This window comes from Bacillus cereus group sp. RP37, from assembly GCF_040459695.1.
Classification (GTDB): Bacteria; Bacillota; Bacilli; order Bacillales; family Bacillaceae_G; genus Bacillus_A.
This window is the reverse complement of sequence record NZ_JARVHP010000001.1, coordinates 2,065,683-2,122,504: the sequence shown is the minus strand read 5'-3', so window position 1 is coordinate 2,122,504 and position 56,822 is coordinate 2,065,683. Positions and strand designations below refer to the sequence as shown.

The window sequence follows — 56,822 nt, the reverse complement described above, 5'->3', positions numbered from 1 at the left end:
TCAAAGGTTCCTAAAATGGCAAGTGACTGTTCTAATTCACTTGAATGGATTGCTCTCATAGGTCAGTTAAAGCGTTATATGAAGGACGGACCAAAAGCAACGAAAGTCCAAAATATCATAAGAAGAATGGAGGAAAAACGCTTAGAAGAATTTGAAGGTGAGGATGAATTTATAGATAAACTTTGGGAGATACGGATGTCTCCAAAACAATCAGAGAAGCTGAATTTATATCCAATTGATCAAGATGTGCTTCAGTTTATGAACGAAGCATATGCCATTTTCATGATTGAAAAGAATAATCCTAAGCCGAAATAAGGGGGCACGAGCGATGGGTACAGAACAACTTCTCCTAATAGGCGGATTGGCCATATTGGACACGCTAAGCCCTACTACAATAGGAGTAACAATATATCTACTTTTAACAGATAAAGAGAATCTTACGAAACGTTTATTCGTTTATTTATTCATGGTAGCAGGATGTTATTTTGCTGTTGGAGTTTCACTCATGTTAGGATTAGATTTTTTGTTTAAGTTTATTTCTGGCGTATTTCAAAACCGAATCGTAAGCTGGTCGTTCTTTATTATTGGAGTCATATTATTCATCGCAAGCTTTTATATTCCACCTAAGAAAACTTTAGAGATCCCTTCCCCAAAATCAAAAAGTATTTTTTCAATGATTGCGCTAGGATTCACTACTACTACTACATTAATTGAAGCGGGGACTGCATTTCCTTATTTTGCAGCAATTGGCATACTTACTACTTCTAATCTATCATGGATAGAATGGTCTTCTATTTTAGCAGGATACAACTTTATTATGATACTGCCCTCTCTCGTGCTGTTTCTCTTCTATCTCCTATTTGGCCGATGGATGCAAAAACTCCTCGAGAGACTTCGAATGAAAATCGCTAATAGTACAGGATCAGCTCTGTCATGGATTATGTGTATAGTTGGCCTCCTCCTAATATTAAATAGCCTGGATTATTTATAGGGTGTTTTACCAAAGTATTAGAAAAGATCTTATTAGCTCAAAAGTAATGTTAAACGAATTAGAGTATTTACAATAAGGAAGGGATTATTATGCTTGAAATTACTAATGTAGAAGAACTTACACTTACAGGCTCAGGCCATACCAATCCTTCTTTTACAGGCAGTTACTCTCCCTTCCCTCTTCCTCATATTCATCTAATTTTGATGCAGGATAAAATTCGTATTCATCCAATTCGTAATTATTTCTTCCAGCTGCGGATGAAGTGGCTTATCTGCTCCTTCCACATAAATCTTTTTAAATTCCAACGCTTTAAAATCACCTTCGAAATATTTCAAGGTATGATCCATATTTTTTATTACATGTACTGCTGAATCACCTTTCACATAATCACCAATTCTCTTCGCTTTTTCAGGATTTGCCTGAAAGTCTTTATCACCAGCAATTGCTAGTACTGGACATGTTACTTGTTGTAAATCTTTATAAATATCATGCTGAAAATGCTCTCTAAACCACTTTGCATTCATTGGCTTAAAACCAATTTTCACAATATCTTTTTTGGAGTTTATCATTTTCTCTGTTGCCTTTTGTGCCTGCTTTTCTCCTCGTTTCTCAATATTGAGAAGACGCATTAACTTTCCTTTTATTCCTTTTTGCTCTTTTAACTCCTTATAAATAATCTCCCTTTGTCTTTTCGTAGCTTCTTCTAATGATTCCGCAGCTCCCGTAAGTAATAAGAGCCCCTTAACTGGTGTTCTTGCGTTTACTACCGTCGCTAACATACATCCTTCACTATGACCAGCTAAAATGATATTTTCCGGATCAACAAATGGTTGTTCTTTTAAATACATAATCGTAGCCTCTATATCACTAACTAAATCCCACATTCCAGTCTTCAGAAATTCTCCCTCACTCTTTCCTACTCCGCGCTTATCAAAACGGAGCGTCACTACTCCAAGCCTCGCCATTATATGTGCTAAATCTTTATATATATTCGCCGCAAGCTTTAGCGGTAATATCGTTCCATCACGATCAATCTCTCCAGATCCAGCAATAATGACAACCGCAGCATACTTCCCGTCAGCTTTCGGTTTAGTAATCGTACCGAGCAAGGTAAATTCACTATTTATCGCTACTTCACATTCGTCAAAAGCCATAATTTTTTCCTCCCTCTATTCTTTTATATCTAATTTAAATTTCAAACTCACTATTATATTTTTATACTCTCTTATATCTTTCATCGGAGTGAAAACTGGATTCTCTGCAATACTTTGTAACATGCTCTTTTTTATAATTTCTTCATTTCTAACCGTTTTAGCGCCGAGCGGAAATTCTGCAAACCATTCATCAATCGCATCAAAATAGGAATCGCCGTGTAAATGCAGACTATTTACTGTGAAACTAGCTGCACAAACTGTTGCGTATTTCTGCAACATTTCTAATGCTCTTTCAAAATTCCCTTGCATGCAATATACTTGTGCAGCAGCATAGTATACTTTTAAAGTCATATTAGGATGTAGTTTTTCTATTTCATACACGTCTATTAACATAAAAGCTCTATTTAAAATTACCTCTACCTTTTCAGCGCTTGAGGCATTTAATATTACATAATTCGGTATTGTCGCAACGAGTTGTATTAAATGTTGGTACATACTAATTTGCATCATTTCATTCGCCTTTTCAGCATTCCCAAGCATTTGATACGCCTGTGCGATTAGATCTTCCTCTGGAAAGTTAGGACGTATCGTTTCGCCAAGTAATTGAAGCACCTCATTTGGTCTATTGAGTATAAGATAGCAAGTTGCTTGAAACGATACCGCCTCTTTCACAAGAGATACATCATCACTTTCTTCTTGCACCCTGCTAAAGAGATACATTGCTTCTTCTAAAATTTCAATTCTTTTATCCGTATCCTCAGTTAACGTATGGTGGTTAATAAAAAGTAGTCCCATTTGAAGTAATAATGGAAAACAAGAATAATATTTTTTAATTATTTCTCTGCACTCTATCATTACTTCATCAAACGGTTCTTCACTAAAAGCTTCCGCTAGTCGATGATATAAATTTTTAATATTTTCCTGCTCCATTTGTGGTGTATAACTAATTAGTTCATCAATACTTATGTTAAAGTACGATGCTAATAGTGGTAAAAATGTAATATCCGGATAACTCTGCCCCGTCTCCCATTTGGAAACAGATGCCTTCGTAATACCGATATACGCCGCTAACTCTTCCTGTGTAATTCCCTTTTCTTTTCTCTTATCCGCAATGATTTTATGAATCTGAATCTCTCTCACTGTATCACCTCATACTTTTATTATATGTACTATATTCTATACAAAATATGGATTTAAAGTCGACTTTCGTTAACAAAATCAACTGTTAGGAAACATCTGTCTAAAATTAAAGGCAGGAACATATTTGATATGTTCCTGCCTTTTTATTGTAGGGTACCGATATATAGCCATCTAGCTAAGATTTAGAAGTGCTGCAAAATCAAAAATTTTATCTCACCACCGTTTTTTATGAGAATCCAGTGATCAGCTTATTTACATAATTATCGTTATTGGAAGTAAAGTAAACCCCATAGTAGGGGGCCCACCACATCGCTATCAAGCTAACAAAATACAACTACCCCCAGAACGAAATTTTGTGCTAATTTGTAATAAAAAGCTCATTTTTTTCGTTAGGGGTGGATTTCAATTTCTATAGTTTTCACAGTAACATCTCCTAAACAAAATGGTAAAAATTTATTGCGTTCACTATCGCTTTGTTCTTCTTTACAATACATTTAATCTATTAAGATTTAAAAATTATACAACAAAAGAGTGACTCGGTTTAGAATCACTCTTTTCACCTACCTCTTAACTTCATACCATTTATAATTGATTTCTTCACCAAAATCACTTGTGACAATCCCTTTGACCGATGAATGTTGCAAGTAAGAACGGCCCATTCAATATCTTCTATTCAAATATGATAGAATGAAAATATATCCAAAACGGAGGGAAAACAAATGAACTCAAACACAAAACAGTTTATTTATGATATCCAGCAAAGAAAGAACAATTATATAGAAAATGTATTAATAGCAATACAACACCCTAAAAAAGAACAATCTGAACAGGTCATTCAAAATATAGTAGAGAAGATGGATATGATGATTAGTCTAGTTACTACGTACATGGGGATTGAATCAGGATCTACGGAAGAATTAAAAGAACTTCAGCAAGAAATTATCCATGCTCAAGCATATATTCAAAAAAGAAAATTTGAAGAAACACAGAGATAAAATCCTGTGTTTTTATTTGGACGTCTATGAAACCAATTTGTTATAAATCAAATTAGATGTAATTTAATCATTGTTTTGGCATAATCCATACAATTTGTTGAATTCGTACAATATACGGTACCGTATCTTCAATAAGCAAATGATCTGGTTTCACATCCTTTAACTTTCCTCTTACATTACCTCTTACAGTTTCAATAACCACATATTTACCAATTACTGATTGTAATGTCTGATATACGTAGGGATTAGGTGTACTTACCATATGTTGTTCACTCAAGTCATTTCCTTCCGAATAACTCATTCTATAAGACTCCTTTCTAATTTGCATTCTTTCTCCTAATATATGATATAAATCTTATAAATATGCTAGAAGGATAATTCATTATAGGAACGGAAATAACATTTTAATTAAGGTACGGTTTCTATTTCTAAATTGCTAAAAATTATTTATATAAAGTTACTTTTACTAGTTAATAGATGATGATATGCGGATATTTTGAATGTACATCTAGGTTGTTCCTTTTAGGATATGTATGATTTTAAATACGCCCTTTATTAGAATAGTGCTCATACTTTTTTTGAGATTCTTTCGTAATACGTGCATTAAGTAAAATTGCTAACAATAAATACACTCCATATTTTCCTCCTGTAGCTCCTATGATAATCACACTACTACAAACAAGTATAATTAATAGGATAAACGAAACTGAATAAATACGATCATAATTCTTTGATATCTTCTCGTATTTTATGCGCTCTTTCCTTGCATCCATCTAAATTCCTCCTTTAAATTATCCGTTTCACTCTCAAATAAATCTTGCTCTTAAAAAGGAAACAATATATCGTTTTAAATAATTAGTTTATTTTTTTATCAACTAATTTATATAACGTAAAAAGAAATCCTACCAATATTAAGCTTTCCACCATGATAATCCCGACCCTCTCCTTCCAACACATCAGATAAAAGTTACGTATATCCCATATTAGCTGTAGCAAACAAAAAGGATCTGCCCTTCTCGTAAAGGCTGATCCTTTTCTTCGTTCATTCAGCTATTTTTAGCTATTCTTGATTAATTAGAATCACAGCTGGTCCATCTACACGAATTCCACCAACTTCGATTTTTTCATAAGGCTCAACTGTAATAGAAATAATCCCTTCTCGCTTCCTTAATTCATTACTTAATTCTTTTGTTAACATTTTTTTCATGTGTGCACCCCTTCTTACTGCTTCATTTACTATTGTTATGTAAATAAGATTAAAAATGGTTTCCTGGTCTGGAAACCATTTTTTGTAGTTGACCATATGGTGTTACCAGTTCGTTTATCAATTTTACGTAAAGAAGATAAACAATTGCTATTCACTGTCTCAGTAGATGTAAGGAACTCTTAAAGAGATAGCGGTGAGATTAATTGTTTTTTCTTCTAGAAATAATGACTTAGATAATATATTACCTAAAACAATGAAAGCCCTACCTCTCTCTCATCCTTACGGATCCTTGTCCGTGCCAGTGTGAATCAGGATTGCAAAAATCAAGTGACTATTTAATCGAGTTATTTGATGAAACTTTGAACGTTCGTAAAAGAAATTTAAAAATAAAAATGGATAAGATTGAAGTAATAACAAAAGAGGTTCCTACTCTAAAAGTGAGTTGAAGAAGTTGAATGTCTTTGAAATGATTTACTTTTAATAATCATCATATTCCCGAAAAATTCAGGATATTTTCGGAGGATGTAATACATTATATATAATGAATCTTAACAGAAACTTTTTATTTGATTTTCAGTGATCCCTTTAATTAATCCTAGTTCACTAATCAAAAATTCATGTGCGTTATCCAACATTTTTTTTTCGCTTGTATTCAGTGCCTTTTCTTTCTTCATACGCATTAAATCACGTACAACTTCAGCACCATCTTGTATTTCACCCGTTTTTATTTTGTCCGTGTTCACTTTATACCTTTGTTTCCACGGCAATAATTTATCTGATTTTCCATGCTGAAAAATGTGTATAATGTGTTTTAATGCAAGTATATCAGTAACTGGGCGTATACTCGAACTTAGTATTTTACCCATAGGAATCATGACTTGCATATTACTGATTGACATTTTTATAACATAATACTGTTGTTTTTTTCCTGAGAATTCTTTTTCTTCTATGGCTTCAATTATACCTGCTCCGTGCATTGGATAAACAATGTTATCGCCAATTTGAAACATATAATTCACCTCCATATATGGTAACCTTCTTAACCTTAACACATACGTTATTTTTTATCAAATATTTTATAATATCATAAAATTATTTTTATCGTCAACAACTTTTTAACAAAAAATTAAATTAAGTAAAAAACATCCCAAAAACAATAGGGAGTGTGTCAGATTTCCCATAAAGGGAAGAGAATTACCCCGCTTATATTGTGAAATCTCTACTCATTAACGTAGATCAGTTTTCCCTTGAAAACGACCAAATCGATCACGTATTTTTTTCAATCTTTTGTGGTATTCCAAAATCTCAATTCTTGCTTTTTCAGCTAAAGGTGCAATTGGTCGTAAGTCTTTTAACCCCCAATAATCAACCACTACATCAAGTACTTGATCAAAATATTGTAGTGGTCCATAATTCGCTTCTTTTGCAATCACAGCCATTCTATTTTCAAAATCAGGCATGACGGCACCTGGCATTTTAAAATTCTTAATCACATTGGCAATATGATAGCAATAATTAGGTTCCAATTCTAAATGTGTTCGAATCACGTCTCGATAAAACGCATAATGAAGAGTTTCATCTTTTGCAAGACGGCGTAATAATGTAGCAAGATCTGGATCATGCTTACTTGCAACCTTAGCAACATTATTGTAAAACACCATCGTTGCAAGTTCTTGTAGTGTCGTATATGTCATGGCTTCAATTGGTGTATGAAAATCAGGCTCAAATCCACCCTCAACGACTGATTTTCTTAATTCATGTATCCGTTTAGGGTTCACACTTCGAGTGAGTAGTAAATATGTCTCCAATAAATTTGAATGTTGATCCTCTTCTGAGGTCCAAGTATGAATAAAGTCTGTAATAACAGAAAGGGAACCTTTAAAAGTCGCAGATAAATACGTTGTAAACCATGGTAAATTCACTTCTGTTAATAAAGCTGTTTCAATGGCCGTAATTACACCAGAAGGAAGAGTAACTTGACTTTCATCCCAAGGAACTCTTTTAAAGTCCATTCCCTTATCCCATGGTAAAAACTCATGATAACCCCAGTCTATCTTCTGCGCTCTTATTTTATGCTGTTCATACAGTTCTTTTAAACGTGGTTCTAATCGGAAATCTAAATCATTTGTTAGCATCTATAAGTGCCCCCTTTTCTTATCATATAAATATTCATTCTATTTTTACTCTTAAAATTTTCTACAAATAAATATTACGTTCCTTTTTTAAAGTCAAACATAATAAATTTGTAACAAAATTCTTTAAGAGCGCTATATTTTTATAGGATTTTTTTATATCAAAAGGGGGACCGTTACATATATTTTCTTTTTTATAAAATAGATACTGAGGCATACAATATGTTAGTTAGCCTTAAAAAACTAACCTCAGTAAATACAGAATAACATTCATGGATGAAGATTCTCGTCATGTTGTAAATCTTGGTGAGTGTAAAAAGGTGCACGCCTATAAAGAATCGTTTTATAATAAAGTTTGATAGTGTTTTATACACACTATCAGCTTATTTAGATGTAAAATCCAATATATTAGATTAAGCGCTTGAAAAACAAATATAGTTGATTAGATAGCCTTAAAAGACAATTCCCAACAAGATCAATGTACATTGGCTATGGATGAATTAGACCAAATTTTGTGAAACGGTATACAACACAAAGGGAAGAGGCGATAAACATGCAGTCAACGGAAGCGCATATGAAGGAAAAACAACGCAGAGAAAAAATAGAAATTATATTTAGTCACATGGTAAAAGGAGAGAGTTATTTTCACGGCTCTTCCTATCAATGGAAAAACATTGTATATCAAAATTATAATAGAATACAACAAAAAGAGTTGGAAGTTGAACAACTCATTTCGAAAATGGAAAAAGCAGGGGTTCGTTTTACGCAGCATCGTTCACTCATACACTATCCCGTCATTGATTTTGTAAAATATATAGCTAAGATTTATAATGACCCCCTCGAAATACAATAATCATATTTAAAGGAAACCTTTATAAAAGGTTTATTTTCGAGACTTTTTTAACTAAAACCTTAAAAACTCATTACACCATTCTTTTTATTCTCAATACTCTTCGGTTTTGTTATAATATCAACCATAACGTATTATATTCGTTTGTATATCTTCATATTTTGGGGATTTTATTACACAAAAAGACAACTCTTAATTAGAGTTGTCTTTTATTTTTTTCGATATACACAATACTATTCTGATACAAAAACTTCAAGATTCTTACAACCAGAGAAAAAGTAGGATTTCTCATAGGAGAGATGCTACTTTATTTCCTCATATTCCTTCATTATTTTGTAAAACGTGTTTTTCTTTAGCTCTAACATTTGCATAAACATAGTAGCTGTTATTTCTCCGCTTTTCCATTTAACAAGCCTAATTGTCATTTATTTTTCTTTATAACCTGATTCTATGATATACTTATAATGAGTCGGGGAATCACTCTCCCCTCTATGTACTTATATTTTATCTATTCATTTTGGCGTTTAGTCTCTTAAAGCTAAGCGTCCTTTTTCTTTTTTTCCTATAATTCAGCATCTGGCACTAACTTATTTGCTAATCTTTTCAAAACAAACAATACAGTATCTATTTAACGGATTAACTCAACATAAGATTAAATTCAGACTATTGATTATATATATATCATTTTTATTGAATATCAAGGTACATTAAGTTTTATATTTCCTATATTAAAAAAGCCCCTTGAAAGGAGCCTCTTATTTTACAAGGTATTGTTCTATTTCTTTTATTAATAATTCTGCACCTTCTGGACTTAATGCTATCTTACCATTTGCTAATGCTATGTTATGATTTGACACTTCTCCTGTTAATGCACAAACACCACCAGGCTGATACTTCTGTAAAACAATGTCTTCCCCTTCTACAAAAATCTCTAATGGTGATTTTTCTTTAATACCAAGCGTATTTCTAAGTTCCTTTGGAATTACTACACGCCCTAATTCATCTACTTTTCTAGTTACTCCGGTTGCTTTCATCTAGCATCTTTCCCCATTTCATTATCAATTTGTACCCAAGCTATTCTTGACTATTGTAACAAGATTTCGCCATACATGAGAAACATAACGATCCAAAAACTAATGATTATAACAAAAAATTCTTTAAAACTTTGCTGAAAGGAAATACGTCCTTCTCCCGTTCTACATGCTGTAGATTTAAAAGAAAGTTTAATTAGAACCTAGTAAAAAAATTTGATTTCATCAAAATAATTGGAATTAGTTATTCTATACTACAAAATTTTATAAAAGGATTCATTATTCCAATGATTCAAATGTCTCTTAAGCACTCTTCAACGTTTGAGAATTATTCATAATCACAGCCCGTGATTCAATTAGGGGCACAGCCTAGATACGTACAAAAATAATTCATATACTCACTTTTATTTCCAAACCATGCCCCATTAGGCTTATAGAGGGATTGTTTTTTCTATTGGTTGAGTGATCTTCTGTAAATCAATCACATAATCCCCAAAGCGTTTTATATGTCTTGTTATATAAGGATTTAGCGTTTCCAAAATCTTGGCGTGAAAAGCGATAACCTTCATTTTTTAGTTGCCATAAAATCATAGTGATATCTACAACATTTTGAAAAAACATTATAGGCTTCTACTTTATTTGTACTAGCTATAATTTGTTCACGTAATTTCATATCAGAAATTACAAAGTAAAAACAGAACATGAAATGCTCAAAAAATTATCACAGGGTGGATTCGCAAAATATTTGAAAATCCACCCTGCGATACCGTGCTCATTCATATGTACCTCTACTTCAGCTGAAACCACTCCAAAAGAAATCTGTGGAATACCAATCGATAATTTGCTTACTTCCAAGTTTTTTGTCGTTTTAAACATTTCACACTGAATCGCCGAAATCTATTTGATGTTCTGTACATAGGGTACCGCCATATAGCCATCAACCTAAGATTTTGATGCCCCCCCACAACGATAAAAATAAACTTAGTTGCCATAACAAAACGCGAATTTCGTACGCTAAGGAATTTCTAAGTTGAAAAACTTGGTTTTACCGTACGTTAACAAAGTACCATAAACGACATTTAATGTTTGTTATGGTACTTTGTTTTTGATAATGAGTTTTGGAACTGGTTTTTGACCGTATTTCTTTCAGTTTTATTAGAACTAAATAGTGTTCCTTAAACGTTCGTTTTCGGTACTTTTAGAGAAACTTAATTGGATAAATATATTATAAAAAAAGATTATGAAGAAATATAATTCAACTAACAAGGCGGGTTAACACCCTACTCAGAAAACTGATATAATAATTTAGATTATTATAAAATTTCAGTAAAGGAATGATTCTAGTTGAAGAAATCTCGAAATCCCGAAACAGTACATAAACCAGTAGCACCATATGTCCATCAAATAGAAGTAACGGGTCCTAATAAATGGCTCACATTATCAGGTCAATTAGGCATGGAAATAGATGGAATGGTTCCAGAGGATCCATTGGAACAGTTACAATTAGCTCTAGATAATATTAGAAGAAATCTTGTGGCTGCTAATATGAACGTAGAAGATTTAACTAAGATGGTATTTTATTTAGTAGGTGATTTTAATGCAGATAAGAGAAGAAAAATTATTGGAGATTTTCTAGGTGAACATCTCCCTTGTACTACTATGATTTATGTGGTGGCATTAGCAGCTCCTGTATTTAAAGTAGAGGTAGACGCTTGGGCATGTAAGGAAATTATTTAATTTCTCTTGATAAACAATAATTAATTATATGATGAATCTTATTGTATTATCGGGAGTTTTAGTCAAATATATCAATCTAAAAAAGTCGAGTCCCTATGAAGTGACCCCTAAAAGTTAGGCACGGTTAGTTCATTAGGCAGCTTGATAAAAGTGAGTCCGGTATTGTACCGGACTCATTTTTAATTTTGCCTTTATCCGTTTGGTATTATAATAATCTATATATTTTTCTAATTCTATTTCGAAATGCTCTACACTTTCAAACTCTTTTATGTAGAGAAATTCAGACTTCATGATTCCAAAGAAATTCTCCATTACTGCGTTGTCGTAACAGTTGCCTTTACGAGACATACTTTGTACGATACCTCTTTCTTGTAATGCGTGACGGTACTGTTTCATTTGATAATGCCAACCTTGATCTGAATGCATCAATAGTTGGTGACTTTCAGGTAAACATTCTAATGCTGTCTCTAACATTTCTGAAACAAGTGAGTATGTTGGTCTAGAGCCAATTGTATAAGTAATGATTTCACCATTATACAAGTCCAATACAGGGGATACATAAAGTTTCTCACCGAATAATTTAAATTCCGTAATATCGGTTACCCATTTTTCATTTGGCGCATCTGCCGTAAAATTACGCTCTAAAATATGGGGTGCAATTTTACCAACCGTTCCTTTATAAGATTTATATTTTTTCATACGTACAAGGCATTTTAAACCTAACTCTTTCATAATTCGTTGCACCTTTTTATGATTCACTATTTGATTACGGTTGGCTAATTCATCACGAATACGACGATATCCATAACGACCTTCGTGTTCATCATAAATCGCTTTAATTTCTACTTTTAAATCCGCATCTGGATCGATTCTATCGATTTGTTTTACATAAAAGTAATATGTGCTTCGAGGGATACCCGCTAACTTTACTAATTCTTTCACTTGAAACTCATGCCTTAATTCATAGACTACTTGTGCCTTATCTTGTTTGGTGATTTTTCCTTGTTTTGAACTAAGGCATTCAACTTTTTTAAATACGCGTTTTCCATACGTAAGCGTTCTAATTCAGCTTGTAACGCTTCAACTGAACCTTCTGCCGGAATTTTTTTCGTATCCTGTTTTGTGTTTTTATTTTTCATGGATGGACGCCCCTTTTTCTTTGGTTCAAGGGCATCTAAGCCACCTAATTCAAATTGCTTCTTCCATTGATAAACCGTTGTAAAAGAAGGAATCATGAATATAGCCGCTGTATCCATTAACGATATACCCGATTGAGCCATAAAATTTAGTACGTTTAGTTTAAACTCTACGGTGTAATTTGTATAGACCTCGTGTAAACCTTCTTCTCCATGGAGTTCGTATAAGCGCAACCAGTATTGAAATTGCGCCTTTGTAATATGCATCTGTTTTGCATATTCTGCTTGAGAAATTGTTTTTGGATTAAATCCTTGAACGAGCTTTAACCTTGAATCCTTCGTAAATTTTGTCATAAAAAAACTGCACCTCCAATTGTTAGACTGTGTCTAACAATTGGGGTGCAGTTCACTAGCGTACAGGAAATCGGCTTTTTCTTTATGAAATTTTGCTTAGCGTACGAAATTCGCGAAATGTTGGTGCTACCCCATTGCCATCAAGCTAAGGGTGCCAAGAGAGTATATGTAAGTGTGTGTTTTTGAAATTTCTACGACTACGTTAAAGATGTGCATAACAAATAAACCTATCAAATAGGTGTTTTAAAAAATATTATGCAACTTTGAAACTTTTTGACAACATATAGTCATACACAACACCTAAGATATCAAAGACAGTTTTCTTTTCGTACCGGTGTGATTTCCTTCCATTTTTCTCTAAAAGGTAAAACAAACGCAGTAAAATTTTTAATAATTCATGTATGCCTTTCTGTAGTCCTTCATAAAACAATAGATAATAATTTTTTATCATGTAGATAGATTTATATTCACTTAACTCTTTCTTTTTCTTATCCAAGAGTAACTGACGCATTTTGAACATAGTCGATGAACAAAGTAAAATACTAATGAGTTGCCCATATAAATGGCATTCTAGGCGTTCTTTCTTTATTTCTTTGCACTTGTCAATTTGAAAGAAAGATTTCCATGTTTTGAACAAAATTTCAATTTGCCAGCGTAATGAATACAAATCATGAATATGTTCCGTTGGAACAGTTTCTAGAGAAAGATTCGTAATATACACGTTGATCCCACTCAACCGTTTACTTCGTTCTTTGTAGGTAATACCTTTTTTCTTTTCTTTTTTGGCTTGTTCCTTCAACCTTTTCTCTGTTTGTTCTTTTGTTAATCGATGAATAATAACACGAGCTGGCAATTTTTGATACTGTCCAATATATGCTTCTGAAATCTCCATCGTTTGACCAGGGGACAGTTGATTCATGAGTTCTTCCGTATCTAACTGAACATAGAGTGTCCCTTTCTTCACGGTCCCATTTTGAAAATACTCTGGCTTACCATTCTTACAATAGATTCGAGAATTTAATTTCAAACGTGAGACAAAGTAAGCTCCTTTATCATGGATTTTCTGTAAGTCATGTAAGTCGAAATAGCCTAAATCTCTTATATACAAGTCTTTTGGTCGAATGGTTTGTAGGCTTGTTGAACCAAAGGTTTTATCATTTTCTCTTCCTTCTCCTACATAAACGTGCAGGAATTTCCCACTCAATAGATCATATTCTAATTGAACTTTGACTCCTGCTGTATGGCTACTTCCACCTGAACCTTGATAATGCGAAGAAAATTTATCTGGAAGCTGAAATGTTGTAGAATCTAGAATCCGAATGTTCTGAAATATTGTGATATATTGATGAATTATTTCTTTTGTGGAATGAATTCTTTGGGTTAGAAGGTTAGCTAGAACTTGTTCAAGAAACTTTACTGCGGAAGCATTAAATCGTTGATTAAGTCCTTCAGGACTGATAAGAACACCTGTAGATACTTCTAGACAGCTACATAATTGCGTGAGTGATGTACCTGCGACTTGTTGACTAAGCCATACACATAAAGCAACTAACTCCTGTGCTTGATATTTACTCTTTCGCTGAACAAATCCTTTTTCTTTGGCTAGGAGTTCTAGATTATGAGGTGACATATGTCGTTGTAATTCTTCAGCAATCGGTTGAAGTTCGTCAAGAATTGAAAGATTCATAAAGAAACACCATCCTTTCCTATAATTCTACAGAAATCACTTCATTGTTGCTGTATAGGTAGTGTAAAATCTTAGCTTAATATCAATCTAACGTGATCCAAAATGGCGGACAACCTACATCAGATAAGATACCAAAATATACCTTTAAAATGATATAATAAAATATAGAATACTATACATGAAACTACAGGAGGCTATTAATGGATAAAATTTTTGAACATATGAAAACCAGGTTTATTTTAATGTGGGCTATTATCTCTTTTGCAATAATGATGTTTATTTTGCCTTTATTATTCACAGAAATTCCTAAAGATGTAAAGTTGAATATTGCTCTTATTATTTCAATTTATGCTATTCCTATGTTTTGGATTGGTTTTAAATTTAAAAGATATAATATCTCGTTTAAAACTTACTTGTCAAAACCATCTTCCTTTTCTTTCAGAAAAATTTTTGCATCAGCAATTATGACTATGATTTTCGGGTTAGGTATGTTATTGCTAATCGTAATGGTATTCTCATTAATACCAAAGAGCACTTCGCTAGAGGATACAAACGAAATAATTAAAACACAAAGCATGTGGTTTGTTTTAATGAAAGCTATAACTCTTTCTTTCATTGCTCCTATCTGTGAAGAAATTTTGTTCAGAGGCTTTATTCTTAGTCGTTTTACATATAAATTCGGAATAAAAAAAGCAGTTATATTCTCTTCCATCTGCTTCGGTGTTTTGCATCTAAACAATGTATTTGGAACCACAATATTCGGGATTATTTCTTGTTTGATGTACTTAAAAACTAAAAGTTTATTCCCTTCTATAATAGCTCACATGGTTAATAATATAATTGTAGCTTCAAGAGATATCTTTTCTGCTTTAAAATCTACAACTACAAGCACATCTTCAGCACAACCTGAATTAACTATCATTCTTTTAATGTCTGTTGTGCTAATAACAATTGGATTAATGTGGATTATTCCTTTTATTAGAAGACATTCTGAACTATTAAGATATGATAGTTTACCGCCTTTAAAGTACACCACAACCTAATTAAATTTGTTATGGTGTATAAAAATAGTAATAGAAGTTTTGAGTAGTAAACGTAATCACTTGTAATACAGAAAAGGATAGATAAGGCTAAAATCCCTTTATCTATCCTTTTCTCTCATATATTATGTGAAGGATTTTTTTGTTTTGGGGTTAATTTGTTTTCTTAGGTTGATGGGGATGGGTGGTACCCCTTTAACAAAATAAGCTGATTTTTTCTATCCCTCGTGAATTTCTTTAATGCTTTTTCCTTCTAAAAATGCATGTCCTGTTTTAATTTTTTCTACTGTTTCAAATCCATATTTTTCATACACTTTTTCTACTCTTTCGTTAATTGGAATCACCCAAAGATTATCTATTCCTCTATGCATTACTTCACTTTGAATAAAATGAATAAGTTCACCTATTAACCCTTTACCTCTAAACTTTTCAATTGTAGCTACACTTTCCATTCGGGCCTGTTTTTCATGTTTAAAAATACAAGCAATGGAACATGCTACTCCATTGTATCTAAGTAGATAATGAGTGAATGCTGGATGTTGGAATTCATCTTGAAAAGCTTTTTTTCTAACTTCGCCTCCTCCAAACTCTTTTATATTACATTCAATATCTAAAGCTTCTTCAAAATTTAATTCAGATACCTTTTCAATAGTAACTTTTTCATTTTTATCTTTTTTAGTTAATTTCTTATTCCATAATTGGACTGGACTTATTAATTCTTCAAATCCAAAATTCTTTATTTGTAATTCAGAAATCAGTTTTTCTTGCATATCTAAGTTGTATATATAAAATCTAGGTACTATATTTTTAGTCTTATAGAAATGGACTACTTCATCTACTATCATTTGTGGATTTAAACTTACTACACTTACATGTGCATGATTCGCATCATAATAATATGGATTACTTTCATTACAAAATATAGAACCCCATGATTTCTCTATTCGGCTAGTAAAGGTTTCAAGATATGCAAAATCAAGCTCAAGAACATTTTTTAGACTAGTCATACAATATTCCCTCTTTTCTATTTATTCCTTCAATATCTTTTGTACTTTATTATACATTTAAATATCTTAATTTTAAGTTTTGTTAGTTGGGATATATCTCATACCCTTCAAAAAATATCTTCAAGAAAAAATGAAATTAACAAATTGTAAGTAGCGGGTTCGCTGCTTTTTTATTTTGAATAGTAAAAGGAACCATAATAGGCTCCTTAATTCGATTCAGAAGTTGTGTAGTTTTTCTTGAAGATATCTTTTATGTTAATAATTAAGGATATAAGGAATCCAGCAGCTAGGATACCGTTTACCCAGTAATATGTATTCCCGGATGTAAATTTATTATAAAAGGAATCGACATTATAATATACTAGGAGCACTGAAAAGATAGTAGAGCATACTAACATACCAAAACTTTTCATGCTGTTCACCTCGATTCTAAATTTTACGACTTTTTATACAATTATACATTTAAATAAAGAGATTTACAAGAGAATTACCATAAGGAAGAGTTAGACAAATGAAACTAACTAAACAAGAAGAAATGGTTGGCATAGGTAAGTTAATCAATAATATTATCGGATTGGAATTAGTAAAATAACGTATTGATCCGCAGAAACTAGAAAAAGCAGTTTCGATGTATAACGAAATGAACGATAACACAACACAAAAACAAAAACGAGAGGCGCTTATTAGGGGGCACCATACATCACCATCAAACTAAAATTTTATAGTATCCCCAGAACGAAATTTTGTGCTAACTTGTAACAAAAAAGCTCATTTTTTCGTTTTGGGGTAATTCTAAATTTTTAAGTTGATGGGCATGTGGTGCTACCCCTAGTAGCACGAACACTGTTCTTGTTATAATTAATTTTTTTCAGAACGTCTATAATCCTCTTTTAAAAAATATATGTAAATATAATAAAAAACGAATGATTAATAGAAATATTCTACGCCACTCGTTTTTTATTGGACTTCTTTTTACTGTACTTTTATTTTCTTTATGAGTTATTAGAAAAATAATTGTCTATATAAGTCTTTATTTTTTCAAAATCCTTTTCCATAAATAAGATTGCTGGTACTTCAATTATTGGAAGATTATTTTCATTATCAAAAGGTGGACACGGTTTGGGAACTACCAAATAGTCAACTGAGTTTTTATCCCTAATATAATTAATTGAAACATCATACTACTTAGAAAAACATTCCTTCAAATCATCCTGATTCCTTAAAAATGGTAGAGAAAATATTGAACCATAATTTATACCAGCGTCGACAATTAATACAAAGCATATTTTTTTCATGATACACCCTCCTCGTATAATAAGTTTTAAGTTAATAACTGTTCCTTGAAAATTAAATAGTTTTTATCTTCAAGAGCTAGATCCAAAAAATGATGTATGGGTAAAATTTAGTCTTGGATACTGGGGGATTTCCCTACCTTATTCAAAGAAAGGCATTACATGCTATTCCGAATGCAATAAAACAAATAAAATACTAAGACAACAACAGTAATAATACTCGATGCTGTTTTGAAAGTTTTGTTTTCATACGTTTTATTTAACAAGAAGAAGAACAAAACGACCCAGACCCCGTTGGAAAAGAATGATGTTAGTGCATTGAAAACAACTCGAAACGCAAACATAGAGTCGTCCATTAGTTTTTCACCTCTCTTTTTCCTTATTATACCATTTATAAAAAGTGATGTATCGTGTTTTTCTTGTATATTCTATACATGTGAGGTTAACATAACGTCTCATTATCAGTAGCAAGGAAAAAAGAGAACCCTGCTCTCACAAGGGCATCTTCTTTCTTAGTTCTATGAATCTATACATTTTTTATACATTCCTATCCTAACGCGGTTTTAGTGTTCTTGTTTGTTACTGGATTAGCTAAAAAACTGTATAAAATCTTGCATACTCTTAGCGTAGGATTTCCCCAAAATACTGGTCCCCCATACGTGCTTTCTTATGGGTATTTCTTGAACCCCCATTAAACACTCTCCCGTCACTTGTCTATCTTTAAGAGTAACTCTGCTTGTTTATTTAAAGTCATCGCACCGAGGCTTTGTCCCCCCTCCCAAAGCCAAACAAACGATTCAGGTTACATGCTTATCTCAAACTGAACATTCAATCTTTATTCAGTTTGTAAATAAAAAGGACAATCAGCCCCATAATGGACTAACTATCCTATAAATTATTATCTAAATTCAATAAAACTAGAACTTCTTTTCCTATGTATCATTATTTCGTTATTTCGTTATTTCACCAAACTGCGCTCTCGTCACTTTCGCCAAGTCATCCACTTTCAGCTCAATTTGTATACCAATTCTCCCGCCGCTCACTATGATCATTTCAAGATTTTGAGCACTCTCGTCAATACATGTAGAAAATAACTTCTTCATTCCGACTGGTGAACAACCACCTCGAATATATCCTGATACTTTCGTAATATCTTTTACAGGAATCATTTCAATCTTCTTTTCACTGACCGCTTTTGCGGCAGCTTTTAAATTCAGTTCCTCATCTACCGGGATGATAAACACATGATAATTTTTACTATTTCCTTGAGCGATTAACGTTTTATATACTTCTCTCACTTCTCGCCCAATTTTCTCGGCTACTGATACGCCATCGATTTTCCCATCGTTTGAATCATATGACATCATCGAATATTCAATTTTTTCTTTATCTAGTATTCGCATCGCATTTGTTTTATCTTTTTTCATAATGATCTCCTTAAAAGGTTATTTCATATTATTAAGTTTTCTTTTATTATACACCCTTTTCCATTTCTCCTACATAACTTCACTTATATTTCAAAACTAAAAATATTGATAATTCAAAAATCATCTGATATAATTTGGAAAAACTTATGTTAAGGAGAGATTTGTAATGCGAAATTTTAATGCTTCTTTCCAACTTCATCATCATACGTAACGCCGTGTATCCGGAGAAAAATTTTTCTTCGTGGGTACAGGGCTTTTCCTGTTGACCCACGAAGCGTTCATAAAGCTATGTGGGTATTTTTATACCTGCATAGCTTTTTTTAATTTAAAAAAGGAGTGATTACAATGGAAATGAAAAATGTAAAAGGAACGAAAGACTATTTACCAGAGGAACAAGTGTTGCGAAATAAAATGAAAAGAGCGTGTGAAGATACGTTTGAACGTTATGGTTGTAAACCGTTAGAAACACCAACGTTAAATATGTATGAACTTATGTCATACAAGTACGGCGGCGGTGATGAAATTTTAAAAGAAATATATACACTTCAGGATCAAGGAAAACGCGACCTTGCGTTACGTTACGATTTAACTATACCATTCGCAAAAGTTGTGGCAATGAATCCGAACATCCGCCTTCCTTTTAAACGGTATGAAATTGGGAAAGTATTTCGAGATGGGCCAATTAAACAAGGGAGATTTCGTGAGTTTATACAATGCGATGTTGATATAGTCGGTGTTGAGTCTGTCATGGCAGAAGCTGAACTTATGAGCATGGCGTTTGAACTGTTCCGAACGTTAAACTTAGAAGTAACGATCCAATATAATAACCGAAAATTATTAAACGGCATTCTCGAGTCCATTAACATCCCTACTGAACGAACGAGTGACGTCATTTTATCATTAGACAAAATCGAAAAGATTGGGATTGATGGTGTACGAAAAGATGTATTAGAGCGCGGAATTTCTGAAGAAATGGCTGATACGATATGTAATACTGTTTTATCTTGTCTAAAGCTTACAATTGCTGACTTTAAAGAAGCTTTCAATACTCCACTCGTTATCGATGGCGTAAACGAATTACAACAATTACAGCAATATTTAATCGCCCTTGGAATAAATGAAAATGCTATATTCAATCCGTTTTTAGCGCGTGGACTTACAATGTATACAGGTACTGTGTATGAAATCTTTTTAAAAGATGGCTCAATTACATCCAGCATCGGTAGCGGCGGTCGATACGATAACATTATCGGAGCATTCCGTGGTGATAATATGAACTATCCAACAGTCGGTATTTCATTCGGTTTAGACGTTATTTATACAGCACTATCACAGAAAGAAACGATATCATCTACAGCGGATGTATTTATCATCCCACTCGGGACAGAATTACAATGCTTGCAAATTGCCCAGCAATTACGCAATACAACTTCCTTAAAAGTCGAACTCGAACTTGCAGGACGCAAACTAAAACGTGCCCTTAATTACGCAAATAAAGAGAATATCCCTTATGTGCTTATTATTGGGGAAGAAGAACTTAGTACAGAAACCGTTATGCTGCGGAATATGAAGGAAGGTAGTGAGATGAAAGTCTCCCTTTCTTCTTTAAGTAGTTATTTATAATACAAACCACCCTCGTTTGGGTGGTTTTTCTATTTTATAGATAACCAATAATTAGTTAACATAAAAAAATTACATTCTACTATAATCTACAAATATATAATATCCAATCACCTGTTATATTTGGTAATATATAGATAAAAATCATTTTAGGAGGAATAACTTTGAAAGCTTTCATAAAAGCACTAAAGTGGACTACAGGTATCTCCCACCTTATACTAATTCCTTGTTATTATTTAACTCCAGGATTAGTTGACTTGTATGGGATACCACCGTTTACAGTGATTACTTTACATATCATTACAATACTATTAGCTAAAAAAGAAGACATGAATACGTACGCTCATTTTATAGGTATTATCGTTACTCTAGTTGCCTTTTTCCCTTATATAGACATCGTTCTACATATGATAGCAGCTATTTTCCTTTTATTAGACGCCATATCCACAAATAAAAAACAAGTTTGTGATTCATAGCGAAATAAAAATTAGAAGTACATGTTTTTCAACAAATCACTCTTTTGGTCACAGCGATAATATATAACGCAATTCTTCCCTATAATTTCATAGAAAGAATTGCGTTTTTTCATTGATAAGAACATAGATTTATCAATATCACCTTTTAGAGATTTGAAGTATATAGTCTAAGCAGCCTTCTCTGCTTTAAATACCCACCCGTGAAGAGTTGGTTGATAATACGGTATCATCCACCCTAAAATTTTGCCGATACAATAGGCGGCAATGAGTGTACCAATTCCGATTGAGCCTAAAGATTGAATAAAAACTATACAGATTGTACCAGCTACACAAATGTTTATTAAATCACTCAAAATTTTTGCTTTACCAAATTTCAAATTAAATTTTTCACTAATTGCATACGTTAACGCATCATACGGCATTAATGGTAATTTCGCTGTTGTATAGCCCATTAAACCGACCGCTATAACAAATAAACTAACAATTAAATATACACTTCGAGCAAAGATCGTTTCAGGCGTAGGGAAAAGTTGTACAAGGAAGAGCGTTGCATCCATGAAGAACCCAAATAAAAACGAAATAATGAATTGACTTATAAATTCATTGAACTCCATTCTTTTACTTAATATGACTTGAATAATAATGTATAAAACATTTGCAAGCGCCATTGTCACACCAACTGACAAACCAATCGTTAGCGTACTTGCATAGGCTAATGATGACACAGGCGATACACCAAATCCTGCTTGAATCGACATGCTAATACCAATTGACATAAAAAATAACCCGAGCACATACATGAGGATGCGCCTCAAGGTTCTGTTCCAATGATTCATACTATCTCCCACTTCCTAGTTAACATTATTTATATAAAGACTATAGCTATACAATTAAATATAACGTCAATTTCAACATATGAAAAATATATATATGATAAACTAATCATATGAAAAAACATATAATGGAGAGATACAATGGATTTCAGGCAATTATATTACTTTAAAGAAATTGTGAAACAAGGAAGTATTTCTAAAGCAGCAGAAGTGCTTCATATCGCGCAACCACCACTTAGTCAATTATTAAAAAAGCTCGAAACTGATCTTGGCACAACTTTAATTCATCGATATCGTCAAAAATGGGAGCTTACAGAAACCGGTGAAATACTATACGAATATGCCACACAAATGCTAATGCAAGTGCAAGATATAAAGCAGCAAATTCTAGAAATTGAACAAGGTATAGGCGGGACAGTAAGCATCGGTGTATCTTCTACATGTTCAAATATGCTCGTTGACTATGTTAGTACGTTTAGAACACAATACCCTAATGTTAAAATAAATATAGTAACAGGAAATTCAGAAGAATTATTAAAAAAACTAGAACAAAGAGAAATTGATATTGCCCTACTTTTACGATTAGGCACTAGTGAACACTATGAGCTGAAATTATTAAAAAAACAACCAATCGCTGTAATTATCCCTGCAAGTTGGGCACCATCATTTCCATCACAACACGTGACAATTGAAAAGATTACACAGTTCCCATTCATTATGCTCGGAGCAATGGAAGGACTCTCCTTCAATGAAAACTTACTCAAAGCGTTTGATACATACAAAGTCCAGCCAAATATTATTATCGAGTGTAAAGATATAAGTATGGTTGTAGCACTTGTTAGTAAAGGACTCGGCTTATCCATTATTCCAAAAATGGATTATACATCACCATTTTTAGCACATACAACTCTTTTGGAATTGGAACAATTTGATTTCCATCTCGAGCCTGTAATAGTAAAATTAAAAAATCAACGAATCTCCACAGCAGCAACTCTATTTTGGGAAATCGTTGATTAGAAGATGTAAACAAATGATTAATAACCCACACCATCAGGTAGTTACTGTGAGATATAACAAGACAAGCTATGGAGAGAATGAATTTCATATTATAGCACTCACAAATAAAACTCCTTCTAGCTAAATACTTATTCTATTGAAGAATCAGTTGTTTTTCTAATGTATGAAATTGATTTTTCATGGAAAGATATGTTAGTATGTATGCAGTTTGAGCACTCTATTCTTTAGAGTCGAACAGGAGGAGAATGAATATGTCTGATATTGAAGTTGGCGAAGTGTTTACTCTCAGTGATGAGAATAATGAGGATCAGGAAGTAGAAGTACTCGGAGCGATGGATGTTGAAGGCGCAGAATATATTGCAGTTGCCTTCGTAGAAGACATTCAAACAGAATCTGAGGAAGACATTGATATTTTCTTTTTAAAAGTAGAAGAAGATAATGAGTTTTCATACATTGAAAATGATGAAGAGTTTGATAAAGTATCTGCTGCTTTTGATAAAATTTTGGACGAGCAAGAGCAAGAATAATATGAATGAAACACACGAGGGCGGATGCATATCCGCCCTCGTGTGTTTCATTACTCATCCAGAGATTCATGCAGTAATTGCAGTACATCTTTCATCACAAAAGGACCGTCTTTTTTCACATGTTCAGCGAATTCAGAAACGAGACGTAATGTTCTTACACTTTCAATCGGATGTTCTCCTGATGCACTTTCAGCAGAAAGCATAACGGCATTCGTTCCGTCCAGTACAGCTTGAAACACATCCGTTACCTCCGCTCTTGTTGGAATAGCATGATCTACCATAGATTGAAGCATTTGTGTTGCTGTAATGACATATGTATTCGTTCGATTACATTCCTGAATTATCATTTTCTGCAAGAGCGGAATAAATTGATACGGCAACTCTACTCCTAAATCGCCCCTTGCAATCATAATTCCGTCTGCTTCTTTACATATATCTTGAAAATTCTCGATCGCTTCCATCGTTTCTATTTTGGCAATTAAATTAGGTGACGTTTCTGTATACTGTTTTATAAAATCTCGTATTTCTTTTATATGGCTAGGTTTTCTTACAAAAGAACATGCGATAAAATCAACATCCTCTTCTAAAAGAAACTGAATATCTTTTTTATCTTTCTCTGTAAGAGCCGGTAAACTAACGATTGCCCCTGGTAAGTTCACCCCTTTATGTGATGAGATATTACCACCTGTTTTAACCTTTGTTTCTATTTTTTCCTTACTTACCTTTTCAACAATTAATTCAACTTCTCCATCATTAATCAAAATTCTACTGTCTACTTTCACATCATTCGCGATTCCTTCATAATCAACACTTGCTTCCGTATTGCTCCCTGTAACTGGTTGTGTATGTAAAATAAAAGACTCTTCCGCCTGAAGTGTAATTTGTTCTCCGTTCATTTCACCTAATCTTATTTTAGGACCTTGTACATCACCCAAAAATTTAATAGAGTCATCTAAAGATTTCACTAAACGAATGATGTCTTTATGACTTTCATGCGTGCCATGTGATAAATTTAGCCGAACAATTTTCATACCGTTCTTTATTAACTGTGCTAATGTTTCTTTATTATTGCTTGCTGGTCCAATTGTACAAATTCGATCGATTGTCATTTTTGTGACCCTCCTTTTTCGTTAGGATTCCCATAAACTTTACTTACACTCTCAACATAAAAAAGCCTACTCACACAAGTAGGCTTTTGAAACTACGAAAGTTTCGTTAATAACTGATTTAAATCTTTTTTCGTTTTCGTCGTTAACGACTTCATTTTAGTAACATCAATCTTTTCTTTCTCCGCTCCTACAATTAACGGATACATACTTTGTCCGATTGTTTTATATTCAGCTGGGTGAGATGCTTCTAACTCTTTCTCAATTACATCCCACTTTTCATTAATTTGTTTACCAAGTTTATTTACTGTTTCTAATTTCGGATTTGCAGCTAATTGCTTGTCTAAGCTATCAATTAATGCAGCAACTTCTTTAACATTTGTTTTCACAGCTACACTTTTCTTCGGATCTTTCGTTGTTTTTCCGTTTGAGTTTGTACTTGTACTTTGATCTGTTGTTTTTCCGCTAGTCGTTTCGTCATTCGTTTTTCCTGTCGTTTCCTTTTCTTTTGTTTTCACATTTTCGTTTTGCGTTGTTGTTTTACCGTTACTTTCTGTTCCTGATGATTCTTTCGTATTTTTTGCATCTTTATCTGTTTTTTCATTTGAAGAAGTCTTTGTTTCTTTGTCAGTATCTTTCGTTGTTTTTGACGTCTCATCTGCACTTGTCGTTTTTGATTCTCCTTCATTTTGCGCTGTTACTTGCTCTTTCTTTTCTGTCTCTTTATCTGCTGAAGGACTACAAGCTGCCATAGTAAGCATTGTACCAATTGTTATCGATGCGATAGCGACCTTTTTCATTTTCATATAAATCCCCCTATGTTTACTTTATTTATCCTCCCCTTTACGATTCGATTTTCTCTTAAAAAATCCCTTTTCACATGAATCACCATCTTTCCGACAGTAATCTTCATAATAATACGTACAAAAACTGATAAACTGGTTTGAATATTCGAGTTTCTTCTACTTCATTTTTCTTCTCTGTTGTAAAAGAAAAAGAGTATATTGTCACATGAAGAATTACAATCTTCATATGACGATATACTCTCCTATCAAATTTTTATCTTTCTTGACATTTTATTTATATAAAAAAATAAAATTTTCTTTCATTTTTTTGTTTCTCAACATTTGTTAACATAATATATTTATGAGTAACCACCATTCGAATGAATGACTTGCCCAGTAATCCATTTTGCCTCTTCACTTACTAAAAAAGAAATTAAGCGTGCTGCATCCACCGGTTCTCCAACTCTACCCTGCGGGAACTTCCATACTAAATGGTGCTGTAACTCCTCTGTAATCCATCCTGTATTCGTCGGTCCTGGATCTACAGCATTCACTGTAATCCCCTTCTCCATCGCAACTGGTGCTACTGATTTTGAAAATGCTTCAATTGCTCCTTTCGTTGCTGCGTATGCTAGTTCATCAGGCATTGGCCCTAATGACTGTCCTGAAGTAAGGTTAATAATACTTCCACTCGTTTTCAGTGCATAATGTTTTATAAATAATGAACTTAATAACATAGTAGCGCGAATATTTACTGTATAATGTTTATCTATCTGTTCTACATTTAATTCCTCAATTCTCGTATGAGTAGCATACGCTGCATTATTAATTAAAATAGATGGATCACCTAACCGTTCTGAGACCATATAAAACAAACGATTTGGCGAATACGACTGCGATAAATTGATTTCTGCCATTTCACATCGAACACCGTAACTTTCAATCTCCTCTTTCAACAAAAAGGGCTCTTTATCATGCATTCCCCACGGCATCGCTTTATCATACTGAGACCAGTACGTGAAAAAAATGTCTATCCCTTTTTGAGCAAGCACCTTGCATACAGCTGCACCAATTCCATTCAGACGAGTTGCCCCTGTTACAATTGCTATTTTCTTCACCTTTTCTCCTCCATCTATGGATAAATCCCCTGTACGAATACAGAGGATCTATCTTTTTATTCAATATTTGACAATATACGTTCTGCACCTAATTTTAAAATTTTAATGAAGATATAATTTACAATCGTAAACATTACAAATAAAACGATAAACATAACCCACAGTCCTACTTGAAGGAAGAAGTATAATAGACTTACTCCCGCTACAATAACTAAAGCTATTAAAATATTAGCTAAAAAATTCCACAATGTTGTATAGCGGCTTTTAAATAATTTCTGTTCTGTATCCCAATGTATATCGGCAGTTTGTGCATCCCAGCGTGTACCGATTAAATTGATTAGCAATAAACCGTTCGCACTTAGTAAGAACCAAAGTACCATAAATACTGGAGATATCCCCGCTACAACTGCCATCGTAATACCGAATACTGCTAAAATGATCACATTAATTAACCAAGCCGTTATCGCTTTCGCAAAAAAGATATCTGAAGCCTTTACTGGTAAATAACGATTCACAAACCATGAACTTCCATCTCGTGAAAATGAAGTTGTTGCAATGACGTTACTTCCCATTAAAAATAGAGAAGCACAAAGGCCAACGCCAATTGCAAGTCCTGCTGATTTTGGGTTATCAATATACCCTGTGATCCACTTTAAATTTCCATCTTGCACGAATAAAACAAAGAATAACATAATCGGCATAACGAAAGTTTGTACAATACAATTTAAGAAAAATTGTGGTGTACGGAATAACGTTTTAAATTCCTTTTTCACATACGCTTTCAAATGTGAACTTTGTACCGTTGATTTCTGTAAACCTTCTGCTGAAATGACCTCTTTTTTTGCTGTACTCGTTGAAAGTCCAATAACCCCTTTTAAATATGTACGCTCTGCAATGTAATAAAACAACACAAAGAATACAAATGAAATAAGTGCAAAGATTATTACGTATAAAGGTCCCTTCCAATTTGCATTTTCTACTAACGCCACTGCTCCAAAATATGTAGTTGGAAAATAATTTGTCATTTGTACTAAAAGAGAAGATTCGTTGCTCGCAAGATAATTCGTAAGTGCATCTTCAGAAAACGAACTTTTATTTTTCCACTGTAAAAATACATTAATTCCTACAATAAATAGTATACTTACGATTCCAATAAATATATTGCCTCGGTCTTTATTTTTCGCTATATTTGTATACCTCATAATAACTGTCATCAGTAATGAAGCTAATACTAACGGCACAATCGGGAAGAGTAAGTAAATAAAAATCATGTATATGTAATATGTAATAAATGCACTACTTTTTAACCCGTACGTAATAAAGATTGGTAATAAAATAAATGAACTCATTACGTATTGTGTAATTAATACCGTTAGAAACTTTGCCGAAATAATCTGCGCTGGTTTCAATGGTAACGGCAATAACATTTCAATGTCATTACTATAGTAAAATACAGTTAAAATGTTCGTTATACTCATTAAAAATACCCATATACTCGCAATCGCAAGTCCCATTGCGATAATCATTCCTGGATCTTGCCCCAAATGTTTCATACCTTCATACATTCCGTGCGTCATCGAACCAAATATTAAAAAGCCGACAAATAAAATGGCTGCAAATGAAAAGACATACGCCCATCGCTTCTTCTTATCTGTTATGAAATCTGCATAATTTAATTTCAATAATACTTTCGTTAACGTCCAAATTTTACTCATTGCCCGTCATCTCCAAGAACATTTTTTCAAGTGATTCATTGGATTTAAAATGATCTCTCATTTCACCTAAATTCCCTTTAAACTGAAGATTTCCCTTATTAATAATCGCGACGCGGTCACATATTTTTTCTGCCACCTCTAATACGTGTGTAGAGAAAAATACAATCTTTCCTTTATCCGCATGTTCTCTCATCATTTCTTTTAAAATATATGCGGATTTCGGATCAAGCCCCGTTAACGGTTCATCTAAAATCCATACATCTGGCTCATGCACGAGCACACCAATAATAACGATTTTTTGTCTCATACCGTGCGAGTAACTTTGAATTTGATCCGATAGGGCATTATACAGATCAAATTTCTTCGCTAAAGACTCGATTCGTTCTTGGCGTACTTCTTTCGGCACTTCATACATATCTGCCATAAAGTTTAAATATTCAATTCCCTTTAATCGCAAAAACATATCTGGGCTATCTGGAACATAACCAAACGTCCTTTTCGCTTCCATCGGATTTTTCATAATATCTTTACCGTTAATCGTAATCGTCCCTTTGTCCACTCCATGAATACCAGTAATCATCTTAATTGTCGTTGATTTACCAGCACCATTCGGCCCTAAAAATCCAAAAATTTCTCCGCTAGGCACAGATAAACTTAAATCTTTTACTGCATAGCTAGACCCATTATAACTTTTTGACACATTCGTAATTTCAATCATTCCATCCAATCCTTTCCTTAATTACCAAATAACTATATTGATATTATAGCATACTTCTATTTTTAGATTTTTATATTTTTTCAGTTTTTTCAACCTTTAAAATAAATATACACGCCTAATCCAACGATTAAAACGACAGCTAGTATAATATAAATCATCGTCAGCCGTTTAATATTCCCTTTTGTCGCCTTACTATAATTCGCATCACCATTCCGTCCAATTAACACCGTCGCCACTACAGTAATCACTACAAGTAATACAACGATCATGATCCAAGTTAGCATCTCTTCCTCCCCCTCCTTACAACCATTTTACAATATTATCCTCTTTATTTCGCAGTATATTTCCTCTTTTTACTATTATTATGAAAAGAATTGGAAAACTATTATTACTATACATTTTTACATGTGATATATTTATAACATAACGTGAATTATTTCTAACATTGTAAGGAGGACCTACCATGAAAACAACTTGGATAAAATATTTAGGATTTCTCGGTTTCTTCGGTTTCTTCGGCTTTTTTTACGAAAAAGGATTGTTTACTATGTTTTGTTTTTTCTCCTTTTTCACAACGTATAGAACAGTTCAACACGATGAACTGTTTGAACAAATCGTCAATAAATCGTGTCGCAATGCCTTTATCATTACATTACTAACTACCGCTATCATTATGTTTATTGAAATGTTATTTCCAAACCCTACACTACAAGAGATTGATATCGCTCTTATTTTCAGCACACTCATTCTTACATTCGGTTTCTCTATGTTCTTTTACGATAAACCTGTTGACGAAATGGAAGATGCACCATGGCGTTCGTAACGAAAATAAAAGAATATCGCGCCAAATTGAACATGACACAAGAAGATTTAGCGAAAAGTGTTGGTGTACGCCGTGAAACAATTAGCCATCTCGAAAAAGGAAAATATAATCCTTCCTTACAGCTTGCTCACGACATTGCGAAGGCACTTCATAGTACGATTGATGAGATTTTTATTTTTGAGGATTAATAAAGTGAAACTTTAATCAGTGGGGGTTTTCTTCCCCCCCACTGATTATTAGTTGAACCAATCGGACTTTTATGGGCAGTTGATCCCTCACCTAACTTCTTTGCTTTCGCTGCATTTTGAGGTGGGGGTCTTACTGCCCATTAAAGTGGGATAAAAAATACCGGCATTCTTTTCACAAAGAATACCGGTATTATTCATTTATACAACTATCACCCATACAAAACAGCATGAAATACGCCTAATAGTACGTATTGATCCTCTATATAATCCTCATCGTATACATTCATCTCGATGTAATACATATCTCCCTCAAGACGAATATTCCAATCTGCGATTACATAGCCTTTTCGTAATAATTTTCCGAGCCCGAGTGAAGTTTTGTGAACAACATATTCTTCTCTCTTATACGTAAAGGTAAATAAGAAATTTGCATCTAATAACTTTCCGTCACATACAAGTATTTCATGCTCTGCATTATTATTATCGATGTACGTTACTAAAATCTTTCTTTGGCGCTGCCTACTTACATCCTTTGCAATGACACGAATATTATCCTTACTATCCTTTATTTCATAAATGATATTACTACCGACTTTCGGAATATAGTCCAGCACTTTCATCAACGTATTTTTATAATAGCCCCGTACTGCGCCTACTCCTTCGCTTTCATTATAAACCTCTATCGACGTCGTATCCGCTTTACTATCACACGGTCGTTTGTAAGAAAGCTGCATCATTCGCTCTCCTCTTAAGTACTGATCAAACGTCACAGGATATTGTATCGCGCGCAGTTCCTTATTTAGCTCATATAAATAAAGTTGAACACTCTCCACTAATGTTGCAGTAGAGATACATTCCTGCAGTTCAAATTGTTGCCAACTGGAAGAAATTCTCCACTGATCGTCCTCTTCATAGGAGAAACCAAGAATTATCTCATCACGGTCAGGCGTTTCATAATTCAACTGTTCGTTCTGCCCGTGTTGAACTTGTTCCATCCACTGTCCTAAATAAATACCCAGCTCTGCAACCTTCATGCACGACTTCTGAAAAAGTACCCTGTCACTCGCACGAATTGTTACATCCCCTTCAATAAAGCCATTTGCATAAGCAGCATACCGTGGCTCATCCTTCTGCGGAATACTCTTGTCTAACTCAAATAAAAACGTTAACATTCTTTACTCACCTCTAGTTATTACACCGATCGTACCTATAAATTGAACGCAACTCAAATTATATCAACGATTTTTCCAATATATCTATCGTAACTTAAATTATATCAACGATTATGTTGATATATCGACTTATCGAAAAATATCAACATAATTAAAATGAAGCTACCTTTTCTTTCGCCACTTCCACAATTTCTAAAATTTGTAGCAGGTTCTCCACTTCATAAGTCGGCTTAACATCTGTCGTATTTTCTTTCAAACTCGGATTATACCAACACATATCAATGCCGTAGTCTTCTCCGCCTTTCATATCAGAAGTAAGCGAATCTCCAACCATTAGTACACTTGATTTATCCGTAATCTCCAATTTTTCAAATGCATAATCAAAAATCTCTCCCGCTGGTTTTTGATGACCAACCTCTTCTGAAATAATAATATGATCAAAGAAGTTACTTAAAGGGGAATTTCCGATTCTAGATTGTTGCACCTTTGTATATCCATTCGTAATGATACCTAGCTTGCAATCTTGTAGATTCTCACATAATTGCACTGCACCTTCTATAAGGTGTACTTCTTTCCCTAAGTTTTCAAGATATACGTCACTAAATTGCTGCGCATCTACTTCTATATTATGAAGTGCAAATAATTGTCTAAATCGATCTACCGCTAATTCACTTAGCGTAATCATTTTATTTTCTAAATCTCTCCATAGTCCATTACTAATCTTTTTATAACTTGCAAGATAATCATCATACCCTGTAGGCATACCAAACTGTACAAACGCGTTATGTAATGCGTTTCTTTCCGTTTCAGGAAAATCTAATAATGTATCATCTACGTCGAATAATATAACTTTATATTTCATCATGCTCTCCTCAACTAGTACGTTATTTACAACTTGTATTTTCTCATTAATTATCTCTTAAGTCGAACTTTTTCCCTTTACGAATAGTAGCTGTACAGAGATCTTAAAGTTGTTTAAGGTACATGAGTCATGTTATTCAATAATAACTAATTGTGAAAACACTATTAATTTGAGATAATTTGGATAATGAATCCAATTTTTTAAAAGGGAACACAGGAAATATATTACTATAGTTACCATAGAAGGGGGCGGAAAAATATAGTAAATTCATGGGAAAGACCTAAAATAAAAATTCCGAAAACAAAAAGTGAATGGGTTGGAGATATTATTGGATATTCATTGTTCTTTGGATCAATCATTTTTTTGATTATCATTTGGGGAAGATTACCTGAGGAAGTACCCGCACATTATAACGCATATGGGACTGTAGATCGTTGGGGATCAAAGTGGGAACTTTTACTTCTACCAGGAATAGGGGCATTCATACTCCTTCTCATGCAGACTTTAGAAAAGTTTCCAGAAGTTCATAACTATCCAAAAAGATTTAATGAATCGAATGCTAAACAGTTTTATTTAAATAGCAGAAAAATGCTTAATCAATTAAAAAATGTCTGTTTACTTATTTTTGCTTTCATCCAATTTGAAACAATTTCAATAGCTCTAGATTGGAGCGGCGGTTTTGGAAAATTATTTTTACCGATATTGTTAATTGGGACAGCTATTCCAATTGTGATAGGAATAATAAAGCAACGAAAAATTTCATAATAGAAACAGGAGGCTAATCCAATTAGCCTCCCTTCTTCTTATTTCTCTTCTAGCAATAACTCTTTCATTTCCTCTAACGACTCTTTCGTAAAGCCGAGTGCCTTTTCAGCATACGCTTCAACTGAACCGTATTGCTTTTTCACTTCATCAATCGCAGCTTGTAAATATTCAGCGCGCGCTTCAAACATTGCACCTAATATTGCTCTACTTTCATCGTTTTGTAATTTTGCACCTAAAAAGGCCATCATTTTTTCATTTAACTTTTCACGGAAACCGTTACTTAGTAAGTAGTCTTCCATTACTGTTTTTTCTGGTACACCTAGTAAAAGTAATAATAATGCTGATCCAAATCCAGTACGGTCTTTTCCAGCTGTACAATGGTTTACTAACGGTAAGTTTTCCGGATTTTGCGCTAGTTTTAAGAAGCTCACGAATGCTTCATTACCACTTACGAAATCTTGATTCATTTTCACAAGATACTCACCTGGTTTTCCTAACATAGAAAGGTCACCAACTTGGAAAAATTCATTTATATTTAAATCTTTCGCCAAGTCCTGCATAACGGGTAAGCACACTTGACGAGCGCCTGTAATCTCAGGGTTTGGCTTATGCTTCACTTCAAAGTCTGTACGGTAATCGCAAATTAACTTTAAACCAGACTTTTGTAAATACGCAATATCCCACTCTGTTAGTCCTGCTAATTCTTCAGAACGGTACAACTTGCCCCATTTTACTTTACGGCCTTCAAGCGTTTCATATCCGCCCATATCACGGAAGTTAAACGCTCCTTGTAATGGCAATCTACGCTCAGCTACTGTCACTGCTTGTCCATTACTACCTACTAGTCTAAAATATGGACGCTCATTGTCGCTCGGATTTTCAATTGAATATGATGATTCTCCATTTACCGTTGCAAGTAATTCTCCATTTTCTTCAATATGATCTGGCGAAGTACTCCAGTAAATGCGAACTTCCTCTATATTATTTTCCCACTTTATTTGTAACGTATTATCTTCATTTCTTTCTACAGTTGCTTGTAACCAATGTCTTTGCTGCTCCATTCTTTCACCAACGCTTTCTCTTATAGTCAAATCTTATTCTATCATATCTTTCGAGAGGACTCCCACCTCTAAACGTAAGTGAAGGTGGTGAGGTGAATCGAAAGAAATATTTTATTTTTAAGAAAAACAGAAACATACGTTCTATTTCTTGCTATAATATCCTTAACAAGGAGGTGAATAAAATGGCAAAAGAAAATCCATCAAACTATAAAACTCTTCAAATCTGGATTAAAAAAGGGCATCGTATGTATTCTTATTTTCAAGAATGTTGTCATAACGCTAAGAACATGTACAACACCACAAACTTTTATATACGCCAGGTGTACACTGGATTAACACAAGAAAAAGAGTTGCAGCCTTTGCAAAAAGAAGTTCTGGCTAATATTCATAAAAATATTGGTAAGATGAATGACACACAACTTCTTGCCTATCAGAAGAAATTGGAAAAAGAGAAATTAAAACCTAAAGAAGAACAGAAAGAGATTACATGTAATTTGTTTTCAGAACCTAATTTTGAAAAACCTTATGTAGATTACAACTTTCTAGATGCACTATTTAAGGCTATGATTCAAAATGATTATCGAGCTTTGCCTACGCAATGTAGCCAGTCAATCATGAAAGGTGTGTTCCAAAATTGGAAATCTTTTTTTGCTAGTTTAAAAGACTATAAAAAGAATCCAAACAAATATGCTGGAATGCCTAGGATTCCAAAGTATATTCGTTCTTCTGAAAAAGAGATTCTGTATACAAACCAAGATTGCATCATTAAAAACAGTAGATTTTTAAAGTTTCCAAAGACGAAATTGCAATTAAATATTGGGAAACTAGGTTTCACTGAAGGTAAACTGAAACAAGTTCGTGTGATTCCAAAATACAATGAATATGTAGTGGAATTGGTAATTGATGTTCCTTCTGAACAACAAATGATTGAAGAGAATGCACGTTATATGAGTATTGATTTAGGGATTGATAACCTTGCAACCATCGTAACAAACACAGGTATGAAACCTGTCCTTGTTAAGGGCAAACATGTCAAAAGCATAAATCAATATTACAACAAAATGAAGAGTCATTTTACAAGCGTTCTTAGAAATGGAAAACAAACTAATGAAAGACCTTTTACTTCTAAAAGGATAGAAAAACTTCATCAAAAACGTTATTTGAAAATAAAAGACGTCTTCCATAAAGTTAGTCACCATATCGTAAAACTAGCTCAAGAAGAAGAAGTTTGTAAAATCGTTATTGGTCAAAACAAAAATTGGAAACAAGAAACGAATATGGGAAAAAGAAATAACCAATCGTTTTGTCATATCCCACATAGTTTATTGATTCAAATGATTACATACAAAGCAAATGCTGTAGGCATTCAAGTTGTTGTAACTGAAGAATCATATACATCGAAAGCAAGTTTTCTGGATAACGACTTCATTCCAACGTATGGAGAAAATGACCAAAATACAACTTTTTCAGGAAAACGAATAAAGCGCGGCATATATCGTTCAGCAAATAAAACTTTAATTAATGCAGATGTAAATGCTGCGGCTAACATTTTACGAAAAGTAATCCCAAATGCATGGACAAATGGGATAGAGGGGTTAGGCGTGAAACAGCTCGCTAATGTGTTAACTCCCCTGACGTTAATCGTCCGTTAGGTCGAAACGTTAGAAACCCCCACTTCAAGCTTCGCTAAGTGGGGGAGTGTTCATTGTATTATAGGAATATCTACTTTGTCGTTCTCATTTTTCTTTTTATCTTACAAACAGGCAAAAAGTTCTTTTACTTGTTCAAAATTTACACATGGATTCCCTCGAAATACGTATGCGATTTGTTCATTACCGAGATTTTCATATACAACTGTTCCGCGATCAGGGTGCGAATAAAACTCTAACCCGTTTATAATTTGTTTTGGGCCATAGTTCATTATCCATGAAGAAACAGGATAATACGCTTTGTTTTTATGTCCACAAACCCAAAGTGCATATAGTTTATTATCTTCGTCCCAGTATACATACTGCGTTTCATCATTTCCAAAACCGACCGATTCAAGTTTCCAACTTAGCTTTTTATGAATTGATAACTTTACATAGCGTATGTTATCTGGATCATTCCACTCACGACATCTTCCTATCTCGCCCATTTCACCTCTCTTCGCTTGAAAGCTTAATAAGTGAAATGGTGTATGTAATATCGTTTTCGCAAACTCTGTATGTACCGGTTGTAATCCGAATAGAAACCTTTCCATTTCGCCTTGGTTTACATATCCATGATCAACAGAAATTTCAACTTGTGTTTTCCATGTAGATGTGACGTAACTTTCTTTTCCTTTATAATTTACACCTTTCCAATACACAAGCTTTTTATATTGAAAACAATCCCCTTTTGCTTGAGAAATACAGGTATCTGGAAATACTGGCTCCATTATATCGAGAAAAAACTCTTTTACCCGAAACATTCCAGTTGGAGTAACAACTTGAAACCAAAAAGTTTCCCACTTTTCACCTTCATAACGTTCTGAAACCTTTTCAACTTTCCAACCTTCTAACAATACATGTGGATACAGTAAAACGAATGAATGCATGGATTGTTTTAACATATATAGTCCCCTCCCGCTATATGAGTTCGAGAGTATACATCATTCATCCTTCTAAAACTTCCTCACATACCGCTCAGTACAACTTAGCAGCTGACATCCGTTCTTTTCAAAAACATCCTTCATCCACTCATTTTGTACATTTGCCTCACCGATATAATAAGAGGCACCTATTTCCTTTAAGACAAACATTGCCCCTGTAAAGAATGCTGCTTCATACCCTTTATTTCGCATATTTGGAGCGACTGCGAAATACATGAGTTTTCCTTCTTCTAACGTACCTCTCTCAATATGCGGGATTACAATTCCGATCGGCTCTTCATTAATACTCGCGGTTAAACAATGTTCTTTCCACTGCTCCCCGATTTCTTGTAGCATCATATTTACAAATTGATCGTAAGTGACTTGTTCTTCCGTCATTTCACTCCAAAGAGAATAAAAAGTATCTTCTCCTACTTCTTCAATCAGCTTAAAATCAATTTCACTTTCTACATCTTCTACTTCATATATATCCTTACATACAATCCTGTTTTCAGTAACATATTCAAATGAATGCGTTTCGAAACATTTCTTATACACATCATAATTTGGACTTTTTGAAGAGATCTCAAATTGTAAGTTTTCTATTCCCTCTTTTTCAGCCTCAGTAACGCAATATTGCATTATTTCTTCTAATTGCGCTTCTGTAAAAGGCTCTGCATTATTTTCTTTTATCATGATAGAAGAAGCATTTCTTCTTATTTTAAAGTTTTTTTCAAACTGTTCTATAGTCGTCATATTCTTCCCTCATCTATGTCATAATCGAATTTCTACTTGTTCTCCTTGCATGAGCAGGATTGTCCTTGAATATATAGAATACTAGAAAAGATCGCATCTTTAAAGTGCGGAGGAGGTTCTCCATTGGATATTACAGCGCTGCAACAACAGTTAGAGCTTATACAACAAAATGACTATACGCAACTGCAACATATAGATATAGATGAGTTAACGCTCAATATGCTTCAGTTTATCGGAACGACTGATAGTTACGTTCGTTACCAACTTATCTATAAATGTTTTGCTCATTTTATTCATCATGAATTCCTTATGGATGATCAATTGAAATTGCTTTTACATACTTGTTTACGTGATGAGTATTTATATTGTGACATTTACTCCCCACATACAGATGGGGTTTTCACACGTTCTTACACTGTTTCGCTACTTGCGTTAATACTCCAATTCGCTAATTCGCACTACTTTTTTACAGAGGAGGATATCGAAGAAATAAAAAACAAACTCATTACATACACAAACTTAGAAACAGATTTTCGAGGCTATATCGAAAATAAAGGATGGGCTCATTGCCTTGCCCACGTATCTGATGCCTTTACTGAAATTGTTCACAATTCTTATACGACCTTTGAATGGTATGAAGAATTAATTCATTGCTTATTAAATAAAATCTTCATTCCATCTGACCTTTTTCATAATAACGAAGATGAACGAATTGTTACGCCATTACTAGCAATGCTGTATCATGACTTTCCGCAAGACGAGTTAATTTCTATTATTCATAAAAAAATAAAAAGGCTTCCCCAAATTAGAAAACGCCTTTCACTTAATGAGTATTGTATTTTATGTGCCAACATTAAAACCTTTTTACGCACTTTATTTTTCAGAACGAAAGATGATCATAACTTAGCCTTTACAGCACGTAAAACAGAAAGAATGTTAAAAGAACTTCCTAATTACTATTAAAAACAAGGAGTCAAAACATGGGTTATATTGAAGACATGAGAAATTTAGTAGGAAATCATCCACTTATTTTAATAGGTTCGCACGCCATTATAGTAAATGAAAAAGGTGAAGTATTACTGCAGCTCCGCACAGACTTTAACCGCTGGGGCATTATTGGCGGCGCTTTAGAATATAACGAAACATTAGAAGACGCTTTAAAGCGAGAAGTATATGAAGAAACTGGACTTATTATTAAAAATCCAGAACTATTCCGTACATACTCTGGACCAGATTACTTTCAAATCTATCCAAACGGCGATCAAGTACACGGTGTACTCGTTGTTTATATTTGCCGTGAATTCCACGGTGAGCTTGTATGCGATCATACGGAATCGAAAGAACTACGCTTCTTTCCACTTGATGAGTTACCTAGTAACCTTCCTCCTGTTATTGAAAGAATTATTCAGGAGTTTCAGCAATCCAATTTATACGTGAAATAGAATGGCTCTTCCTTTCATTTTATATAGCAATATAAAGACCTCATTTCTCGTCATGATAACGCGAAATGAGGTCTTTATCGTTTGCCGTAAATAAAACGTTAGATCGTTATCTCAATCTGATTTCCTTCAGGATCACTTACTACACTTTCATAGTAACCATCCCCTGTAGTACGCGGGCCGTTTAACACAGGGTATCCCGCTTCTCTTAATGTATTAGTTAATTCGTTCACTTTTTCTTTACTACCTACAGAAAAAGCAATATGCGCATATCCTATTGTTTGCGTTTGTACTTTCTCGTCTATCCCTACCTGTCTCATAAGTTCTAGACGCGCACCACCTTCAAAAGTTATGAAATAAGATTCAAACTGCTTTTTCTGATTGTGATATAAGCTATTTTCTTCACCATTAAAGTACTGTTTATAGAAATCACGCATTCCTTCTAAATCATTCACCCAAATTGCTACATGTTCAATTTTCATAATCGCCATCTTTTCTTTTATGTTATTCAACTGACAATTGGATGCTTCATTGCCAGCACATTTAATTTTCTTTATTTGTTTTCGTAATCATAAGATCCAGTCCAAGGCTTTTTAACCCATACAAATAATCTTCTTTCCAATTACTCACTGTTATTTTCGGAATATGTTCCGCCGGAATGTACTGCGGACAACTTTTTACAATTTGATCTATTACAAATTGGTTCACTTCATCATCACAGAAGATGAATCCATGAGGGTTAATAATAGCGATACATGTAGCTATTAAACGGGTAATAGCATCTATATTATATTTCTCTGGATTATTGGAATTTTTAACTTCGTCTTCACTTCTCAAAGCTTGCAAGAAATTTTTATTATCGTACTGCGGGACGAAAGATATCTCTCCTGAGAAAAATGTACTTCCGCGTACGACATCTCCATTTACCATAATCCCCGCACCTGGGCCATTTTGACCTGAATATAAATATACAAGAGAGGAATTGTCGTTATTTCCAGTTCCTTTATAATAACCGAGCACTGCGGCATTCATATCGTTTTCTATTACTACAGGTATAGAAAACAGATCCTCCAAATGACTTTTCAAATTAAAATTTTGGAACTTTTCATAACCAGGTATATAAAAAATTCGGCCATTATCAACCGAACCGGGCACACCAATTGATATAGAGCTTATTTTCGGGAATGTAGCTATAAGACTTTCAATATGTTTAGATAATAGATTCACGCCAGTGTCAACTAATACACTTGAAGTACTTCCTTGCTCTTTTACTTCCCCTAAACAGTTAAAAATTGTATAGTTTGTCTCATTTTTTTCTAAAAATATCGCTAAACCTAACATATATTCCGGATTATAAGCATATCGTTTCGCTCTTCTTCCACCACTTGAATCATCTAGACCGACTAAAGTGACTTCACCGTCTTGTTTCATATTTTCTATAAATTTACTTATCGTTGGAAAACTAATTTCTAATGTATTACTAAGTTCAACTTTCGTTGCACTACCTCGCTCTAGAAGAGCTGTACGAATGCCGCGAAGAATCGTCTCTTTAATCGATTTTTGAGTAACAAATTGTTCACTCAAATCGCTCACCACCTTAATCAACATACTTATTAAACACTTTTAATAAGTTGCGTTGACAATATATCATACATCATTTTCTAAAGCAATAGAGATGATATATTTCTACTAGCGGCACTCCGTATTTAACTCGATGTATTCTCTCTCGTAACAGACGATACAATTCCAGACAAGATAACAAATAATAAAACAGCTAGCAAGGCATTACCTATTCCGAACGCTTCTCCAAGTATGCCTAAAAATGGTGGACCGACTAAAAATGCTATATAATCGATGATAGAAACTGCAGCAAACCCAACACTTGGCAAAGTAAATAAGAGGAATAGAGCGTTTCGAGAGGCAAGTAATGTCTTTATACGATTGTTCATACTATCTTTAACGCCTTCCACATTGTCTATACGATAAGACACCTGTTTATTCATGTACCCGTAAAAAACGATTTCTATAAGTCTATCGTTTTAATAACTTTGGCTGGGTTACCACCAACAACTACATTATTAGGTACATCTTTTGTCACAACTGCCCCTGAAGCAATTACAGCGTTGTCTCCAATTGAAATACCAGGGTTAATTATAGCTCCCCCGCCAACCCAAACATTGTTACCAATCTTTACAGGCTTTCCATATTCTTTACCAGAATTCCGTTCCACCGGATGTAAAGGATGAGTGGCCGTATAAATATGGACACCAGGTGCAAACATACAATTATCACCGATTCGAACTTCACAAACGTCTAAAATAACACAATTAAAATTTGCGAAAAAGCTCTTTCCAACATGGATATTGTAGCCGTAATCACAACGAAAATCAGGGTTAATGTGGGTTTTCCCATCAGCTGAAGAACCTAAAAGCTGATTTAATAACGTAAAACGTTGTTCATCTCCTGTCTCCATCGCCTCGTTATAAAGGCGTGTTAAACGTTTTGCCTCCACCCTATCAGCCACTAATTCTTCATCATCCGCAATATACATTTCTCCTGCCAACATCTTTTCCTTCTCCGTTTTCATACAATCATCTCCTTTTTATTATATGGGGTCCACTTATTAAACGACTTTAATAAGTGGTTTTAATTATACTTATTAAACACGTTTAATAAGTAACCCTATATTAGCATACTTTTTCATATATGCAACTAATAAGTTTGAAAAAGAAATGCGAACTCCTTACTTCACCTAATGATATTACTTGGTGGCATTTAACTAATATCACGCACTATACTTTGTTTTTCATTAAAACCGTTGAGACTCAAATTCTCTCCTTTAGGGGCTATACTATACATTTATTAATGAGCACACCAATATGCAAATCAATTGTTAATAAAAAAGAGCTAAAACAGATAATACTGTTTTAGCTCTTTTTTTCACGTATTCAACTTAACAAATCGATAACCGTGCGTAACCAACACTTTTAATATCGCATATCCTGGGATCGCTAAAATAATCCCCATAATTCCAAATAAATTTCCGGCAGTTAAAATAATAAAAATGATAGTAATTGGGTGAATATCTAGCTTTTTCCCCATGACCTGCGGAGAAATAAATTTACCTTCTGCTAATTGCACAACCATCATAACAATAATTACCTTTAAAACCATCCCTGGCGAGTCAATAAACGCGATAATTAATGCTGGTGTAATTGCAATGATTGGTCCTACGTATGGAACGATATTTACAATCATCGCTAAAATAGCGAGTAATACTGCATATTTAATACCAATAATAAGGTAACCGATTAATAGCATAATACCGATAAACAAGCTAACGATAATTTGACCTCTAATATACGAGCTAATCGCATAATGCATATCATCTAGTATTCTCATCGCTGCTGGGTGTCTTTGTTCTGAAATAAACTTTAAGAAGTGATTCGGTAATTGCTCACCATCTTTTAAAAGATAGAACAATATAAACGGAACCATTACAAACGTTAAAACGACCTCTGTAACAGTACTTAAAAATCCAGTTACATTTCCTGTTACTGATGATAACGACTTCGTAAAATCAACTGTGTAGTCTTTTACCATACTCGCTACATCAATATTTAAATTCTCTTGAATTTTGCTTAGTAAATTACTTTCCCCAAATCTACGTGCTGCTCGTTCAATTTCATGACCGAAATACGGTAAGTTATCTATCAACGCATCGATTTGATCTTTAATAATTGGGATTACTGTTACAACTAAAAATACAAATAATCCTAGTACTATTATATATATAGAAGCTATTGATACGATTCTTGAAACACCTTTCTTTTCTAAAAGCGAAACGAATGGATGCAATATATAAAATAGCACGCCCGCTAATAATACTGGGAAGAAAATTGTTTTTAAAAAGACGATAAACGGTGTAAAAACAAATGATATTTTTGTTAGTAATAAAATATTAATGAACAATAGTGCAAACCCAAGTAACACCGCTAAATAATTGTGTTCTCTAAAAAACCTTTTCAGCTTATCTCTTTTTCTTATATTTATTTTTTCCAACGAAACCACCTCTTCGAATGATGAAAAGCCCTTAGTCAGGGCTTTTCATCATAATCTATATATCTATTTCTTTGCAGCTTTCACTACAAATGATACAATAAGAATTAAAACGATTGCTCCTAATAATGCTGGCACAACATGAATCCCACCAAAAGATGGCCCAAAAGATCCAAATAATCTACTGCCTAACGAAGCACCTAATAAACCTGCGATAATATTGCCGAACATACCACCTGGGAAATTTTTACCCGTTATAGAACTAGCAATTGCACCTATAATAGCACCAACTATTAATGTGATAATCCATCCCATTTTTAGTCCTCCATTTCTATTATGGTGTATTTCTTTTTGATACTAAATTATTATGTAACTATTATAATTATTATATCCAATAAAGAAAAATGTTGTCAAATCTATGAAAATAAAGTCTACAAGGAGGTTTTACCCTATGATTCAAAAATTAATAACAATTTCTCACAACACGGCTACTTCTATTTTAAATATTCAAATACCCGCTTATGAAATCGAGGCAAAATATATAAATAGTACAGCTATCCCTCGCCTTTATGATACTGTAGCCGATATTCAATCATGTGATGAAATTTTCTACGGCTATTTTTATGAAGATACACTTGCTGGGTTTATTTCTTTTAAAATGGATGAAGAGGAAGTTGATATTCATCGTTTAGTCGTATCCCCTGATCATTTTCATAAAGGAATTGCTACAAAACTACTACTTTATGTATTTGACATGTTCTCCCCTTCCAAAACATATATTGTACAAACAGGGAAAGAAAATACACCTGCTCTGTCTTTATATAAAAAACATGGCTTTATTGAAGTAAAGGATATCATATTACCCGATGGAGTGGTTTTAACCTCACTTAAAAAATCAGAAAACAACAAATAGTTTGACTCATCAATTTATTTATGTTATCTTTTACTTTATAAAACCTTTTGCTGAGTCCGAAATTTGGAGCGGGGGAACCATTTTTGTAGCTTTGCTACTTGGGGCGAATCTTTTTTAAGTAGGGAAACTCTCACTTCCCGAGTCCGACAGCTAACCTCGTAAGCGTAATGGGAGAGGAAGGTGCTTTTTGCCTATGTTACACATTTTGCCTCCTTAATTATAAATGTGGGATCGATACCAAATAGTCACCTATATTTATAGAAAAGGAGAAATGTAAAATGTTACGTTTATCTGATCACGCTATAAAAATGATGGAGCAAAGACTTCGACTCGAACAACACCGCACATATCAAGCAAATAAAGTTGTAGATAACTTACATCACAAATACTTCTTTCAGCATATTTTTCAACCGAAAAGATAAAGAAATGGTTCATTTAACATCAAAAACACAAGGTGTGTCTAAAAAGACATTCCTTGTGTTTTTGATATTTCTTATACTATTCTCACTACGTTTAAGCTTGCTATAAGCAAATATATACATTCTTATAATCATACAAGATTTCAAAAGAAAAAATTAAATAACCTGAGTCCATATAAATTTAGAACTCAGATTGCTTCGTTATGTTTTTTAATTATGGTTTACTTGATAGGAGTCACTGCAGTGTTAACTCTCCCCTCTACTTAGTAATAAACCGATTTACTTTAATTACATTTTTCATTTCAATACGTGGTGTTACACCCTGAACCCAATCTAGGTCAAATCCAAGCCAATCTTCTTCTGAGCTTTTTAACCAATTAAAATCAAAAATATTGGACCATGAAGATATCATTTCTTCTTCAGAAAATCCGTCTTCTTCTAATTGATTATATTCTTCTTCTGTCTGAGTTAATAGCCACTTGTTTAAAACACAATGCCAAGAGTCAAAACATGACCAAAGAATATCCTCATCTGGTATGTCTAATGTAATGATAACACCTTTTTGACCTTTAGGTAGCATCCCTGGTCGGTTCTGATCTGGTCTTTTATGCCAAAGCCATACAGGATAAGTTGAACCATCATAATTAGGAAGCCTTTCTTTCATTTGCTCCATCATCCAAGCATATGAAGATTTAAATTCTGGCCAAACATATTTTTCATTACCGCTATAAAAACCGTCTTCTCGCATTTTTCTATATATATGAAGAGGTTTAACTGTGTGTACTATCAAACAAACACTTCCCATCTAACTATTAATCATCTCTTATTATAATACACACAAAAAAATCAACCCATCAAACAAGACGGGTTGACTATATAGATTTTACAATGGGCTCCTTTTATAATATATTACTTTCTCGCCTTAATAATAAAAGTAGTTGGCACCATTCTAGCTTTATATAAAGAATAATATTTCGTAGAAGGTTCCGCTAATTCTTCAGCAAATGAGCTAGCTGGTTCAGGCTCTTCAATCCTCTCAATTGTAAAACCAACTCTATTTAACTCATTTATGTATGTACTCATTTTTCTTTTATATAACGTTGCTTGTACATTTTCCCCTTTAAATGTTTCAAACGTAATAGGAGTTTCCTCATGATAAGACGAGCTTAAAGCAATCTCCTCTGTTCCATACATTAAGTTTGAATATACGGGATGCTCCCAGCTAAAAATAAAACTTCCTCCTGGCTTTACATATGAATAAATTAGTTCCAACGTTTTTCTTAAGTTCGAAGTCCAACCTAATGCATAAATGGAATATACAATATCAAAATATTCTTTCGGAATATCTCCTTCTTCTTCCATCGCTCCGCATACTAACTTTGGATTCCAACACTTTAACGTTTCATTCGCTGTTTTAATTTGTTCACTTGAAAGATCAAGACCCCATACTTCCTCTGCCCCGTGCTCTGCCATATATTGCAACGAATGCCCACTTCCACACCCAATATCAAGAACCTTTTTATTTCTGATTGAATCGAACAAATGAATCTCATCTTCAGACGCTGTATACGGACCATATTTCGGTAAACAATCCACTTGAAAGAAATATGGTGCAACTGTATCCCAACACTTTTTATTTAAAGCTAACATCTGTGTACTTTTCATATCCTTCATTCCCCCATCCTATTTTCTTCCCCTAATATTAATTACACATCATAACCCGATCTCCCTTTTCTCTTCGCCCGGTAATTTTTCACTTTCGCAATCGTTCCGCACGCTCTTCCTCCTTCTTCTCCAGCATACATACCACACCATCTTTTGCTTCCATTTCGCGAATGATCATAAAATACCCACCGACAATCTGGACATGCTTTTAACCTTCCCCACAAATTTTCTTGAATTAACATTAACACAATGCTTAAGACTTTTGTATATACATTCTCTTCGTGCACAGGCCTATATGTAATACCTTTCATATCTTCCTTTACCTGTACATGAAATGGGTATTTCTCTAACCATTTTTGCAACGATCCTTCGCCTTCAATTGCCACCCGAATATCTTCTCGAAAACCTTTTAATTCCTCTATCGTATGAAAAGGGAGCTCTTCATGAAAATATTCTTTCATAAAGAGCTTTATATCTTCTTCTGTTTGCAGCAAATCAATTGGCTCTCTCGTATCGTTTGGTACTTTCCATGTATTTAAAAATTCCCGAATATATTCTAGTTCATTTGGTGCGTTCTGATTCAATTCCATTCACCTTCTTCTTAAAATTTACTTTTTTCTGACTTTATGTATAATTATAATACAAAACAGTTAACCATCAAAATATTTTACTGGTTACAATATTAGGAGGAGTTTTATGAAAAGTTTCTCAATACCGATACGTTTCATGCTTATTTCTTCATTTTTTATGTCTTTTGGATATTTTGCAGTATACGCATTTTTAGCTATTTATCTATTAACCTTTCTCCATTTTTCAGCTGTTCAAGTAGGAACAGTGTTGACGGTTATGACAATCACATCAAGAGTTATCCCATTATTTTCAGGATTAATTGCTGACAAAATCGGCTATATCATTATGATGATAGCCGGATTATTTTTAAGAGGAATCGGATTTATCGCTTTAGGAATATGTTCTGATTTCTATACAATTTCTATTTCTTCTGCACTTATTGGCTTCGGAACTGCATTTTACGAACCTGCTGCTCGTGCCATATTCGGCTCACAACCAGCTCATATGAGAAAAAATTTATTTACACATTTAAACCTTAGTTTTAATTGCGGTGCAATAATCGGACCAATTGCAGGAGGGTTCTTACTTTTACTCGATCCAATCTATGCTTTCTCTCTAACAGGATCTCTTATGCTGTTATTCGCTTTTATCTTTTACTTACTTAAAAATCACTTCCAAGTCACTACTGAAAACACGTCTATTACATTAGGAATACAGGCCATCTTACAAAACAAGTCTTTCCTTCTGTTTTCATTTATCATGATTTCCTTCTATATTATGTTTACTCAGCTTACTGTCGCACTTCCACTTCATATGAAAAACATTAGTAATAGCAACCAACTCGCTACATTAGTTATTACGATAAATGCAATAACAGGCGTCATATTTATGGTATTATTCCGAAAACTATTTCACAAATACAACACACTTTCGATTATTAAATATGGTGTTTTATTAATGAGTATTTCCTTTTTACTCATTCCTTTATTTCAACACCCATATTGGCTATTTATTTGTGTAATTTTATTTACAATCGGTGAAACACTCGTATTACCTAACGCTGATATCGCTATTTCAAATTACAGTAATGAATCATATACAGCTACTTACTTCGGATTTTATCAACTATCACTCGCATTTGGTTTTATCATCGGCAATTATACCGGTACATCTTTTACATCCAACTTAAACGGAATGTATACACCATGGCTTATTTTTGGCGGAATAGGGCTTATTGGTTTTATTTCACTACATATTTTAAATATTAAAAAAGGAGACTCTAAAGAGGATGGATATATACCTATGTAATACAAGCAACCTATAATGAAAAAGATTCGACCGTCATATGTGACAGTCGAATTTTTTTATTCTTCATATTCAAGATGATTATGTCTTTTACAACCAAATAAATAGCAAGCCCCTATATAATCCATTTCAAATTCTAACTCTGGAACATATCCAGATTTGATACGTTCTATCATTTTTTTATAACAATTATTCTCTTCTGTATATTCCTCAATTAACTCTTTCTTATCGTTTTCCGTCCAGTTTTCTTCTACTTCTTCATTCTGGACATCTTCTATTTCTGCTGTCTTCGCTTCGATAGATTCCCGTATAACTTCATTTATACGGGAGAAATTATTAGCTTTATATAGAGCATACACAAACCTACTAATCCAGTTAGGACTTTTCCAAACTTCTTTGTATCCCTTTTCGAACCATTCAATTGCTTCGTTATAGCAATTCAACTCAACATATAAATCTGCTATATTAACTTCTCCTAAAAAATCATCAGATTTCCTGTTAAAAGCATCTAACTTCTCTTTCGCTTCTGTCGTTCGCTCTAAATCAATTAAACATTTTACATAGCAATACATGATATAGTCCGAATCCCCTGCAACTCGCAAGAAAAATTTCGAAGCTTCTTCCAGCTCTCCAAGGTTATAATGCGCTACAGCTACATTGTGATATGCTTCATCGGATGGTTGAATCGAAATAGACTTTTGTAATACTTCTTTCGCTTCTGTCCACTTTTCTTGTTTTATGTAAATGTCCCCTAAAATGTTATAAGGGAAGTATGAGGAAGGATTCAACTTAACAACTTCTTTTATTAATTCCAGAGCTTTACCGTCATTTTCTTCCTCGTAAAAGTACATCCAAGCAAGATTATTGAGCGATTGTACGTCTCTAGATTCATGTACTGCTTGTTGAAACAGTTCCATTGCTTCCTCATATTCATTTTGTTCAAACAGTTCAATTGCCTTCTCGTTAATGTTCAAGTAACTACCTCCGAAGTGAATGAATTCCTCTATTCCCTATCATTATTGTAAAATGTAAAAATTGTAATTTCTACAAAAATTTCTTTCTCTTGTCTACATTTCGATTGAAATAGAAGCTAAAACACACGAATGTACAACAATAAATAAACTTCTTAATTTCCCTTAGATTTGATATACAGCCTGTTTCAATTTACATATTATGGTACAATTAAATGGAGTGCTAACTAAACATTTGCGTACCTCACTAGCAGTCTAGCAATGCCAAAAATCACTTGAAATCGAGGGATGTTATGAAAAAGAAATTAGCTTTTCTTCTATTCACCGGAATCACATTATCCGGATGTTCAACTATAGCAGAAAATTCTTTAGAAACCGGGAAAGGCAGTATGGAATTATTAACACCAACGATTACAACAAAAGATAATGAATTAGAAATTAAGACTGAAGGTATTGATGAAAATAAAGTAACTTTTATTTATGTTGCCAATAAAAAAGTATTGGCACAAAAAATAAAGAATGGTGAATCCTACAAAGTTAACATTAAAGATATCGAGCACGCTCATAGGACAGATTACAAACCAAAAGTCCAACTTTTGCAAACGAAAGATGATACTCAAGATGGAGACATGGTAACCTTTAAACAAGTTAGATATACAGTTAAAAAAAATTAATTTTATAGGTATTTCATTATAAATGTAACGAACGAAAATTCACTTTTAACAGAGGGTAAATGTAAGGGGTGCTAGCATGAAAAGAAGATGGATTTATTGGTGGATTGGTAACATATTTTGAATTATAACGTTCGGGATATTGACAGCTATCATTTGGCTAAGAGAGGTTGATGGGACCGGTGTTACTCAAACACTTGAACTGAAATTAATTGCCTTTATCGTTTTATTAATTGCATTTATATTACCACTAATTATTCAATTTGTATGGTTAATTGTTAATCTGAGAAAGAGTAGAAAAAAAAAATCCATAAAAAAGAGAGGAATCTATTTTAATGTAGATTCCTCTCTTTTTTATATAGGGATTATGACATGCTTTTACAGCTGCACTACTCCCTTTTCCTTACGATGCATGTTCATCTTTCTTCTTCATTAACGCTCTTTTCTTCATCGCCTTCGTTAAATATCCACCTTTAAATGAACGGATTTCATAAGAAGACATAAAGGCTTTCGGTGCAATTTCATTAATAATTTCTAACAGTTCTTTTTCTCTAGAACGCTTTGCAACGATATCTAAGCGATAACGTATAGAATTAATACCTTCGCCTTCAAACACTGTAACGCCAAATCCAGAGTGACGCAATTCATCTACTAATTCATTACAACGGTCTAGTAAACTAACTTGATACGTAATATAACCAATTGCTAATTTATTCTCTATATAACCGCCTAATAATAGTCCCGCACTAAAGCCAATGACATAGGCAACGATGTTCATCCAATTTGATAAATCTTGAAACACAATACCTAAACTGACAATGTAAATAGCTCCTTCTAACAATCCAACACCAGCAGCGGATCTTGTTTGGTTCTTTACAAGCAAAATCGTACGGATTGTCAAAATTGGAACGTAAATAATTTGAAGCACAAAAATAAGTAACGCTTGTAACATTGGTATCCACCTCTTTCAAAAAGTCTTTTGTCATAATAACATACATAACCTTTAGAAATCGATGGGTTTTTAAATTTTTTTACATTATTTTTCATACTATTGAAAAACGCAAAAAAGAAGCGTATTATATTTGTCGTAAATTTAATTCCTTTCATTAACTCGCTTAAACTCAAAAAAGGAACCCCATTAGGTCCCTTTCATCATAGCTCTATGTTTTTTGAAGCATGTTCCCTTTGCTTCTCTTCTTCTCTCACTAACTGCATATTTGCATAAGCTAAATTCGCAATCATTAAAAAGTGACCACCTAAAATGCCTGTACCAAATGCCCACATTTCCATTTCATGCTCAATTTCATACATGATGATAGCTCCTAAAATGGCAGCTGCAAATCGGTTTAAAACCCCTAATCCTGGAGCCTTTTCCTTCATTACGATACTTTTCCCTAGTTTCTCCACTCTACGAGCTAATAACCAAAGACAATATGCACTTACAGCTAATCCGATACCAAATCCTGTTACTTGTTTTCCAAACGGAGTAATCGTCCACATAAGTAGTAAACCACTAAAGATCACATACAATTGTAATCGATATACACGTAAGGCTGCTTGAATCAAAATATCCGCTCCTAATTTTGCATTTTTGTATTTCAGAAGAAAAGCAGCAACTTACACAGTTGCTGCTTTCTCTTCTTCTTGTTCTTGCTCCATCTTACGAATTTCAACACGTTTAATTTGGTAAGCATCTTTTTCTAGCACTTTAAATGCATAGCCTTCCGCTTCAACGTATTGTCCTTCTTCAATTTCATGATTTTGCATCATAATCCAGCCACCGATTGTATCCACATCGTCTTCTTCAATGTGTAATCCAAACAAATCTTTTACTTCTGAGATAAGCACTTTTCCATCAACGATTTTATGGTGCTCATTCACATGCTGAATTGGTGGTGCTTCATCTTCATCATATTCGTCACGGATTTCGCCGACGATTTCCTCCAAGATGTCTTCAAGCGTTACAATCCCTGCTGTTCCTCCGTACTCATCATATAAAACAGCCATCGGAATTCGCTTCTTCTGCATTTGAAGTAATAAATCGTGAATTGGAGTCGTTTCCATCACTTCAATAATCGGACGCATATACGTGCGAATCGATGATAAATCTTCTTTATCGTTGTTCATATATCGAATAAAGAAATCTTTTACATTGACCATACCGATAATATCATCTTTATCTTCTCCAAAAATCGGATAACGTGTGTATCGTTCATTTTGGATTACTTTCATGTGTTCTTCTACTGAATCTTCCAGGTAGAAACCAATGATTTCTGTTCGCGGTACCATAATCTCTTTTGCAATACGATTATCAAATTCAAAAATGTTATTTACATACTTGTATTCAGCCTGATTAATTTCGCCACTTTCATAGCTATCTGAAAGGATAAGGCGTAATTCTTCCTCTGTATGAGCTACTTCATGTTCTGAAGCTGGTTTCAAACCGAATAAGCCAGTTACAACACGAGCTGAACCGTTTAATACCCAAATAAATGGATACATGACTTTATAGAACATCATTAACGGACCTGCCAATAACAACGTTACTTGTTCAGCCTTTTGAATTGCCATCGTTTTCGGAGCTAATTCCCCTACTACAACGTGTAAATACGTCATTAGCATAAAAGCAAGACCAAATGTTAATACTGATGAGATAGAAGGATTTATGTTCCATTTCTCAAATAACGGGTGTAATAACTTTTCAATTGTCGGTTCACCTAACCAACCTAATCCCATAGCTGTAACTGTAATACCTAATTGACAAGCAGATAAATATTCATCTAAATTTGTTGTTACCTTTTTCGCTGCTAAAGCACCGCGTTTCCCTTCCGCAACAAGCTGATCAATACGACTTGAACGTACCTTTACAATCGCAAACTCTGCTGCTACGAAAAATCCAGTAAATGCGATTAAAATCGCAACCATGACTAAATTAAATATTTCCAATGAATCCCCTTAGTTTAAAAAACTAAGGTGTCCACCTCCTGTATACTATAATGTTTTCTTATTTGTTTATTAGAAAACATAGCCCGATACAAAAATTAAAGAGGTCGGATTTCACTTTTTCTATAATAATAGAGCAAGTGTCTGTATTAAAGCTGTCGTTTGACCAGATAAAGATTTCGATATTTTTTCACGTTGTGAATCAGTCAATCCATCTAAAAGCGGCTTTAACTCCGTTAACTCTGCTTCTAATCGATGAATATGGTCTGTCACTTCATTCACTTGTTTCGAAACGTGTTCATTGATACCGAGCAGCTTCTTCTTCTCCTCGATTTTCTCTTTAATCTCACAAAGCGGCATATGCATTTCTTTGCACTTCTCAATAAATTGTAATGTCTCAAATGCTGTTTCATCGTAATAACGATAATTAGATTGAGATCGCTCCGCTTTTAAGATTCCTAGATTCGTATAATAATCAATCGTTCGTTTCGACACGTGAGCCATGAGAGCCAACTGTCCGATTCGATACACCTTCCCAACGATCTTCCCCCCTTGTTTATATTACTACCATCATACAATACATAAACTGTACAGTCAAACGTGACGGTTTATTATTCATAATTTATACAAAATTTATCGTCTTATCTTTTATGATCAAACCTATTAATTTAACTATATAATAAAATACTCAAATTCAAAAAACAAAACGAACAAAATATAACTATGAAATTGCCCGTTCCTTTCTAATTTAAGTACATATCATAATAACATCGATATCAAATTCTTTTTAATTAGGAGGAAAAAATGAAAGCTGTTATTCTTGCAGGTGGATACGGAACAAGGATTGGGGAAGAAACGCATTTAAAACCAAAACCTATGATTGAAATTGGAACAAAACCTATTCTATGGCACATTATGAGTTTGTATAGTCATTATGGGATTACTGAGTTTATTATTTGCTTAGGCTATAAAGGATATGCAATTAAAGAATTCTTTCTAAATTACAACTTACACATGTCCGATTTCACAATACATTTAAGCGATAATACAATTACTAACCATTCTCATCGTGTAGAACCGTGGAAAGTTACACTAATCGATACTGGTGTAAATACCGAAACGGGTGGACGAGTAAAAAAGATTCAAAATTATGTTGGAGACGAACCTTTCTGCCTCACTTACGGCGATGGATTAAGCAATGTAAATATAAACGAACTCATTGCATTTCATAAAAAACACGGCAAAATGGCAACTGTTACAGCCGTACAACCTCCTGGTAGATTTGGTTCTCTCGTATTAGATAAACAGTCTGTAACATCCTTTCAAGAGAAGCCATTAGGTGATGGTGGATGGGTTAACGGTGGCTTTTTCATTTTAAATCCTGATGTTTTCAATTACATTAGTGGAGATAAGTCTGTTTTTGAAACAGACACTTTAGTTCAGTTAGTAAACAAAAATGAACTAGCAGCATATCAACATACTGGCTTTTGGCATCCAATGGATACATTGCGCGATAAAAATAAATTAGTCGAGCTATGGGAAAGTAATAACGCTCCGTGGAAGGTTTGGTAATATGGCTTCATCATCTTTTTGGAATAAGAAAAAAGTATTTATTACAGGACATACTGGCTTTAAGGGCTCATGGCTCACCCTTTTCTTAACTTCTTTTGGTGCAGAGGTATTCGGCTATTCTTCTCATCCACCATCCATTCCTAACCTTTTTGAACAAGGTAACGTAGCAAAAGAGTGTATGACAATTAATGGCGACATTACAGATTACGATTCTTTATTCCAGGCCCTGAAACAACATAACCCTGACATACTATTTCATTTAGCAGCCCAGCCAATCGTCACCACTTCATATAAAAATCCTATCGAAACATTTAAAACGAATGTTTTAGGCACTGTTCACGTATTAGAAGCGGCTAAACATATAGAAAGTATACGTGGCATCATTAATGTTACAAGTGATAAATGTTATGAAAATGACGGGAGCGGTAACCGGGCATTCGTGGAAAGCGACCGGCTAGGAGGTTTCGATCCTTATAGTGCTAGTAAGGCTTGTGCTGAACTAGTTGCAACATCCTATCAAAAATCATTCTTCCGCACTAACACACTTAAACTTGCCTCAGTAAGAGCAGGTAACGTCATCGGCGGTGGTGATTGGGCAAAAGACCGATTATTCCCGGATATCATTCGTGCATATTTACAAGATAATACATTAAATATTAGAAACAAAAGCGCTATTCGTCCGTGGCAACACGTATTAGACCCTTTACATGGATATATTCTTTTAGCTGAGAAGCTATGGAAAGACGCCAAATTTGCAGCAGCGTGGAATTTCGGCCCGATAAATGAAGCGAACAGAACCGTTCATGATGTCATCCAATCTATAATAAAATTATGGAATCAACCACTAACAATCATTTCTCCTCATACAAATACCCCTTATGAATCACCTATTTTAACACTCGATAGTACTAAAGCAGTAAATAAACTCGGTTGGACTCCTAAGTTATCAACAGATCATTCTATCGCTTGGACTGTTGATTGGTACAAAAAATATGCATCCGGTGAAAATATGGAATCTGTCACGCGACAACAAATCGATGCATTCAAAAATTTATAAGGGGGCTTAAAAATGGAACAGAAAAAATGCCGTTTTTGCCACTCATTACTTACAAATACTTTTTTAGATTTAGGTGTTTCTCCTCTCGCTAACTCATTTGTAGCTCCAGAACATTCATATAAAATGGAACCATTTTATCCATTGCACACGTTTGTTTGTAACTCTTGTTTACTTGTACAATTAGATGAATTTGAATCTCCGCACAATATTTTCCATGACTATTTATACTTCAGTTCTTACTCATCAAGCTGGCTACTGCACGCTAAGCAATATGTAGAAATGGCGATTAAACGCTTCCACTTAACGAAACATTCAAGGGTGATTGAAATTGCGAGTAACGACGGGTACTTATTACAATACTTTCAAAAAGAAAATATCGAAACGTTAGGAATTGAACCAGCAAAAAATGTAGCAGAAAGCGCTATCCAAAAAGGAATTCCTACTCAAGTAGATTTTTTCAGCAACGACTTAGCAAAAAAATTACCGCAAGCAGATTTAATCGTCGCAAATAACGTATTAGCACATGTCCCGAACTTGCATGATTTTGTCGCCGGTTTAAAAACGTTATTAAAACAAGATGGCACAATAACAATTGAATTCCCGCACTTATTAAACCTCATATCCTTTAATCAGTTTGATACGATTTACCATGAGCACTTCTCCTATTTTTCACTTATAAGTCTTCAAAAAATTTTAGCTCATCATCATTTACAAATTGTCGATGTTGAAGAACTTTCAACGCATGGTGGTTCATTGCGGATTTTTATAAACCATCATAGTGACTCATTTACTATCCATTCCAATGTTACAAAATTAATCCAAAAAGAAGTAGTTCACGGGCTAGATACATTAGATTGCTATCTCCTTTTTTCTAAACGCATAGAACAATTGAAAATAAATATTTTAAAGTTTTTTATCGAAGCAAAAACTTTAAATAAACAAATTATCGGTTACGGTGCTCCTGCTAAAGGAAACACCCTTTTAAATTATTGCGGGATAGGAAAAGAGTTTCTAGCTTATACAGTAGATAAAAACCCTCACAAACAAAACCTCCTTCTACCAGGAACCCGCATTCCAATACAATCTCCAGAAGAAATTAAACGTACAAAACCTGATTACATTCTCATACTTCCTTGGAATTTGAAAGATGAAATTATGAAAGAATGCTCTTTCATTCGTGAATGGGGCGGCAAATTTTTAGTAACAATACCAGAAGTTGAGGTAATTGAGCCATGAAAAAAATCCTTGTAACAGGCGGTAGTGGATGGATTGGTAAATATGTTGTACATTCTCTTATTCAAAAGGGCTATGAAGTGCACGCCACTTACAATACAAATAAGCCTTCTCACCTTTCTTGCCATTGGCATAAAGTAAACTTACTTTACGATGAAGAAATAAAAAAACTCATTTACGACATGAAACCTAGTCATCTCATTCATTTAGCTTGGGAAGCAGTACCACCAGCGTGTTATGTATCTATTAATAATTACTATTGGCTTACATCCAGTATCTCATTGATCCAACACTTCACAACATGTGGTGGAAAGCGAGTCGTCGTTGCAGGTACTGGCGCAGAATATGAATGGTTTAACGGCGTATTATTTGAAGATTCACCGCTTCTTTCCTATAAAACCCCGTATTCATTATGTAAAAACGCACTGCACTCCTGGCTACAAACGTACGCCGAGCAAACCGGTCTCAGCATGTGTTGGGGCCGCATTTTTCATATGTATGGCCCTCACGAACAAGGGAATCGGCTCGTTTCTAACATTATCACTTCCTTATTAAAAAATGAGGAAGCACTATGTACACATGGAAAACAATCAAGAGATTTCCTCCATGTGGGCGACGTCGCTAATGCTCTCGTAACAGTATTAGAACATGGCGTTACAGGCACAGTCAATA

At 33.8% G+C, this 56,822-nt stretch carries 66 protein-coding genes, 5 pseudogenes and 1 riboswitch (2 of these 72 cut by a window edge); of the genes and pseudogenes, 27 read left to right on the top strand and 44 right to left on the bottom strand.

What is annotated here, in order from left to right; all coding sequences use genetic code 11:
- On the top strand, positions 1-315 hold the end of the coding sequence (locus QCI44_RS11235; protein ID WP_016087055.1) for a MerR family transcriptional regulator. It extends 444 nt beyond the left edge of the window; only the last 315 of its 759 coding nucleotides appear in the window; its start codon lies off the left edge, out of view; its stop codon occupies positions 313-315.
- A gap of 13 nt (positions 316-328) precedes the next feature.
- Positions 329-991, top strand: coding sequence for a GAP family protein (locus tag QCI44_RS11230; RefSeq protein ID WP_353811127.1), 663 nt, complete (start codon positions 329-331; stop codon positions 989-991).
- A gap of 194 nt (positions 992-1,185) precedes the next feature.
- Here QCI44_RS11230 and QCI44_RS11225 read toward each other — a convergent pair whose 3' ends face one another.
- Positions 1,186-2,145, bottom strand: a complete 960-nt coding sequence (locus tag QCI44_RS11225) for an alpha/beta hydrolase family protein (protein WP_098486231.1) — start codon at positions 2,143-2,145, stop codon at positions 1,186-1,188.
- A 15-nt stretch (positions 2,146-2,160) separates the two neighbouring features.
- Complete coding sequence (locus QCI44_RS11220) at positions 2,161-3,285, bottom strand: helix-turn-helix domain-containing protein (RefSeq protein ID WP_353811126.1); 1,125 nt, start codon at positions 3,283-3,285, stop codon at positions 2,161-2,163.
- Positions 3,286-4,004: 719 nt separating this feature from the next.
- On the opposite strand from QCI44_RS11220, the gene QCI44_RS11215 reads away from it, so the two are divergent.
- Positions 4,005-4,280, top strand: a complete 276-nt coding sequence (locus QCI44_RS11215) for a hypothetical protein (protein ID WP_001087721.1) — start codon at positions 4,005-4,007, stop codon at positions 4,278-4,280.
- Positions 4,281-4,347: 67 nt separating this feature from the next.
- Here the strand turns inward: QCI44_RS11215 and QCI44_RS11210 are convergent, their stop codons facing one another.
- From QCI44_RS11210 to QCI44_RS11190, 5 genes are all read right to left on the bottom strand, one after another.
- Positions 4,348-4,581 (bottom strand): YuzF family protein, encoded by a 234-nt coding sequence (locus QCI44_RS11210; protein WP_000122224.1) that lies wholly within the window; start codon positions 4,579-4,581, stop codon positions 4,348-4,350.
- Positions 4,582-4,819: 238 nt separating this feature from the next.
- Entirely contained in the window at positions 4,820-5,053 is a 234-nt protein-coding gene (locus QCI44_RS11205; protein ID WP_000340028.1) for a hypothetical protein, read from the bottom strand.
- A gap of 287 nt (positions 5,054-5,340) precedes the next feature.
- Complete coding sequence (locus tag QCI44_RS11200) at positions 5,341-5,487, bottom strand: BC1881 family protein (protein ID WP_000738554.1); 147 nt, start codon at positions 5,485-5,487, stop codon at positions 5,341-5,343.
- A 548-nt stretch (positions 5,488-6,035) separates the two neighbouring features.
- Entirely contained in the window at positions 6,036-6,497 is a 462-nt protein-coding gene (locus tag QCI44_RS11195; RefSeq protein WP_016087051.1) for a CarD family transcriptional regulator, read from the bottom strand.
- A 216-nt stretch (positions 6,498-6,713) separates the two neighbouring features.
- On the bottom strand, positions 6,714-7,622 hold the full coding sequence (locus QCI44_RS11190; RefSeq protein ID WP_016087050.1) for an acyl-ACP desaturase: 909 nt from the start codon (positions 7,620-7,622) through the stop codon (positions 6,714-6,716).
- Between the two features lie 550 nt (positions 7,623-8,172).
- Between QCI44_RS11190 and QCI44_RS11185 the strand changes: the two genes are divergently transcribed.
- Entirely contained in the window at positions 8,173-8,472 is a 300-nt protein-coding gene (locus QCI44_RS11185; RefSeq protein WP_016087049.1) for a hypothetical protein, read from the top strand.
- Between the two features lie 299 nt (positions 8,473-8,771).
- On the opposite strand, the pseudogene QCI44_RS11180 reads toward QCI44_RS11185, so the two are convergent.
- From QCI44_RS11180 to QCI44_RS11170, 3 genes and pseudogenes are all read right to left on the bottom strand, one after another.
- Positions 8,772-8,876 (bottom strand): annotated as a pseudogene (locus QCI44_RS11180) (recombinase family protein); the annotation flags it as partial.
- A gap of 348 nt (positions 8,877-9,224) precedes the next feature.
- On the bottom strand, positions 9,225-9,503 hold the full coding sequence (locus QCI44_RS11175) for an AbrB/MazE/SpoVT family DNA-binding domain-containing protein (protein ID WP_016087048.1): 279 nt from the start codon (positions 9,501-9,503) through the stop codon (positions 9,225-9,227).
- A gap of 428 nt (positions 9,504-9,931) precedes the next feature.
- Positions 9,932-10,182 (bottom strand): annotated as a pseudogene (locus tag QCI44_RS11170) (Tn3 family transposase); the annotation flags it as partial.
- A gap of 662 nt (positions 10,183-10,844) precedes the next feature.
- On the opposite strand from QCI44_RS11170, the gene QCI44_RS11165 reads away from it, so the two are divergent.
- Complete coding sequence (locus tag QCI44_RS11165) at positions 10,845-11,237, top strand: RidA family protein (RefSeq protein ID WP_000749684.1); 393 nt, start codon at positions 10,845-10,847, stop codon at positions 11,235-11,237.
- 132 nt (positions 11,238-11,369) lie between these two features.
- Here QCI44_RS11165 and QCI44_RS11160 read toward each other — a convergent pair.
- Both QCI44_RS11160 and QCI44_RS11155 read right to left on the bottom strand, forming a co-directional pair.
- A protein-coding gene (locus tag QCI44_RS11160; RefSeq protein WP_353811125.1) for an IS3 family transposase occupies positions 11,370-12,727 on the bottom strand; the annotation gives its coding sequence in 2 pieces (ribosomal slippage) (positions 11,370-12,271 and positions 12,271-12,727; 1,359 coding nt in all).
- Positions 12,728-12,980: 253 nt separating this feature from the next.
- Positions 12,981-14,414, bottom strand: coding sequence for an IS4 family transposase (locus QCI44_RS11155; RefSeq protein WP_353811124.1), 1,434 nt, complete (start codon positions 14,412-14,414; stop codon positions 12,981-12,983).
- 200 nt (positions 14,415-14,614) lie between these two features.
- Here QCI44_RS11155 and QCI44_RS11150 point away from each other — a divergent pair, with 200 nt between their 5' ends.
- Positions 14,615-15,457: a type II CAAX endopeptidase family protein gene (locus QCI44_RS11150; protein WP_087966744.1), complete on the top strand. Its 843-nt coding sequence runs from the start codon at positions 14,615-14,617 to the stop codon at positions 15,455-15,457.
- A gap of 215 nt (positions 15,458-15,672) precedes the next feature.
- Here QCI44_RS11150 and QCI44_RS11145 read toward each other — a convergent pair whose 3' ends face one another.
- Positions 15,673-16,461, bottom strand: a complete 789-nt coding sequence (locus QCI44_RS11145; RefSeq protein ID WP_173601999.1) for a GNAT family N-acetyltransferase — start codon at positions 16,459-16,461, stop codon at positions 15,673-15,675.
- 206 nt (positions 16,462-16,667) lie between these two features.
- Positions 16,668-16,874 carry a hypothetical protein gene (locus QCI44_RS11140; RefSeq protein ID WP_087953181.1) on the bottom strand — a complete coding sequence of 69 codons (207 nt, stop codon included), beginning with the start codon at positions 16,872-16,874 and terminating at the stop codon, positions 16,668-16,670.
- 98 nt (positions 16,875-16,972) lie between these two features.
- Between QCI44_RS11140 and QCI44_RS11135 the strand changes: the two are divergent.
- A pseudogene (locus QCI44_RS11135) lies at positions 16,973-17,176 on the top strand (hypothetical protein).
- A gap of 277 nt (positions 17,177-17,453) precedes the next feature.
- Here QCI44_RS11135 and QCI44_RS11130 read toward each other — a convergent pair.
- From QCI44_RS11130 to ybaK, 3 genes and pseudogenes are all read right to left on the bottom strand, one after another.
- Positions 17,454-17,756, bottom strand: a pseudogene (locus QCI44_RS11130) (hypothetical protein).
- A 155-nt stretch (positions 17,757-17,911) separates the two neighbouring features.
- The gene (locus tag QCI44_RS30620; RefSeq protein WP_002096482.1) at positions 17,912-18,109 is read right to left on the bottom strand and encodes a hypothetical protein; all 198 of its coding nucleotides are present in this window, start codon (positions 18,107-18,109) and stop codon (positions 17,912-17,914) included.
- Between the two features lie 594 nt (positions 18,110-18,703).
- Positions 18,704-19,180, bottom strand: coding sequence for a Cys-tRNA(Pro) deacylase (gene ybaK, locus QCI44_RS11125; protein WP_016087045.1), 477 nt, complete (start codon positions 19,178-19,180; stop codon positions 18,704-18,706).
- Positions 19,181-19,525: 345 nt separating this feature from the next.
- On the opposite strand from ybaK, the gene QCI44_RS11120 reads away from it, so the two are divergent.
- Both QCI44_RS11120 and QCI44_RS11115 read left to right on the top strand, forming a co-directional pair.
- Positions 19,526-20,803 (top strand): histidine--tRNA ligase, encoded by a 1,278-nt coding sequence (locus QCI44_RS11120; RefSeq protein ID WP_016087044.1) that lies wholly within the window; start codon positions 19,526-19,528, stop codon positions 20,801-20,803.
- 161 nt (positions 20,804-20,964) lie between these two features.
- Positions 20,965-21,276, top strand: coding sequence for a hypothetical protein (locus QCI44_RS11115; RefSeq protein WP_016087043.1), 312 nt, complete (start codon positions 20,965-20,967; stop codon positions 21,274-21,276).
- Positions 21,277-21,443: 167 nt separating this feature from the next.
- Here QCI44_RS11115 and QCI44_RS11110 read toward each other — a convergent pair whose 3' ends face one another.
- On the bottom strand, positions 21,444-22,112 hold the full coding sequence (locus tag QCI44_RS11110) for a YczE/YyaS/YitT family protein (RefSeq protein ID WP_033659731.1): 669 nt from the start codon (positions 22,110-22,112) through the stop codon (positions 21,444-21,446).
- 138 nt (positions 22,113-22,250) lie between these two features.
- On the opposite strand from QCI44_RS11110, the gene QCI44_RS11105 reads away from it, so the two are divergent.
- Together QCI44_RS11105 and QCI44_RS11100 are read left to right on the top strand one after the other, a co-directional pair.
- Positions 22,251-23,126, top strand: a complete 876-nt coding sequence (locus tag QCI44_RS11105) for a LysR family transcriptional regulator (protein WP_016087041.1) — start codon at positions 22,251-22,253, stop codon at positions 23,124-23,126.
- Between the two features lie 245 nt (positions 23,127-23,371).
- Positions 23,372-23,653, top strand: coding sequence for a DUF1292 domain-containing protein (locus tag QCI44_RS11100; RefSeq protein ID WP_098413156.1), 282 nt, complete (start codon positions 23,372-23,374; stop codon positions 23,651-23,653).
- A gap of 50 nt (positions 23,654-23,703) precedes the next feature.
- On the opposite strand, the gene QCI44_RS11095 is transcribed toward QCI44_RS11100, so the two are convergent.
- From QCI44_RS11095 to QCI44_RS11065, 7 genes are all read right to left on the bottom strand, one after another.
- Positions 23,704-24,762, bottom strand: coding sequence for a pyruvate kinase (locus tag QCI44_RS11095; protein ID WP_016087039.1), 1,059 nt, complete (start codon positions 24,760-24,762; stop codon positions 23,704-23,706).
- Positions 24,763-24,854: 92 nt separating this feature from the next.
- Entirely contained in the window at positions 24,855-25,565 is a 711-nt protein-coding gene (locus QCI44_RS11090; protein WP_016087038.1) for a hypothetical protein, read from the bottom strand.
- Between the two features lie 103 nt (positions 25,566-25,668).
- On the bottom strand, positions 25,669-25,791 hold the full coding sequence (locus QCI44_RS11085; protein WP_016087037.1) for a hypothetical protein: 123 nt from the start codon (positions 25,789-25,791) through the stop codon (positions 25,669-25,671).
- Positions 25,792-25,903: 112 nt separating this feature from the next.
- The gene (locus QCI44_RS11080; protein ID WP_016087036.1) at positions 25,904-26,662 is read right to left on the bottom strand and encodes an SDR family oxidoreductase; all 759 of its coding nucleotides are present in this window, start codon (positions 26,660-26,662) and stop codon (positions 25,904-25,906) included.
- A gap of 56 nt (positions 26,663-26,718) precedes the next feature.
- A complete protein-coding gene (locus tag QCI44_RS11075) occupies positions 26,719-28,377 on the bottom strand; it encodes a putative ABC transporter permease subunit (RefSeq protein ID WP_016087035.1) in 1,659 nt (552 codons plus the stop codon).
- Positions 28,370-29,095, bottom strand: a complete 726-nt coding sequence (locus QCI44_RS11070; RefSeq protein WP_016087034.1) for an ABC transporter ATP-binding protein — start codon at positions 29,093-29,095, stop codon at positions 28,370-28,372. Before QCI44_RS11070 ends, QCI44_RS11075 begins: the two co-directional genes overlap by 8 nt.
- Before the next feature lie 89 nt (positions 29,096-29,184).
- Positions 29,185-29,379, bottom strand: coding sequence for a hypothetical protein (locus QCI44_RS11065; RefSeq protein ID WP_000958865.1), 195 nt, complete (start codon positions 29,377-29,379; stop codon positions 29,185-29,187).
- Positions 29,380-29,558: 179 nt separating this feature from the next.
- On the opposite strand from QCI44_RS11065, the gene QCI44_RS11060 reads away from it, so the two are divergent.
- On the top strand, positions 29,559-29,918 hold the full coding sequence (locus QCI44_RS11060) for a DUF3796 domain-containing protein (protein WP_353811123.1): 360 nt from the start codon (positions 29,559-29,561) through the stop codon (positions 29,916-29,918).
- Positions 29,906-30,106, top strand: coding sequence for a helix-turn-helix transcriptional regulator (locus QCI44_RS11055; protein WP_000896301.1), 201 nt, complete (start codon positions 29,906-29,908; stop codon positions 30,104-30,106). Before QCI44_RS11060 ends, QCI44_RS11055 begins: the two co-directional genes overlap by 13 nt.
- Before the next feature lie 209 nt (positions 30,107-30,315).
- On the opposite strand, the gene QCI44_RS11050 is transcribed toward QCI44_RS11055, so the two are convergent.
- Positions 30,316-31,278 carry a tubby C-terminal domain-like protein gene (locus tag QCI44_RS11050; protein ID WP_016087032.1) on the bottom strand — a complete coding sequence of 321 codons (963 nt, stop codon included), beginning with the start codon at positions 31,276-31,278 and terminating at the stop codon, positions 30,316-30,318.
- 151 nt (positions 31,279-31,429) lie between these two features.
- Positions 31,430-32,140 carry a YjjG family noncanonical pyrimidine nucleotidase gene (locus QCI44_RS11045; protein ID WP_016087031.1) on the bottom strand — a complete coding sequence of 237 codons (711 nt, stop codon included), beginning with the start codon at positions 32,138-32,140 and terminating at the stop codon, positions 31,430-31,432.
- A gap of 339 nt (positions 32,141-32,479) precedes the next feature.
- Here QCI44_RS11045 and QCI44_RS11040 point away from each other — a divergent pair, with 339 nt between their 5' ends.
- The gene (locus tag QCI44_RS11040; RefSeq protein ID WP_016136784.1) at positions 32,480-32,905 is read left to right on the top strand and encodes a DUF1648 domain-containing protein; all 426 of its coding nucleotides are present in this window, start codon (positions 32,480-32,482) and stop codon (positions 32,903-32,905) included.
- Positions 32,906-32,943: 38 nt separating this feature from the next.
- Here QCI44_RS11040 and QCI44_RS11035 read toward each other — a convergent pair whose 3' ends face one another.
- A complete protein-coding gene (locus QCI44_RS11035) occupies positions 32,944-33,966 on the bottom strand; it encodes a tyrosine-protein phosphatase (protein WP_016135013.1) in 1,023 nt (340 codons plus the stop codon).
- A 182-nt stretch (positions 33,967-34,148) separates the two neighbouring features.
- Between QCI44_RS11035 and QCI44_RS11030 the strand changes: the two genes are divergently transcribed.
- Positions 34,149-35,618, top strand: coding sequence for an RNA-guided endonuclease InsQ/TnpB family protein (locus QCI44_RS11030; protein ID WP_353811122.1), 1,470 nt, complete (start codon positions 34,149-34,151; stop codon positions 35,616-35,618).
- 101 nt (positions 35,619-35,719) lie between these two features.
- Here the strand turns inward: QCI44_RS11030 and QCI44_RS11025 are convergent, their stop codons facing one another.
- Both QCI44_RS11025 and QCI44_RS11020 read right to left on the bottom strand, forming a co-directional pair.
- Complete coding sequence (locus tag QCI44_RS11025) at positions 35,720-36,559, bottom strand: hypothetical protein (protein WP_016087027.1); 840 nt, start codon at positions 36,557-36,559, stop codon at positions 35,720-35,722.
- A gap of 51 nt (positions 36,560-36,610) precedes the next feature.
- Positions 36,611-37,333, bottom strand: coding sequence for a GNAT family N-acetyltransferase (locus QCI44_RS11020; RefSeq protein ID WP_016087026.1), 723 nt, complete (start codon positions 37,331-37,333; stop codon positions 36,611-36,613).
- 123 nt (positions 37,334-37,456) lie between these two features.
- On the opposite strand from QCI44_RS11020, the gene QCI44_RS11015 reads away from it, so the two are divergent.
- Positions 37,457-38,296 (top strand): DUF2785 domain-containing protein, encoded by an 840-nt coding sequence (locus tag QCI44_RS11015; protein ID WP_016087025.1) that lies wholly within the window; start codon positions 37,457-37,459, stop codon positions 38,294-38,296.
- A gap of 17 nt (positions 38,297-38,313) precedes the next feature.
- Positions 38,314-38,775 (top strand): NUDIX hydrolase, encoded by a 462-nt coding sequence (locus QCI44_RS11010; protein ID WP_016087024.1) that lies wholly within the window; start codon positions 38,314-38,316, stop codon positions 38,773-38,775.
- Between the two features lie 98 nt (positions 38,776-38,873).
- Here QCI44_RS11010 and QCI44_RS11005 read toward each other — a convergent pair whose 3' ends face one another.
- From QCI44_RS11005 to QCI44_RS10980, 6 genes are all read right to left on the bottom strand, one after another.
- Positions 38,874-39,254 (bottom strand): VOC family protein, encoded by a 381-nt coding sequence (locus QCI44_RS11005; RefSeq protein ID WP_033659732.1) that lies wholly within the window; start codon positions 39,252-39,254, stop codon positions 38,874-38,876.
- Positions 39,255-39,315: 61 nt separating this feature from the next.
- A complete protein-coding gene (locus QCI44_RS11000) occupies positions 39,316-40,356 on the bottom strand; it encodes an ROK family transcriptional regulator (protein ID WP_016087022.1) in 1,041 nt (346 codons plus the stop codon).
- Between the two features lie 122 nt (positions 40,357-40,478).
- On the bottom strand, positions 40,479-40,721 hold the full coding sequence (locus QCI44_RS10995; RefSeq protein WP_223261030.1) for a hypothetical protein: 243 nt from the start codon (positions 40,719-40,721) through the stop codon (positions 40,479-40,481).
- A gap of 74 nt (positions 40,722-40,795) precedes the next feature.
- Positions 40,796-41,359, bottom strand: coding sequence for a maltose O-acetyltransferase (locus QCI44_RS10990; protein ID WP_000845606.1), 564 nt, complete (start codon positions 41,357-41,359; stop codon positions 40,796-40,798).
- 353 nt (positions 41,360-41,712) lie between these two features.
- Complete coding sequence (locus QCI44_RS10985) at positions 41,713-42,834, bottom strand: AI-2E family transporter (RefSeq protein WP_016087020.1); 1,122 nt, start codon at positions 42,832-42,834, stop codon at positions 41,713-41,715.
- A gap of 63 nt (positions 42,835-42,897) precedes the next feature.
- Positions 42,898-43,146: a GlsB/YeaQ/YmgE family stress response membrane protein gene (locus tag QCI44_RS10980; protein WP_016087019.1), complete on the bottom strand. Its 249-nt coding sequence runs from the start codon at positions 43,144-43,146 to the stop codon at positions 42,898-42,900.
- Between the two features lie 136 nt (positions 43,147-43,282).
- Between QCI44_RS10980 and QCI44_RS10975 the strand changes: the two genes are divergently transcribed.
- The 3 genes from QCI44_RS10975 (at position 43,283) to QCI44_RS10965 (ending at position 44,430) form a co-directional block, all read left to right on the top strand.
- Positions 43,283-43,744, top strand: a complete 462-nt coding sequence (locus tag QCI44_RS10975) for a GNAT family N-acetyltransferase (protein WP_016087018.1) — start codon at positions 43,283-43,285, stop codon at positions 43,742-43,744.
- A 38-nt stretch (positions 43,745-43,782) separates the two neighbouring features.
- Positions 43,783-43,925, top strand: a riboswitch (cyclic di-AMP (ydaO/yuaA leader).
- A gap of 97 nt (positions 43,926-44,022) precedes the next feature.
- Positions 44,023-44,166 carry a hypothetical protein gene (locus tag QCI44_RS10970; protein WP_000945246.1) on the top strand — a complete coding sequence of 48 codons (144 nt, stop codon included), beginning with the start codon at positions 44,023-44,025 and terminating at the stop codon, positions 44,164-44,166.
- Positions 44,167-44,214: 48 nt separating this feature from the next.
- Positions 44,215-44,430: an IS3 family transposase gene (locus QCI44_RS10965; protein ID WP_082181487.1), complete on the top strand. Its 216-nt coding sequence runs from the start codon at positions 44,215-44,217 to the stop codon at positions 44,428-44,430.
- Here the strand turns inward: QCI44_RS10965 and QCI44_RS10960 are convergent.
- From QCI44_RS10960 to QCI44_RS10950, 3 genes are all read right to left on the bottom strand, one after another.
- Positions 44,423-44,953 carry a DUF3841 domain-containing protein gene (locus QCI44_RS10960; RefSeq protein ID WP_033659733.1) on the bottom strand — a complete coding sequence of 177 codons (531 nt, stop codon included), beginning with the start codon at positions 44,951-44,953 and terminating at the stop codon, positions 44,423-44,425. The two genes, QCI44_RS10965 and QCI44_RS10960, sit on opposite strands and share 8 nt — an antisense overlap.
- A gap of 119 nt (positions 44,954-45,072) precedes the next feature.
- Complete coding sequence (locus QCI44_RS10955) at positions 45,073-45,828, bottom strand: class I SAM-dependent methyltransferase (RefSeq protein ID WP_016087016.1); 756 nt, start codon at positions 45,826-45,828, stop codon at positions 45,073-45,075.
- Positions 45,829-45,869: 41 nt separating this feature from the next.
- Positions 45,870-46,412, bottom strand: coding sequence for a CGNR zinc finger domain-containing protein (locus tag QCI44_RS10950; protein ID WP_353811121.1), 543 nt, complete (start codon positions 46,410-46,412; stop codon positions 45,870-45,872).
- A 112-nt stretch (positions 46,413-46,524) separates the two neighbouring features.
- Here QCI44_RS10950 and QCI44_RS10945 point away from each other — a divergent pair, with 112 nt between their 5' ends.
- Positions 46,525-47,706 carry an MDR family MFS transporter gene (locus QCI44_RS10945; RefSeq protein ID WP_016087014.1) on the top strand — a complete coding sequence of 394 codons (1,182 nt, stop codon included), beginning with the start codon at positions 46,525-46,527 and terminating at the stop codon, positions 47,704-47,706.
- A gap of 56 nt (positions 47,707-47,762) precedes the next feature.
- Here the strand turns inward: QCI44_RS10945 and QCI44_RS10940 are convergent, their stop codons facing one another.
- Positions 47,763-48,677, bottom strand: a complete 915-nt coding sequence (locus tag QCI44_RS10940) for a tetratricopeptide repeat protein (protein WP_016135019.1) — start codon at positions 48,675-48,677, stop codon at positions 47,763-47,765.
- A gap of 272 nt (positions 48,678-48,949) precedes the next feature.
- Here QCI44_RS10940 and QCI44_RS10935 point away from each other — a divergent pair, with 272 nt between their 5' ends.
- Together QCI44_RS10935 and QCI44_RS10930 are read left to right on the top strand one after the other, a co-directional pair.
- Entirely contained in the window at positions 48,950-49,348 is a 399-nt protein-coding gene (locus tag QCI44_RS10935; protein WP_080117910.1) for a hypothetical protein, read from the top strand.
- A gap of 121 nt (positions 49,349-49,469) precedes the next feature.
- Positions 49,470-49,649, top strand: a pseudogene (locus QCI44_RS10930) (DUF3923 family protein); the annotation flags it as partial.
- Between the two features lie 99 nt (positions 49,650-49,748).
- Here the strand turns inward: QCI44_RS10930 and QCI44_RS10925 are convergent.
- From QCI44_RS10925 to QCI44_RS10910, 4 genes are all read right to left on the bottom strand, one after another.
- Positions 49,749-50,297 carry a DUF2179 domain-containing protein gene (locus QCI44_RS10925; RefSeq protein ID WP_000938438.1) on the bottom strand — a complete coding sequence of 183 codons (549 nt, stop codon included), beginning with the start codon at positions 50,295-50,297 and terminating at the stop codon, positions 49,749-49,751.
- A 200-nt stretch (positions 50,298-50,497) separates the two neighbouring features.
- On the bottom strand, positions 50,498-50,911 hold the full coding sequence (locus QCI44_RS10920; RefSeq protein WP_016135020.1) for an ATP synthase subunit I: 414 nt from the start codon (positions 50,909-50,911) through the stop codon (positions 50,498-50,500).
- A gap of 51 nt (positions 50,912-50,962) precedes the next feature.
- Positions 50,963-52,291, bottom strand: coding sequence for a hemolysin family protein (locus QCI44_RS10915; RefSeq protein ID WP_016135021.1), 1,329 nt, complete (start codon positions 52,289-52,291; stop codon positions 50,963-50,965).
- A 120-nt stretch (positions 52,292-52,411) separates the two neighbouring features.
- A complete protein-coding gene (locus tag QCI44_RS10910) occupies positions 52,412-52,819 on the bottom strand; it encodes a MerR family transcriptional regulator (RefSeq protein ID WP_000285637.1) in 408 nt (135 codons plus the stop codon).
- Positions 52,820-53,092: 273 nt separating this feature from the next.
- On the opposite strand from QCI44_RS10910, the gene rfbF reads away from it, so the two are divergent.
- The 4 genes in view from rfbF to QCI44_RS10890 are tightly spaced (at most 12 nt apart) and all read left to right on the top strand, a layout consistent with a single transcriptional unit that may run on beyond the window.
- Positions 53,093-53,860: a glucose-1-phosphate cytidylyltransferase gene (gene rfbF / locus QCI44_RS10905; protein WP_016135022.1), complete on the top strand. Its 768-nt coding sequence runs from the start codon at positions 53,093-53,095 to the stop codon at positions 53,858-53,860.
- Position 53,861: 1 nt separating this feature from the next.
- Entirely contained in the window at positions 53,862-54,917 is a 1,056-nt protein-coding gene (gene rfbG / locus QCI44_RS10900) for a CDP-glucose 4,6-dehydratase (protein WP_016135023.1), read from the top strand.
- A 12-nt stretch (positions 54,918-54,929) separates the two neighbouring features.
- Complete coding sequence (locus QCI44_RS10895; protein WP_016087007.1) at positions 54,930-56,153, top strand: class I SAM-dependent methyltransferase; 1,224 nt, start codon at positions 54,930-54,932, stop codon at positions 56,151-56,153.
- Positions 56,150-56,822, top strand: the 5' portion of a protein-coding gene (locus QCI44_RS10890; protein WP_016135024.1) for an NAD-dependent epimerase/dehydratase family protein. It continues 251 nt past the right edge of the window; the window shows 673 of its 924 coding nt (coding positions 1-673); it begins with the start codon at positions 56,150-56,152; the stop codon falls past the right edge of the window. Before QCI44_RS10895 ends, QCI44_RS10890 begins: the two co-directional genes overlap by 4 nt.

Coding starts and splice junctions, on each gene's coding strand:
- QCI44_RS11210 (WP_000122224.1), bottom strand. CDS start 4,581: ATGAGTTATTCGGAAGGAAATGACTTGAGTGAACAACATATGGTAAGT.
- QCI44_RS11155 (WP_353811124.1), bottom strand. CDS start 14,414: ATGAATCTTTCAATTCTTGACGAACTTCAACCGATTGCTGAAGAATTA.
- QCI44_RS11175 (WP_016087048.1), bottom strand. CDS start 9,503: ATGAAAGCAACCGGAGTAACTAGAAAAGTAGATGAATTAGGGCGTGTA.
- rfbG (WP_016135023.1), top strand. CDS start 53,862: ATGGCTTCATCATCTTTTTGGAATAAGAAAAAAGTATTTATTACAGGA.
- QCI44_RS11030 (WP_353811122.1), top strand. CDS start 34,149: ATGGCAAAAGAAAATCCATCAAACTATAAAACTCTTCAAATCTGGATT.
- QCI44_RS11185 (WP_016087049.1), top strand. CDS start 8,173: ATGCAGTCAACGGAAGCGCATATGAAGGAAAAACAACGCAGAGAAAAA.
- QCI44_RS10955 (WP_016087016.1), bottom strand. CDS start 45,828: ATGAAAAGTACACAGATGTTAGCTTTAAATAAAAAGTGTTGGGATACA.
- QCI44_RS11215 (WP_001087721.1), top strand. CDS start 4,005: ATGAACTCAAACACAAAACAGTTTATTTATGATATCCAGCAAAGAAAG.
- QCI44_RS11225 (WP_098486231.1), bottom strand. CDS start 2,145: ATGGCTTTTGACGAATGTGAAGTAGCGATAAATAGTGAATTTACCTTG.
- QCI44_RS10990 (WP_000845606.1), bottom strand. CDS start 41,359: ATGAAAACGGAGAAGGAAAAGATGTTGGCAGGAGAAATGTATATTGCG.
- QCI44_RS10975 (WP_016087018.1), top strand. CDS start 43,283: ATGATTCAAAAATTAATAACAATTTCTCACAACACGGCTACTTCTATT.
- QCI44_RS11020 (WP_016087026.1), bottom strand. CDS start 37,333: ATGACGACTATAGAACAGTTTGAAAAAAACTTTAAAATAAGAAGAAAT.
- QCI44_RS11195 (WP_016087051.1), bottom strand. CDS start 6,497: ATGTTTCAAATTGGCGATAACATTGTTTATCCAATGCACGGAGCAGGT.
- QCI44_RS11070 (WP_016087034.1), bottom strand. CDS start 29,095: ATGATTGAAATTACGAATGTGTCAAAAAGTTATAATGGGTCTAGCTAT.
- QCI44_RS11060 (WP_353811123.1), top strand. CDS start 29,559: ATGAAAACAACTTGGATAAAATATTTAGGATTTCTCGGTTTCTTCGGT.
- QCI44_RS11085 (WP_016087037.1), bottom strand. CDS start 25,791: ATGAAGATTGTAATTCTTCATGTGACAATATACTCTTTTTCTTTTACA.
- QCI44_RS11110 (WP_033659731.1), bottom strand. CDS start 22,112: ATGAATCATTGGAACAGAACCTTGAGGCGCATCCTCATGTATGTGCTC.
- QCI44_RS11190 (WP_016087050.1), bottom strand. CDS start 7,622: ATGCTAACAAATGATTTAGATTTCCGATTAGAACCACGTTTAAAAGAA.
- QCI44_RS11055 (WP_000896301.1), top strand. CDS start 29,906: ATGGCGTTCGTAACGAAAATAAAAGAATATCGCGCCAAATTGAACATG.
- QCI44_RS10980 (WP_016087019.1), bottom strand. CDS start 43,146: ATGGGATGGATTATCACATTAATAGTTGGTGCTATTATAGGTGCAATT.
- rfbF (WP_016135022.1), top strand. CDS start 53,093: ATGAAAGCTGTTATTCTTGCAGGTGGATACGGAACAAGGATTGGGGAA.
- ybaK (WP_016087045.1), bottom strand. CDS start 19,180: ATGAAAAAAGATAAAACAAATGCGATGCGAATACTAGATAAAGAAAAA.
- QCI44_RS11205 (WP_000340028.1), bottom strand. CDS start 5,053: ATGGATGCAAGGAAAGAGCGCATAAAATACGAGAAGATATCAAAGAAT.
- QCI44_RS11050 (WP_016087032.1), bottom strand. CDS start 31,278: ATGTTAACGTTTTTATTTGAGTTAGACAAGAGTATTCCGCAGAAGGAT.
- QCI44_RS11075 (WP_016087035.1), bottom strand. CDS start 28,377: ATGAGTAAAATTTGGACGTTAACGAAAGTATTATTGAAATTAAATTAT.
- QCI44_RS11230 (WP_353811127.1), top strand. CDS start 329: ATGGGTACAGAACAACTTCTCCTAATAGGCGGATTGGCCATATTGGAC.
- QCI44_RS11145 (WP_173601999.1), bottom strand. CDS start 16,461: ATGACTAGTCTAAAAAATGTTCTTGAGCTTGATTTTGCATATCTTGAA.
- QCI44_RS11025 (WP_016087027.1), bottom strand. CDS start 36,559: ATGTTAAAACAATCCATGCATTCATTCGTTTTACTGTATCCACATGTA.
- QCI44_RS11045 (WP_016087031.1), bottom strand. CDS start 32,140: ATGAAATATAAAGTTATATTATTCGACGTAGATGATACATTATTAGAT.
- QCI44_RS11090 (WP_016087038.1), bottom strand. CDS start 25,565: ATGAAAATGAAAAAGGTCGCTATCGCATCGATAACAATTGGTACAATG.
- QCI44_RS11140 (WP_087953181.1), bottom strand. CDS start 16,874: ATGAAAAGTTTTGGTATGTTAGTATGCTCTACTATCTTTTCAGTGCTC.
- QCI44_RS11100 (WP_098413156.1), top strand. CDS start 23,372: ATGAATATGTCTGATATTGAAGTTGGCGAAGTGTTTACTCTCAGTGAT.
- QCI44_RS11095 (WP_016087039.1), bottom strand. CDS start 24,762: ATGACAATCGATCGAATTTGTACAATTGGACCAGCAAGCAATAATAAA.
- QCI44_RS11010 (WP_016087024.1), top strand. CDS start 38,314: ATGGGTTATATTGAAGACATGAGAAATTTAGTAGGAAATCATCCACTT.
- QCI44_RS10945 (WP_016087014.1), top strand. CDS start 46,525: ATGAAAAGTTTCTCAATACCGATACGTTTCATGCTTATTTCTTCATTT.
- QCI44_RS11105 (WP_016087041.1), top strand. CDS start 22,251: ATGGATTTCAGGCAATTATATTACTTTAAAGAAATTGTGAAACAAGGA.
- QCI44_RS10970 (WP_000945246.1), top strand. CDS start 44,023: ATGTTACGTTTATCTGATCACGCTATAAAAATGATGGAGCAAAGACTT.
- QCI44_RS11065 (WP_000958865.1), bottom strand. CDS start 29,379: ATGCTAACTTGGATCATGATCGTTGTATTACTTGTAGTGATTACTGTA.
- QCI44_RS11035 (WP_016135013.1), bottom strand. CDS start 33,966: ATGGAGCAGCAAAGACATTGGTTACAAGCAACTGTAGAAAGAAATGAA.
- QCI44_RS10995 (WP_223261030.1), bottom strand. CDS start 40,721: ATGAACAATCGTATAAAGACATTACTTGCCTCTCGAAACGCTCTATTC.
- QCI44_RS10895 (WP_016087007.1), top strand. CDS start 54,930: ATGGAACAGAAAAAATGCCGTTTTTGCCACTCATTACTTACAAATACT.
- QCI44_RS11150 (WP_087966744.1), top strand. CDS start 14,615: ATGGATAAAATTTTTGAACATATGAAAACCAGGTTTATTTTAATGTGG.
- QCI44_RS11200 (WP_000738554.1), bottom strand. CDS start 5,487: ATGAAAAAAATGTTAACAAAAGAATTAAGTAATGAATTAAGGAAGCGA.
- QCI44_RS11005 (WP_033659732.1), bottom strand. CDS start 39,254: ATGAAAATTGAACATGTAGCAATTTGGGTGAATGATTTAGAAGGAATG.
- QCI44_RS30620 (WP_002096482.1), bottom strand. CDS start 18,109: ATGGACGACTCTATGTTTGCGTTTCGAGTTGTTTTCAATGCACTAACA.
- QCI44_RS10925 (WP_000938438.1), bottom strand. CDS start 50,297: ATGTTACAAGCGTTACTTATTTTTGTGCTTCAAATTATTTACGTTCCA.
- QCI44_RS11120 (WP_016087044.1), top strand. CDS start 19,526: ATGGAAATGAAAAATGTAAAAGGAACGAAAGACTATTTACCAGAGGAA.